Annotated in this window: 55 protein-coding genes, 3 tRNA genes and 1 pseudogene (2 of these 59 cut by a window edge); 24 read left to right on the top strand and 35 right to left on the bottom strand. The window is 60.8% G+C overall.

Translation table 11 applies throughout. The features are described 5' to 3' along the window. The 7 genes from AC56DI_RS18285 to mreB form a co-directional block, all read right to left on the bottom strand. Positions 1-589, bottom strand: the 5' portion of a protein-coding gene (locus tag AC56DI_RS18285) for a carbon-nitrogen hydrolase family protein (protein WP_496347404.1). The gene continues 239 nt to the left of window position 1, outside the view; only the first 589 of its 828 coding nucleotides appear in the window; it begins with the start codon at positions 587-589; its stop codon lies beyond the left edge, outside the window. 67 nt (positions 590-656) lie between these two features. Then, the gene (locus AC56DI_RS18280) at positions 657-4454 is read right to left on the bottom strand and encodes a YhdP family protein (RefSeq protein ID WP_496347403.1); all 3798 of its coding nucleotides are present in this window, start codon (positions 4452-4454) and stop codon (positions 657-659) included. 21 nt (positions 4455-4475) lie between these two features. After that, positions 4476-5933, bottom strand: a complete 1458-nt coding sequence (gene rng / locus AC56DI_RS18275) for a ribonuclease G (RefSeq protein ID WP_496347402.1) — start codon at positions 5931-5933, stop codon at positions 4476-4478. Next, entirely contained in the window at positions 5930-6532 is a 603-nt protein-coding gene (locus tag AC56DI_RS18270) for a Maf family protein (RefSeq protein WP_496347401.1), read from the bottom strand. Before AC56DI_RS18270 ends, rng begins: the two co-directional genes overlap by 4 nt. 36 nt (positions 6533-6568) lie before the next feature. Beyond that, positions 6569-7057 (bottom strand): rod shape-determining protein MreD, encoded by a 489-nt coding sequence (gene mreD, locus AC56DI_RS18265; RefSeq protein ID WP_496347400.1) that lies wholly within the window; start codon positions 7055-7057, stop codon positions 6569-6571. Beyond that, the gene (gene mreC, locus AC56DI_RS18260; RefSeq protein WP_496347550.1) at positions 7057-7983 is read right to left on the bottom strand and encodes a rod shape-determining protein MreC; all 927 of its coding nucleotides are present in this window, start codon (positions 7981-7983) and stop codon (positions 7057-7059) included. Before mreC ends, mreD begins: the two co-directional genes overlap by 1 nt. 107 nt (positions 7984-8090) lie before the next feature. Then, positions 8091-9131 carry a rod shape-determining protein MreB gene (mreB, locus tag AC56DI_RS18255; protein ID WP_324519443.1) on the bottom strand — a complete coding sequence of 347 codons (1041 nt, stop codon included), beginning with the start codon at positions 9129-9131 and terminating at the stop codon, positions 8091-8093. Between the two features lie 263 nt (positions 9132-9394). Here mreB and gatC point away from each other — a divergent pair, with 263 nt between their 5' ends. The 4 genes from gatC to AC56DI_RS18235 all read left to right on the top strand — a co-directional run bounded on the left by gatC (position 9395) and on the right by AC56DI_RS18235 (position 13226). Continuing rightward, complete coding sequence (gene gatC, locus AC56DI_RS18250) at positions 9395-9682, top strand: Asp-tRNA(Asn)/Glu-tRNA(Gln) amidotransferase subunit GatC (RefSeq protein WP_324519442.1); 288 nt, start codon at positions 9395-9397, stop codon at positions 9680-9682. Positions 9683-9687: 5 nt separating this feature from the next. Then, the gene (gene gatA, locus AC56DI_RS18245; RefSeq protein ID WP_496347549.1) at positions 9688-11139 is read left to right on the top strand and encodes an Asp-tRNA(Asn)/Glu-tRNA(Gln) amidotransferase subunit GatA; all 1452 of its coding nucleotides are present in this window, start codon (positions 9688-9690) and stop codon (positions 11137-11139) included. A 110-nt stretch (positions 11140-11249) separates the two neighbouring features. After that, positions 11250-12695 carry an Asp-tRNA(Asn)/Glu-tRNA(Gln) amidotransferase subunit GatB gene (gene gatB, locus AC56DI_RS18240; RefSeq protein ID WP_496347399.1) on the top strand — a complete coding sequence of 482 codons (1446 nt, stop codon included), beginning with the start codon at positions 11250-11252 and terminating at the stop codon, positions 12693-12695. A gap of 150 nt (positions 12696-12845) precedes the next feature. Further along, entirely contained in the window at positions 12846-13226 is a 381-nt protein-coding gene (locus AC56DI_RS18235) for a septal ring lytic transglycosylase RlpA family protein (RefSeq protein ID WP_496347398.1), read from the top strand. Positions 13227-13238: 12 nt separating this feature from the next. Here the strand turns inward: AC56DI_RS18235 and AC56DI_RS18230 are convergent, their stop codons facing one another. Then, positions 13239-13868 (bottom strand): hypothetical protein, encoded by a 630-nt coding sequence (locus tag AC56DI_RS18230; protein WP_496347397.1) that lies wholly within the window; start codon positions 13866-13868, stop codon positions 13239-13241. Between the two features lie 38 nt (positions 13869-13906). Here AC56DI_RS18230 and AC56DI_RS18225 point away from each other — a divergent pair, with 38 nt between their 5' ends. The 4 genes from AC56DI_RS18225 to AC56DI_RS18210 all read left to right on the top strand — a co-directional run bounded on the left by AC56DI_RS18225 (position 13907) and on the right by AC56DI_RS18210 (position 16531). Continuing rightward, positions 13907-14611: a TetR/AcrR family transcriptional regulator gene (locus AC56DI_RS18225; RefSeq protein ID WP_496347396.1), complete on the top strand. Its 705-nt coding sequence runs from the start codon at positions 13907-13909 to the stop codon at positions 14609-14611. A gap of 94 nt (positions 14612-14705) precedes the next feature. Next, positions 14706-14957 (top strand): DUF1654 domain-containing protein, encoded by a 252-nt coding sequence (locus AC56DI_RS18220; protein WP_496347395.1) that lies wholly within the window; start codon positions 14706-14708, stop codon positions 14955-14957. A 94-nt stretch (positions 14958-15051) separates the two neighbouring features. Next, the gene (locus AC56DI_RS18215) at positions 15052-16137 is read left to right on the top strand and encodes a calcium/sodium antiporter (RefSeq protein WP_496347394.1); all 1086 of its coding nucleotides are present in this window, start codon (positions 15052-15054) and stop codon (positions 16135-16137) included. Positions 16138-16153: 16 nt separating this feature from the next. After that, positions 16154-16531 carry a carboxymuconolactone decarboxylase family protein gene (locus tag AC56DI_RS18210; RefSeq protein WP_324519437.1) on the top strand — a complete coding sequence of 126 codons (378 nt, stop codon included), beginning with the start codon at positions 16154-16156 and terminating at the stop codon, positions 16529-16531. A gap of 28 nt (positions 16532-16559) precedes the next feature. Here AC56DI_RS18210 and AC56DI_RS18205 read toward each other — a convergent pair whose 3' ends face one another. The 3 genes from AC56DI_RS18205 to AC56DI_RS18195 all read right to left on the bottom strand — a co-directional run bounded on the left by AC56DI_RS18205 (position 16560) and on the right by AC56DI_RS18195 (position 19430). Further along, complete coding sequence (locus AC56DI_RS18205; RefSeq protein WP_496347393.1) at positions 16560-17501, bottom strand: AEC family transporter; 942 nt, start codon at positions 17499-17501, stop codon at positions 16560-16562. Positions 17502-17576: 75 nt separating this feature from the next. Then, complete coding sequence (locus AC56DI_RS18200; protein WP_324519435.1) at positions 17577-18137, bottom strand: response regulator transcription factor; 561 nt, start codon at positions 18135-18137, stop codon at positions 17577-17579. 15 nt (positions 18138-18152) lie between these two features. After that, complete coding sequence (locus AC56DI_RS18195) at positions 18153-19430, bottom strand: ATP-binding protein (RefSeq protein WP_496347392.1); 1278 nt, start codon at positions 19428-19430, stop codon at positions 18153-18155. 220 nt (positions 19431-19650) lie between these two features. Here AC56DI_RS18195 and AC56DI_RS18190 point away from each other — a divergent pair, with 220 nt between their 5' ends. Beyond that, positions 19651-20364: an SIMPL domain-containing protein gene (locus AC56DI_RS18190; protein WP_496347391.1), complete on the top strand. Its 714-nt coding sequence runs from the start codon at positions 19651-19653 to the stop codon at positions 20362-20364. A 173-nt stretch (positions 20365-20537) separates the two neighbouring features. Then, positions 20538-22241 (top strand): phosphoethanolamine transferase, encoded by a 1704-nt coding sequence (locus AC56DI_RS18185; RefSeq protein ID WP_496347390.1) that lies wholly within the window; start codon positions 20538-20540, stop codon positions 22239-22241. Here AC56DI_RS18185 and AC56DI_RS18180 read toward each other — a convergent pair. The 8 genes from AC56DI_RS18180 to AC56DI_RS18145 form a co-directional block, all read right to left on the bottom strand. Next, positions 22183-23127 carry a 5-oxoprolinase subunit C family protein gene (locus AC56DI_RS18180; protein WP_496347389.1) on the bottom strand — a complete coding sequence of 315 codons (945 nt, stop codon included), beginning with the start codon at positions 23125-23127 and terminating at the stop codon, positions 22183-22185. The genes AC56DI_RS18185 and AC56DI_RS18180 overlap by 59 nt on opposite strands. Continuing rightward, positions 23124-23801, bottom strand: coding sequence for a 5-oxoprolinase subunit PxpB (gene pxpB, locus AC56DI_RS18175; protein WP_496347388.1), 678 nt, complete (start codon positions 23799-23801; stop codon positions 23124-23126). The genes AC56DI_RS18180 and pxpB overlap by 4 nt, the downstream gene beginning before the upstream one ends. After that, positions 23798-24541, bottom strand: coding sequence for a 5-oxoprolinase subunit PxpA (locus AC56DI_RS18170; protein WP_496347387.1), 744 nt, complete (start codon positions 24539-24541; stop codon positions 23798-23800). Before AC56DI_RS18170 ends, pxpB begins: the two co-directional genes overlap by 4 nt. Positions 24542-24780: 239 nt before the next feature. After that, entirely contained in the window at positions 24781-27153 is a 2373-nt protein-coding gene (locus tag AC56DI_RS18165) for a PepSY domain-containing protein (protein ID WP_496347386.1), read from the bottom strand. Positions 27154-27255: 102 nt separating this feature from the next. After that, positions 27256-28362 (bottom strand): alpha-hydroxy acid oxidase, encoded by a 1107-nt coding sequence (locus AC56DI_RS18160; RefSeq protein WP_496347385.1) that lies wholly within the window; start codon positions 28360-28362, stop codon positions 27256-27258. 2 nt (positions 28363-28364) lie between these two features. After that, positions 28365-29042: a Fe2+-dependent dioxygenase gene (locus tag AC56DI_RS18155; RefSeq protein ID WP_496347384.1), complete on the bottom strand. Its 678-nt coding sequence runs from the start codon at positions 29040-29042 to the stop codon at positions 28365-28367. 70 nt (positions 29043-29112) lie between these two features. Continuing rightward, positions 29113-31410 carry a catecholate siderophore receptor Fiu gene (locus AC56DI_RS18150; protein WP_496347383.1) on the bottom strand — a complete coding sequence of 766 codons (2298 nt, stop codon included), beginning with the start codon at positions 31408-31410 and terminating at the stop codon, positions 29113-29115. A 287-nt stretch (positions 31411-31697) separates the two neighbouring features. Next, positions 31698-32861, bottom strand: coding sequence for a type III PLP-dependent enzyme (locus tag AC56DI_RS18145; protein ID WP_496347382.1), 1164 nt, complete (start codon positions 32859-32861; stop codon positions 31698-31700). Between the two features lie 427 nt (positions 32862-33288). Here AC56DI_RS18145 and AC56DI_RS18140 point away from each other — a divergent pair, with 427 nt between their 5' ends. Both AC56DI_RS18140 and AC56DI_RS18135 read left to right on the top strand, forming a co-directional pair. Continuing rightward, positions 33289-34872: a peptide chain release factor 3 gene (locus tag AC56DI_RS18140; RefSeq protein WP_496347381.1), complete on the top strand. Its 1584-nt coding sequence runs from the start codon at positions 33289-33291 to the stop codon at positions 34870-34872. Positions 34873-34933: 61 nt separating this feature from the next. Continuing rightward, positions 34934-35719: a TatD family hydrolase gene (locus tag AC56DI_RS18135; RefSeq protein WP_496347380.1), complete on the top strand. Its 786-nt coding sequence runs from the start codon at positions 34934-34936 to the stop codon at positions 35717-35719. Positions 35720-35887: 168 nt separating this feature from the next. Here AC56DI_RS18135 and AC56DI_RS18130 read toward each other — a convergent pair whose 3' ends face one another. Together AC56DI_RS18130 and AC56DI_RS18125 are read right to left on the bottom strand one after the other, a co-directional pair. Beyond that, entirely contained in the window at positions 35888-36604 is a 717-nt protein-coding gene (locus AC56DI_RS18130) for a methyl-accepting chemotaxis protein (RefSeq protein ID WP_496347548.1), read from the bottom strand. 153 nt (positions 36605-36757) lie between these two features. Beyond that, positions 36758-37048 (bottom strand): annotated as a pseudogene (locus tag AC56DI_RS18125) (HAMP domain-containing protein); the annotation flags it as partial. A gap of 1097 nt (positions 37049-38145) precedes the next feature. Between AC56DI_RS18125 and AC56DI_RS18120 the strand changes: the two are divergent. Continuing rightward, complete coding sequence (locus AC56DI_RS18120) at positions 38146-39036, top strand: ROK family protein (protein WP_496347379.1); 891 nt, start codon at positions 38146-38148, stop codon at positions 39034-39036. Between the two features lie 24 nt (positions 39037-39060). On the opposite strand, the gene ampE is transcribed toward AC56DI_RS18120, so the two are convergent. The 3 genes from ampE to AC56DI_RS18105 form a co-directional block, all read right to left on the bottom strand. Further along, positions 39061-39897: a regulatory signaling modulator protein AmpE gene (ampE, locus tag AC56DI_RS18115; protein WP_496347378.1), complete on the bottom strand. Its 837-nt coding sequence runs from the start codon at positions 39895-39897 to the stop codon at positions 39061-39063. A gap of 3 nt (positions 39898-39900) precedes the next feature. Next, complete coding sequence (ampD, locus tag AC56DI_RS18110) at positions 39901-40482, bottom strand: 1,6-anhydro-N-acetylmuramyl-L-alanine amidase AmpD (RefSeq protein WP_496347377.1); 582 nt, start codon at positions 40480-40482, stop codon at positions 39901-39903. Positions 40483-40589: 107 nt separating this feature from the next. Further along, a complete protein-coding gene (locus AC56DI_RS18105) occupies positions 40590-42926 on the bottom strand; it encodes a DUF1631 domain-containing protein (RefSeq protein ID WP_496347376.1) in 2337 nt (778 codons plus the stop codon). 318 nt (positions 42927-43244) lie between these two features. Here AC56DI_RS18105 and nadC point away from each other — a divergent pair, with 318 nt between their 5' ends. After that, positions 43245-44093, top strand: a complete 849-nt coding sequence (gene nadC, locus AC56DI_RS18100; protein ID WP_496347375.1) for a carboxylating nicotinate-nucleotide diphosphorylase — start codon at positions 43245-43247, stop codon at positions 44091-44093. 83 nt (positions 44094-44176) lie between these two features. On the opposite strand, the gene AC56DI_RS18095 is transcribed toward nadC, so the two are convergent. The 5 genes from AC56DI_RS18095 to AC56DI_RS18075 form a co-directional block, all read right to left on the bottom strand. Next, on the bottom strand, positions 44177-45085 hold the full coding sequence (locus AC56DI_RS18095) for an ABC transporter ATP-binding protein (protein ID WP_496347374.1): 909 nt from the start codon (positions 45083-45085) through the stop codon (positions 44177-44179). Beyond that, positions 45082-45915 carry a hypothetical protein gene (locus AC56DI_RS18090; protein WP_496347373.1) on the bottom strand — a complete coding sequence of 278 codons (834 nt, stop codon included), beginning with the start codon at positions 45913-45915 and terminating at the stop codon, positions 45082-45084. Before AC56DI_RS18090 ends, AC56DI_RS18095 begins: the two co-directional genes overlap by 4 nt. An 8-nt stretch (positions 45916-45923) precedes the next feature. Beyond that, positions 45924-46724, bottom strand: a complete 801-nt coding sequence (locus AC56DI_RS18085; RefSeq protein ID WP_496347372.1) for a hypothetical protein — start codon at positions 46722-46724, stop codon at positions 45924-45926. A 105-nt stretch (positions 46725-46829) separates the two neighbouring features. Next, a complete protein-coding gene (locus AC56DI_RS18080) occupies positions 46830-47288 on the bottom strand; it encodes a hypothetical protein (protein WP_496347371.1) in 459 nt (152 codons plus the stop codon). Between the two features lie 13 nt (positions 47289-47301). After that, positions 47302-47487 carry a prepilin-type N-terminal cleavage/methylation domain-containing protein gene (locus AC56DI_RS18075; RefSeq protein ID WP_496347370.1) on the bottom strand — a complete coding sequence of 62 codons (186 nt, stop codon included), beginning with the start codon at positions 47485-47487 and terminating at the stop codon, positions 47302-47304. Positions 47488-47713: 226 nt separating this feature from the next. On the opposite strand from AC56DI_RS18075, the gene pilB reads away from it, so the two are divergent. The 5 genes from pilB to yacG are packed head-to-tail and all read left to right on the top strand — an operon-like array spanning position 47714 to position 52321. After that, positions 47714-49417: a type IV-A pilus assembly ATPase PilB gene (pilB, locus tag AC56DI_RS18070; protein ID WP_496347369.1), complete on the top strand. Its 1704-nt coding sequence runs from the start codon at positions 47714-47716 to the stop codon at positions 49415-49417. Between the two features lie 3 nt (positions 49418-49420). After that, positions 49421-50641, top strand: a complete 1221-nt coding sequence (locus AC56DI_RS18065; protein ID WP_496347368.1) for a type II secretion system F family protein — start codon at positions 49421-49423, stop codon at positions 50639-50641. A gap of 2 nt (positions 50642-50643) precedes the next feature. Next, positions 50644-51516, top strand: a complete 873-nt coding sequence (locus AC56DI_RS18060; RefSeq protein WP_496347367.1) for a prepilin peptidase — start codon at positions 50644-50646, stop codon at positions 51514-51516. Next, on the top strand, positions 51513-52124 hold the full coding sequence (gene coaE / locus AC56DI_RS18055) for a dephospho-CoA kinase (protein WP_496347366.1): 612 nt from the start codon (positions 51513-51515) through the stop codon (positions 52122-52124). Before AC56DI_RS18060 ends, coaE begins: the two co-directional genes overlap by 4 nt. Then, complete coding sequence (gene yacG / locus AC56DI_RS18050) at positions 52121-52321, top strand: DNA gyrase inhibitor YacG (protein ID WP_496347365.1); 201 nt, start codon at positions 52121-52123, stop codon at positions 52319-52321. The genes coaE and yacG overlap by 4 nt, the downstream gene beginning before the upstream one ends. A gap of 12 nt (positions 52322-52333) precedes the next feature. Here the strand turns inward: yacG and AC56DI_RS18045 are convergent, their stop codons facing one another. The 3 genes from AC56DI_RS18045 to AC56DI_RS18035 form a co-directional block, all read right to left on the bottom strand. Next, a complete protein-coding gene (locus AC56DI_RS18045; RefSeq protein WP_324519536.1) occupies positions 52334-52549 on the bottom strand; it encodes a hypothetical protein in 216 nt (71 codons plus the stop codon). 107 nt (positions 52550-52656) lie between these two features. After that, positions 52657-53346: an energy-coupling factor ABC transporter permease gene (locus AC56DI_RS18040; RefSeq protein ID WP_496347364.1), complete on the bottom strand. Its 690-nt coding sequence runs from the start codon at positions 53344-53346 to the stop codon at positions 52657-52659. Continuing rightward, positions 53343-53810 (bottom strand): FAD/FMN-containing dehydrogenase, encoded by a 468-nt coding sequence (locus tag AC56DI_RS18035; RefSeq protein ID WP_496347363.1) that lies wholly within the window; start codon positions 53808-53810, stop codon positions 53343-53345. Before AC56DI_RS18035 ends, AC56DI_RS18040 begins: the two co-directional genes overlap by 4 nt. A 201-nt stretch (positions 53811-54011) precedes the next feature. On the opposite strand from AC56DI_RS18035, the gene AC56DI_RS18030 reads away from it, so the two are divergent. The 4 genes from AC56DI_RS18030 to AC56DI_RS18015 are packed head-to-tail and all read left to right on the top strand — an operon-like array spanning position 54012 to position 55803. After that, positions 54012-54449 (top strand): thermonuclease family protein, encoded by a 438-nt coding sequence (locus AC56DI_RS18030; protein ID WP_496347362.1) that lies wholly within the window; start codon positions 54012-54014, stop codon positions 54447-54449. A 17-nt stretch (positions 54450-54466) separates the two neighbouring features. After that, positions 54467-55096 (top strand): DUF1780 domain-containing protein, encoded by a 630-nt coding sequence (locus AC56DI_RS18025; protein WP_496347361.1) that lies wholly within the window; start codon positions 54467-54469, stop codon positions 55094-55096. After that, positions 55093-55587: an MOSC domain-containing protein gene (locus AC56DI_RS18020; RefSeq protein WP_496347360.1), complete on the top strand. Its 495-nt coding sequence runs from the start codon at positions 55093-55095 to the stop codon at positions 55585-55587. The genes AC56DI_RS18025 and AC56DI_RS18020 overlap by 4 nt, the downstream gene beginning before the upstream one ends. Positions 55588-55629: 42 nt before the next feature. Then, entirely contained in the window at positions 55630-55803 is a 174-nt protein-coding gene (locus AC56DI_RS18015; protein ID WP_496347359.1) for a DUF3094 family protein, read from the top strand. Positions 55804-55882: 79 nt separating this feature from the next. On the opposite strand, the gene AC56DI_RS18010 is transcribed toward AC56DI_RS18015, so the two are convergent. The 3 genes from AC56DI_RS18010 to AC56DI_RS18000 form a co-directional block, all read right to left on the bottom strand. Beyond that, positions 55883-55958, bottom strand: a tRNA-Lys gene (locus AC56DI_RS18010). A gap of 5 nt (positions 55959-55963) precedes the next feature. Beyond that, a tRNA-Pro gene (locus tag AC56DI_RS18005) sits at positions 55964-56040 on the bottom strand. Positions 56041-56049: 9 nt separating this feature from the next. Next, a tRNA-Asn gene (locus AC56DI_RS18000) sits at positions 56050-56125 on the bottom strand. A gap of 206 nt (positions 56126-56331) precedes the next feature. Here AC56DI_RS18000 and AC56DI_RS17995 point away from each other — a divergent pair. Further along, positions 56332-56423, top strand: partial view of a DUF1631 domain-containing protein gene (locus AC56DI_RS17995; RefSeq protein ID WP_496347358.1) — the start only. It continues 2317 nt past the right edge of the window; only the first 92 of its 2409 coding nucleotides appear in the window; it begins with the start codon at positions 56332-56334; its stop codon lies beyond the right edge, outside the window.

The raw sequence follows: 56423 nt of genomic DNA, 5'->3' as shown, positions 1-56423 counted from the left end.
GCACCAGTACCTGCCAGTGGGCCTCCCCCGTCACTGCGGTAAAGGCCGACGGCGCACTGATCAGCTCGGCCCCCGCCCCACGCAGGGCGCTGTATAACGCGGGAAAGCGCAGGTCATAGCACACCGTCAGGCCCAGTCGGCCAACCGGCGTGTCCGCCACCACCAAACGGGCGCCATGGGCATAGTCATCGGACTCGCGGTACTGGCCGCGATTGTCCGCCACATCCACGTCGAACAGGTGCAATTTGTCGTAGCGCGCCACGCGTTGGCCCTGCGCATCGATCAGCAGCGAACAGGCATGGGGTTTGGCCTCGGGCTGATCATCCGGCGGCAAAGGCAGCGTGCCGGCGACAATCCACACACCAAGATCACGAGCAGCCTGGTGCAACCAGGGCAAAATCGGGCCCTCACCCAAGGCTTCGGCCCGCCCCAGCTGCGGCAGGTCACGGCGGCCGATGGCGGCGAAGTTCTCCGGCAATACGGCCAGACGCGCACCCGCAGCAGCCGCTTGTTCCAGCAACAGTCGGGCGGTACGCAAGTTGGCCAGGACATCGTCCTGGCTGACCATCTGGATTACGGCAACGCTCATGGCACTCTCCGGCACGGGCAACAGGCGCATGCTACCCCATCGTTAAATGGCGATGGCCGGCAGAGGCTCAAAAGGGTTTGACGAACGTGACGGTGGGATCAGCAAGCGGCCCCACTGCCCGGTATTCAACGCTGGTTAACGAGGAGATCTTGCCACCCAGCAGTTTGTCCGCAACAAACCAGGCGCCACCCACGGCGGGCGCGCCAATCATCAGGGCGGCCAGCGGCAAGTTGCTGGCCACCGGCAACGTCACGCGGATGCGCGTATCAATGGTCTGCTGACGCATGTTCAGTTGGCCATCGACGACGATGGTCGACGGTCCTTTGAGGGTCAGCGGTACCGAGGTGGTGAACTGGCCGTCGGTGCCCTGCAAGACACCCTGAACTTTGTCATAAGCCAGGCCCTTGTCGGTCAGGTCGGTGAAGTCCAGGCGCAGACGGCGAGCAAGAGAATTCATGTTCAACAAACCAAAAATGCGCAGGGTCGCTGCCGAGCCACCCTTGACCTCAAGGAACTGGCCATTGTTGAGACGGATATCCACCTGACCGGTGAGGTGAGCCATATTGAAATTGAGCGGCGACCCCGGCCAGTTCCCCTTCACATCCACGCGAAAGCTTTTACTGGTAGCACTCGGGGCAAATTGCCAGGCAGTCAGTACGGCCGCCAGGTCCTTGCCCTTGAGACGCCCGCTATAACTGCTGCGGGTAGCGCCCACTGCGCCTTCCCACGTCAGCCCGCCGGTCACCAGCAAGCCTTTGAGGTCAATGCTCAGATCACTGAAGCTGACCCCGGCGGCGGTGGGCCGCGCTTTCAGTGACATGGCGCCAAGCGGGCTGTCACCTTGCAGCACTTGAGCAATGCTCAGATCCACCGCCGGAATCTGCCGCGGATCGACGCTTGCTAGGGCATCGGGTGCCGGCGGTGCGGCCGGATCGGCAGGCTTACTGGCCGGCAGTTGCAGGCGGGTCAGGTTGGCGACCAGGGGGGCACCCGCGGCATCGGGGAGGCGAATCTGGCCCGTCAGCAGATCGCTGTCCAGTTGCACCTGCCAGGCGGCTTGGCCGCGGGTCAGTTGCGCATCCAGACGCTCGAGTGTCAGCCCAAAGCCCTTGAATCGCCCCACCTTAAGAGCCACACGGCGGATAAAATCACTGCCCACCGGACTCTGTGCGGGCATGTAGCGCTTGGCGGTCGCCTGCCATACGTCATAGTCCAGCTCAGTCAAATGACCGCTGATGTTTAGTCCTGGGCTGCTGGGCAACGTCGCCTGCCCCTTGCCCAGCAGCAACTGGCCACGACCGGCAGACCAAGCCCCCGGCGGGGCCGCCAGCGCCAGACTGGCCAGGTCTTCATAGGCCAGCCAGTAACGCCGCTCCTGGCCCTGCAAGGTCATGCGCCAATCAATGTAACGGGCCTCTGTGGCCGTCTTGCCAAAAGGCGCAGGCAGGTCGAGCGCCAGGCCCTTGAGCGTTGACTCAATCCGCAGTTGGCTGTCTACACCGTCCAGGGTCAGGGCCAGGCGATAAGGCAGCTCACCACTGGCCGGCAGCGCCTGGCTCACCGCTAGCCAGTCGGTGATACTTTTCAGGGCCACCTGACCAGAAGCCTCAATGCGCGTCCGCGCCTTGCCGCGTTTGCCCTCGGCGACAATTTTTGCCCGCACGGGACGACCAAATACCTGCGCCCGCACATCCGGCGCACTCAGGCCTGTGGCGCTGTTAAAGCGAAAGGCGCCCTTGATGTTATTCAACTGCAGGGCAGGCTCACTGATCTGCAGGCGCGCCTGCTCGGTGGCAAAATCCACCTGCACCACCGGTGTCTGTCCGGCCGCCAGGGGAATATCCAACTTCAGGCGGCCACTCAGCGCGCCCTCGCCCTGCCAACCGGCGAAGGTCTGCTCGGCGCCCAAGGGCGCCTCACGAAGGATCTTCAGGCCATCGGCCACGCTGCTTTGCAATTCACCGTCCAGGGCCAGGCGCACGGCGCCGCCATTCTTGGCCGGGGGGATGTTGACGCTGACGTTGCGCACTTCGCTGTCCAGTATCTGGCCCTTGGCCAACTGCACACGCACGCCCTGATCATCAACAAACACTTGCGCATCGCCACCGCGCAGGGCCGGCCAACCAGGTTGATAGGCCAGTTCGGCATCCTGCACCTGAAAGAACAGACTGAGGGTGCTGGCAGTCGGCGCGGCGTTTTTCGCCAGGGAGCCCTGATACTGAAAATACCCCTGGTTGATCTTGCCGCTGACAATGGCCGTGCTCAGCCACTCCCGTAATGCCGGGCTAAGCGCACCAGGCAAGTACTTGGCGGTGTAACGCGCGTCACCATCGCGGATGCCGACCCGCAGGTCCATGTAATCCTCAACCTGTGGATCAAGTGCCAGGCGAATCATCAGATCACCGGCCAACTGACCTTCCTCGGCGTCCAGCTGGATCAGCGGGCTGCTGATGGTCACGTCTTGCGGGCTGATCCGCCACTGCAACAAGGCGTTGGCCCGCCGGTACTGCCAGGGTTTGCCAAACAGCGGCGCCAGTTCCAGGGCGAAGTTGTCCGCGGCCAGGCGCAGCTGGCCCTGACCCAGGTCACCGCTGATGCTGCCACTGACATTGCTGGCGCCCGGTGCACCATGGAACGGGCTGATACCGACCTGATCGAGGTTGGCACTAAATTGCAGACGCTGATCGGCCAGGGCCTGGGGCCGGTAGTCCAGTTGCAGATTGCGCACAGCACCCTGGGGCTGCAGGCCGTCCAGCAAAGTCACCAGGTTGTCCGGCAACGGCGCCAGCGCCTTGACCACCGGCACCAGCGGGGTCAGGTGCAAGCGATCGGCACGCAGTTTCCACTGCAGCTGATGCTCGGCATCTTCGGCCTGATACTCGAGTCCCAGGCGCGCATCGCCCCAGCGCGTTTCGCCCAAGGTGGCGGCCAGTGAATCAACCTGCAATTGAAAGCCCGTATCGGTGCGCTGGTAATGGGCATTTAGACTCAGGTCCTGCAAGCTCTCTGCCGGGCGCTTGGCGTAGCCACCGACCACCTGCGGCGCATGCAGCTGCAAGGCGGCCCGTTGCACGCTGCCCTTACTCCAGTCCAACCAGAACTGGCCGCCGGCCTGCAGCCGCTCAAGCCGCCACTGCTGCGTCAACTGCGCCGGCACCCAGCGCGCCCAGTCGCTTTGCGGCAAGTTCAGGTACAGCGCCAACTCGGCTTCACGCCAGACCTTGGGGTGCAAGCGGCTGCTCAGCCGCAGGGCCAACGGCTGGCCATCGGGCAACACCAGGCGACCATCCAGGCGCTGGCGACTGCCCTGGCTGCGCAGGCTGAAGTTGACATAGGTGAGTGCCACCGGCGCCTGGCCATGGGCTTGCACGATCACTTGGCTATTGAGCAGCGACAGCCAGCCGATGCGCTGCAGGCTGGCGAGGATAACCGCCGGCGCCAGCGGCTCGGCGTCGGCCCGAACCGGCAAACCTTGGGCGGCCCACTGACCGTCTTCGCCCTGCTGCAGGTGCACTTGCAGCCCTTCGATCTGCAAATCGGCAATCTTAAGTTGCATGCTCAGCAAACTGCCGAGCACATCCGGAATCACCCGCACCTGATCCAGACGCAAGCTGCTGTCGGCCTCGCCGAGGCTCACATCATGGGCCACTAACACTGGGGCAAACCCCTGCCAGCGACCTTCAAGGCGCGCGATGCGCAACGGCATGCCCAGCGCTGCCTGACCGCGCACCTCAAGCTCGGTTTGATACTCCGCCACCAGCGGCGTCAGTTCGCGACCGAGGCTGACATACAGGGCCAGCAGCACCAGCACCAGACCGCAGAGAGTCAGGCCCACGCGCAGCAGACGCGCCAGCCAGAGCCCCATCCGCGCGATCAAGCGACAGCCTTAGAGGAGAACGACATCGTACTGCTCCTGGGAATACATACCCTCGACCTGAAACTTGATGGTGCGGCCGATAAAGGCTTCGAGGTCGGCCACATTGCCCGACTCCTCATCAAGCAGGCGGTCGATGACTTTTTGATTGGCCAGCACCATGTAACCCTCAGCCTGATAGGCGCGGGCTTCACGCAGAATCTCACGGAAGATCTCGTAGCAGATGGTTTCCGGCGTTTTCAGCTTGCCGCGGCCCTGGCAACTGCTGCACGGCTCGCACAGCACCTGCTCGAGGCTTTCACGGGTGCGCTTGCGGGTCATCTGCACCAGGCCCAGCTCGGTGATGCCGATGATGTTGGTCTTGGCGTGATCGCGCTCCAGCTGCTTCTCCAGAGTGCGCAACACCTGACGCTGGTGTTCTTCATCTTCCATGTCGATGAAGTCGATGATGATGATCCCGCCCAGGTTGCGCAGGCGCAGCTGGCGAGCGATGGTGATGGCGGCTTCGAGGTTGGTCTTGAAGATGGTTTCTTCAAGATTACGATGACCGACAAAGGCTCCGGTGTTGACGTCGATGGTGCTCATGGCCTCGGCAGGATCGACAATCAGGTAACCACCGGACTTCAGCGGGACCTTACGCTCCAGGGCCTTCTGCACCTCGTCTTCGACGCCATACAGGTCGAAAATCGGCCGCTCACCAGGGTAGTGTTCCAGGCGGTCGGCGATTTCCGGCATCAGTTCTTCGACAAACTGCACGATCTTCTGAAAGGTTTCCCGCGAGTCGATGCGGATTTTCTCGATCTTCGGGCTGACCAGGTCACGTAGGGTGCGCAGGGCCAGGCTCAGGTCCTCGTAGATCACGGTGGGGGTCGATGCGGTCTGCATCTGCCCGCGGATCTGCTCCCAAAGGCGGCGCACGTAGCGAATATCCATGAGGATTTCATCGGCGCCCGCGCCCTCGGCAGCCGTGCGCAGGATAAAACCACCGACTTCGACGATGCCTTCCGAGGCCACACATTCGGCGACCACGCGCTTGAGGCGCTCGCGTTCGGCCTCTTCTTCGATCTTCAGGGAGATGCCGACATGACTGGTGCGCGGCATGTACACCAGATAGCGCGAGGGAATCGACAACTGGGTGGTCAGGCGCGCGCCCTTGGTGCCAATCGGGTCCTTGGTGACCTGTACAACCAGGCTCTGGCCTTCGTGGACCAGGGCACTGATGTTGTCGCTTGAGGCGCCTTCACGGCTGGAGATTTCGCCGGCATGAATAAAGGCCGCGCGCTCCAGGCCAATATCGACAAACGCCGCCTGCATACCCGGCAGCACCCGCACGACTTTGCCTTTGTAGATATTGCCGACGATGCCACGCTTTTGCGTGCGCTCGACATGCACTTCTTGCAGCACGCCGTTTTCCACCACCGCCACCCGCGACTCCATCGGCGTGATGTTGATCAGAATCTCTTCGCTCATTGGACGGTCTCGCTTGGGCGCTGCCAACAGGGGATGCCGAAATCGGCGAGCAATGCCGCAGTTTCGCACAACGGCAGGCCGACCACGGCGGAAAAACTGCCGCAAAGATCACGCACAAACACCGCGCCAAGGCCCTGGATGGCATAACTGCCGGCTTTGTCCTGCGGTTCGCCACTGGCCCAGTAGGCCTCAATCTCGGCCGCACTCAAGGGGCGAAAGCTGACCTGACTGCTGACCACGCGCACCTCGCAGCGCTGACTGTTGGCCAGAGCCACCGCCGTCAGCACTTCATGGGTTTGCCCGGACAAGGCCGCCAACATGGCAAGGGCGTCGGCGCGATCCTGCGGTTTGCCGAGAATCCGCCCGTCCAGTACCACGCTGGTGTCGGCGCCCAGCACCACTGCCGCGCCTGGCACCGCGAGCGAGGCCAGCCCGACCTGCGCCTTGGCACAGGCCAGACGCCGAACATAGGCAGCGGCCGGCTCATTGGGTAACAGCGTTTCATCGATGCTGGTGGGCAGAATGCTGAACGGTACGCCGATCTGTTCAAGCAACTCGCGCCGCCGCGGTGAACCCGAGGCCAGATAAAGCATGGTCATATCAACCTCTCCCTGTTCAGACGCGGTGCTCGCTGCTTAGTTGACACTCAAGCGTTGGCGGATGAGCCGCAGCGCGCCGTAGACCCACGGCCACAACAGCGCACTGACCAGTGCCGGCAGAATAAACAGCAGGGTCGGCGGGCGGTTACCGGTCAGGGCGTTGAGCCACAGCTGTACCAGCTGCGCCAGGCCAAACACCACCAGCAGCACCAGGCTTTGCTGCCACATAGGAAACATGCGCAGACGCTGGTGCAAGCTGAGCACCAAGAAGGTGATAAAGGTCAGGATCAGCGCGTTCTGCCCTAGCAAGGTGCCATACAGCACATCGGCCGCCAGCCCCAGCACCCAGGCCGTGGTCATGCCCACTCGGTGCGGCAACGCCAGGGTCCAGGCCGTCATAAACAGCGCCAACCACAGCGGCCGACCAGTCTCCATAAAGGCCGGCATCGGCGCCACACTCAGCAACAACGCCAGAGCAAAACTGACCCAGATGACCCACAGATTGCGTGAGCGAGGCCCGACCATCAGTGCACCTCCGCAGGTTTAGGCGGCCCGGCCGGCGTGGATGGCGCTGCCGCATCGGCCGCTTCCTGAGCCTTGGCCGCATCAGTGGCACGCTGCTCCGGTGAGCGCGCATCGGTGAACACCAGCAACACATAACGGCTGCGGTTCAAGGCGGCGGTGGGCATGGCTCGAACGATGGCAAACGGCTGGCCGGAGTCATGAATGACCTCAGTTACCGTGGCCACCGGATAGCCCGACGGGAAGCGCTGGCCAAGGCCGGAGCTGACCAGCAGATCGCCTTCTTTAACATCTGCGGTATCGGCCACATGGCGCAGCTCAAGGCGCTCAGGGTTGCCGGTGCCGCCAGCAATGGCGCGCAGGCCATTGCGATTGACCTGAATTGGAATGCTGTGGGTGGTGTCGGTGAGCAGCAATACCCGCGACGAATAGGGCATGACTTCCACCACCTGGCCCATCAAGCCGCGCGCATCGAGCACCGGCTGACCGAGAAAGACGCCGTCTTTTTCACCTTTGTCGATAAGAATGCGCTGGGTGAACGGATTGGGATCAACGCCAATCAGCTCGCCGACCAGCACCTTGTCATCCACCAACGCGGCGGAGTTGAGTAACTCACGCAGGCGCACATTCTGCTCGGTCAGGGTCGCCAGCTTCTGCAGGCGACGCTGCAGCAACAGAGCTTCGGCCTTGAGCTTTTCGTTCTCGGCGAGCAATTCGCTATGGCTGCTGAATTGCTCGGTCACCCCTTGCCACAGACGCACCGGCAAGTCGGCCAACCAGTAGACCGGCGTCAACACCAGACCGAGCTGGCTGCGCACCGGTTTCAGGGTGTCGAGACGCGCGTCAACCAGCATCAGCGCCACCGACAGCACGGTCAGCACCAACAGGCGAACACCCAGTGAAGGTCCCTTGGCAAATAGCGGTTTGATGGCGAGCTCCTCAAAGCCGCAGGTGTCAGGCGCGAAGCCCCGAATAGACGCAAAACGTCAGGTGAGGTAGCAAACCCGACCTGACGTTTTGTCTTACTGCGCGCAGCTTACTCGCTAGACAGCAGGTCCATGGTGTGGCGGTCCATCATCTCCAGCGCCTTACCGCCGCCACGAGCCACGCAGGTCAGCGGGTCTTCGGCAACGATCACCGGTAAGCCGGTTTCCTGGGCCAGCAGCTTGTCGAGGTCACGCAGCAAGGCGCCACCACCGGTCAGCACCAGGCCACGCTCGGCGATGTCGGATGCCAGCTCCGGCGGCGATTGCTCCAGGGCGCTTTTCACCGACTGAACGATGGTCGCCAGGGATTCCTGCAACGCTTCCAGCACTTCGTTGGAGTTCAGGGTGAAGGCACGTGGCACGCCTTCGGCCAGGTTACGGCCGCGTACGTCAACTTCACGCACTTCGCCGCCTGGGTAGGCCGTGCCGATTTCCTGTTTGATGCGCTCGGCGGTGGACTCACCGATCAGCGAACCGTAGTTGCGGCGCACGTAAGTGATGATGGCTTCGTCGAAACGGTCGCCGCCCACGCGGACGGATTCGGCGTAAACCACGCCGTTCAGCGAGATCAGGGCGATTTCGGTAGTACCGCCACCGATATCCACAACCATCGAGCCGCGAGCCTCTTCAACCGGCAGGCCGGCACCGATGGCAGCAGCCATCGGCTCTTCGATCAGGAACACTTCGCGGGCACCAGCACCGAGTGCGGATTCGCGAATGGCACGACGCTCAACCTGGGTGGATTTGCACGGCACGCAGATCAGCACGCGCGGTGACGGCTGCAGGAAGCTGTTTTCGTGAACCTTGTTGATGAAGTACTGCAGCATCTTCTCGCAGACGCTGAAGTCGGCGATCACGCCGTCTTTCATCGGGCGAATGGCGGCGATGTTGCCCGGCGTACGACCGAGCATGCGCTTGGCCTCGGTACCCACGGCCACCACACTCTTCTGGTTGTTGGCGCTGGTACGAATCGCCACTACGGACGGTTCGTTGAGCACAATGCCGCGCTCGCGCACGTAAATCAGGGTATTGGCAGTACCCAGGTCGATCGACAGATCGCTGGAAAACATGCCACGCAATTTCTTGAACATGGGATAGGGACCCTAAGCAACGCGCTGGTATAAATGCACGGGTAAAAAGTGCGGCAAACTCTAACAACGACAGGGATTTTGGGCAAGGCGCCAATATGTTAGATTGCCGCTTTTCCCCGGTCTTGTAGCCCATCATCGCGGCTTATGACCGCAAGAGCAGCATATCGTGCTCGCTCCGCGAATTTTTCTTTGCCCGGCCAGCCCGTCAAACCCCTGCTGACACCGCGTGTTGATTGGCCGCTCTTATTAATTGGAGACCTCCGATGGCGCTTGAACGCTCCGACGTGGAAAAAATCGCTCACCTGGCCCGTCTTGGCCTGAATGACGCCGATATTCCACAAACCACCGCCACACTGAACAACATTCTCGGCCTTATCGACGCCATGCAGGCGGTCGACACCAACGGCATCGAGCCCCTCGCCCACCCGCTGGAAGCCACCCAGCGCCTGCGCGCCGACGTGGTGACCGAAAGCAACCACCGCGAGGCCTACCAGGCCATCGCTCCGGCAGTGGAAAACGGCCTGTACCTGGTTCCCAAGGTGATCGAGTAATGGATATGCAGCAACTGACGCTCGCCGAGATCGCCCGCGCCCTGGCCGCCAAAGAGTTTTCCGCCAGCGAACTGAGCAGCCACCTACTGGCTCGCATCAAGGCGCTGGACCCGCAACTCAACAGCTTTATCAGCCTCACCGAAGAACTGGCCATGAGCCAGGCCAAAGCCGCCGACAGCCGTCGCGCTGCCGGTGAAAGCGGCGTCCTGCTTGGCGCCCCGCTGGCCCACAAGGACCTGTTCTGCACCCAAGGCATCCGCACCAGCTGTGGCTCGAAGATTCTCGACAACTTCAAGGCGCCCTATGACGCCACCGTGGTCGACAAGCTCGCTGCTGCCGGTACCGTAACCCTCGGCAAGCTGAACATGGACGAATTCGCCATGGGCTCGTCCAACGAGTCCAGCTACTACGGCGCGGTAAAAAACCCCTGGGACCTGTCCCGCGTACCGGGTGGTTCCAGCGGTGGCTCGGCCGCTGCCGTGGCTGCACGCCTGATCCCGGCCGCCACCGGCACCGACACCGGTGGTTCGATTCGCCAGCCCGCCGCGCTGACCAACCTCACCGGCCTCAAGCCGACCTACGGTCGCGTCTCGCGCTGGGGCATGATTGCCTATGCCTCCAGCCTCGACCAAGGTGGCCCGCTGGCCCGCACCGCCGAAGACTGCGCCTTGTTGCTGCAAGCCATGGCCGGCTTTGATGCCAAAGACTCGACCAGCGTTGATCAACCGATCGACGACTACCTGGCCGCCCTCAGCCAACCACTTAACGGTCTGCGCATTGGCCTGCCGAAGGAATACTTCGGTGCTGGCCTCGACCCACGCATCGCCGACAAGGTCATGGACGTGGTCGAAGCGCTGAAAAAGCTCGGCGCTACCGTCAAGGACATCTCGCTGCCAAACATGCAGCACGCCATCCCGGCCTACTACGTGATCGCCCCAGCCGAGGCCAGCTCCAACCTGTCGCGCTTCGACGGCGTGCGTTTCGGCTACCGCTGCGAGAACCCGGTCAACCTCGAAGACCTGTACAAGCGCTCCCGTGGCGAAGGCTTCGGTGCAGAAGTGAAACGCCGCATCATGGTCGGCACCTATGCGCTGTCCGCCGGCTACTACGATGCCTACTACCTGAAGGCACAGAAGATTCGCCGCCTGATCAAAAACGACTTCGTCGCTGCTTTTAATGACGTCGACGTGATCCTCGGCCCAACCACGCCGAACCTGGCCTGGAAGCTCGGCGAGAAGAACAACGACCCAGTCGCCCAGTACCTGGAAGACATCTACACCATCACCGCCAACCTCGCCGGCATCCCCGGCCTGTCGATGCCGGCTGGTTTTGTCGATGGCCTGCCAGTGGGCGTGCAACTGCTCGCGCCGTACTTCCAGGAAGGCCGCCTGCTCAACGTCGCCCATCAGTACCAACAGGTGACTGACTGGCATACCCAAGCCCCGGCTGGCTTTTAAGTCATGGCGTAGCCATGCGGCCTTTCCCCCTCGCCCTTTTACAGGGAGAGGGTGGCGCGCAGCGCCGGGAGAGGGTTCGCTCAGGCAGCACAGGATTGAGGAATACACAGATGCAATGGGAAACCGTAATCGGCCTGGAAATCCACGCCCAACTCAGCACCCAATCGAAGATCTTTTCGGCCAGCGCCATCACCTTTGGCGCCGAGCCCAACACCCAGGCCAGCCTGATCGACCTCGGCATGCCCGGCACCCTGCCGGTGCTCAACGCCGAAGCCGTGCGCATGGCCTGCAAGTTCGGCCTGGCGATTGACGCCGAAATCGCCGGCAAGAACATCTTTGCCCGTAAGAACTACTTCTACCCGGACCTGCCCAAGGGCTACCAGACCAGCCAGATGGACCACCCCATCGTCGGCAAGGGCTTCCTCGACATTACCCTGGAAGACGGTACCCAAAAGCGCATCGGCATCACCCGCGCGCATCTGGAAGAAGACGCCGGCAAGAGCCTGCACGAAGACTTCCACGGCATGAGCGGCATCGACCTCAACCGTGCCGGCACGCCGCTGCTGGAGATCGTCTCCGAGCCGGACATCCGTTCCGCCAAGGAAGCAGTGGCTTATGTGAAGGCCATGCACGCCCTGGTGCGCTACCTCGATATCTGCGACGGCAACATGGCCGAAGGCTCGCTGCGCTGCGACTGCAACGTCTCGGTGCGTCCGGTCGGTCAGGCCGAGTTCGGCACCCGGGCCGAGATCAAGAACGTCAACTCGTTCCGCTTTATCGAAAAAGCCATCAACCACGAAGTGCAGCGGCAGATCGAGCTGATCGAAGACGGCGGCAAGGTGGTGCAGGAAACCCGCCTGTACGACCCGAACAAGGACCAGACGCGCTCCATGCGCAGCAAGGAAGAAGCCAACGACTACCGTTACTTCCCCTGCCCGGACCTGTTGCCGGTAGTGATCGAGCAGAGCTTCCTCGACGAAGTTCGCGCCACCCTGCCAGAGCTGCCGGTGCAGAAGCGCGAGCGCTTCCAGGCTGAGTTTGGCCTGTCCGCCTACGACGCCGACGTGCTGGCCGCCAGCCGCGAACTGGCCAACTACTTCGAAGCCGTGAATGCCGTATGTGGCGACGCCAAGCTGGCCGCCAACTGGGTGATGGGCGACCTCTCCAGCCTGCTCAACAGTGGCAACCTGGAGATCGAACAATCGCCGGTGTCGGCCGAGCAACTGGGCGGCATGATCCTGCGCATCAAGGACAACACCATCAGCGGCAAGATTGCCAAGATGGTCTTTGAAGCCATGGCCAACGGCGAAGGCAGCGCTGACCAAGTGATCGAGGCCAAAGGCCTCAAGCAGGTCACCGACAGCGGCGCCATCGAGTCGATGCTCGACGACGTGCTGGCCGCCAACGCCGAGCAGGTCGAACAGTACCGCGCCAGCGACGAAGCCAAGCGCGGCAAGATGTTCGGCTTCTTCGTCGGCCAGGCCATGAAGGCCTCGAAAGGCAAGGCCAACCCCGGCCAGGTCAACGAGCTGCTGAAGAAGAAGTTGGAAGGGTGAGCCCCTTCTTTTCCAGAAACAGTCAACGCATGCGTTGACCCGGCGAACGACCGGCCATGAATGGCCGGGCCGGAAATCCTTACAAGCCAAGGATGGCTTGCCATAACAACGCCGGGCATGCCCGGCGTTGTTTTATCTGGAGCGAACACCATGTGGCGCACACTGATGATCGGCAGTTTGCTTGGCCTGCTGAGCGGCTGCTCCGGACTGCCGTTCGGCCAGAGCAGCGACCACCCGGACTACAGCGCCGAAGGCAAGGCGTCCTACTATGGCGCCAAACACCATGGCAAACGCACCGCCAGCGGCGAGCGTTTCGACCAGAACCAACTGACCGCAGCCCACCGCACCCTACCCTTCGGCTCACGAGTTCGCGTGACCAACCTCAACAACGACAAAAGCGTGCTGGTCCGCATCAACGACCGCGGCCCTTACGCCCGCAGCCGCCTCATCGACCTCTCCCAAAAAGCCGCCGAGCAACTCGACATGCTGCGCGCAGGCGTCGTTCCGGTGCGGGTTGAACGTGTCGACTGAGGACGAACGAGGTTAACGATAAAACTGCGAACCCATTTCGCGACTTGCCGCCTCGGTCGCCGACGCATCAAACAAGCGCGTGGTGTAGGCCGCATTCAGCCCCGCGGTTTCGGTTGGGAAGTAATCGGTGACGAAACGGCGGGCGTTTTCCAGCGTATCAAAGGCATAGAAACCACCGACCGATTGGTTATCCACACCACTCAACCAGGTTTTGTGCAGCAACCCGGGCTGCGCCCGAAGAATAGGGTTCATGGTGCGCCAAGGCGCCTGATCAAACGGGACCGAAACCTGCACTTCGGTGTAGACGAATGCACCCGGCGTGCGGCTGGCGATACCACCGAAGTGCACCGAATTCAGCTGTCGGCTAGCCTCCTCGACCACGTCCATGGCAAACACCCGAGTCGTTTGCGCTACGCCAAATTTGCGGGCTTCTGCCGGGAAGTAGCCGGTGACGAATTTTTTCGCGTTATCGATTGAGTCGAACTCATAGAAACCTCCCAGTGACAGGTTCGCCACCCCAGACAACCAGGTTTTATTGTTCAACCCCGGCTGCCTGAGTAACTCAGGGTTGAGCTCGCGCCACGGCGCCTGCTCGAATGGCAAAGCGATTTGCAACTCGGTATAGACAAAAGCCTTCGACATAGCGGTATCCCTATAGATTGGCTAATCCAGTCACAGCCATGACCAGAACGACCATCAAGATAACGATCGTTATTTTAAAATACATAACGATCGTTATCCGAACAAGTATAATTTCCACTCAGCACCCAACGAAGGAGCGATTCGTGTCGCGATCCGAACAGAAGCTACACACTCGCCAGCGCATCCTCGAAGCGGCAGGCCGCGGCTTTCGCCAGGGCGGTTTTGGTGGCATAGGTGTCGATGGTTTGGCAAAAGCGGCCGGGGTCACCTCCGGCGCCTTCTATACGCACTTCGACTCTAAGACCGCCGCGTTCCGCGAGTCCGTTGCACGGGGTATGTCGGACCTCAAGGAGGGCATACGCCATTTTCAAACCAGCTACGGGCCGACCTGGTGGACTGAGTTCGTGAAGTTTTACTTGGGTGCCAAGCGCAAGTGTGAGCTGCCCGAAAGTTGCGCCTTACAAAGCCTTGCACCTGAAGTGACGCGCTCCGATGCGACAGCCCGGGCGGAGTTCGAAACTGAATTGCTTGCGGTCGCAACCCTGATCGCAAGCGGGCCCGCAGCCACGGACGCACCCGTCACTATCGGTGCAGCAATGGCCGCACTGAGCACACTCGCCGGCGCGGTCACCCTCGCCCGAGCGGTTTGCGATACGGCAGTGGCCGAGCAAATAGTCAGCGCAACAGAGCACGCGCTGTTGCCCACTCAGGCCATAGCGCACCCGGTGACTAAGGGTAAATGACTGACACACCGCCACCCTTCGTGGCTTGACCTGACATCGGCGCGCCTGACAATATACTGTATGCATAAACAGTTATATTTCAGGAGTCCTGCGTATGGCCGCCACTAAATCTGCCGCTGTAAAACTACCCAGCCCCTACGAACTGCTGGCTCAACGGGTGCAGAAAATCATCAACTCGCCCAACGCCCAGAAGGCCAAAGCCGCGCTGATTAGCAAGCACCCCGATGACTCGGATGACGACTGGGCACAGCTCTTGGGCGAAATCGCCGAGAACGACAACGTCACCCTGGCCCACCGCGACGATGGCGCCGTGCAGTTGTTCTGGCAGTCGCCCTGCGAGGACTGACGCAGGCGCAACATCAGGCAACAATGCGCACCCGCAGGCGCTGGCGAGCCGTTACAGATTGGGTAAGCTAGACGGACTTTTTTGGAGCGCAATCATGTCCTTAATGACCATCATCTACCTGATCGCCGGCCTGGTGCTGCTGGTGGCCGGCGCAGAAGTGCTGGTGCGCGGCGCCGGCAAGCTGGCCGCCCAGTTTGGCATTCCGCCGCTGATTATCGGCCTCACCGTGGTGGCCTTCGGCACCAGCGCGCCAGAGACTGCCGTCAGCGTGCAGGCCGCGTTGGATGGCAAGGGCGACCTGGCCATCGGCAACGTGGTCGGCAGCAACATTGCCAACGTGCTGTTCATCCTTGGTCTGACGGCGCTGATTGCTCCACTGGTGGTCTCGCGCCAAATCATCCGCCTGGACGTACCTATCATGATCGGCGCCAGCTTGCTGACCTGGGCACTGGCCTGGGACGGTAGCCTCAGTCGCCTGGATGGCGCTCTGCTGTTTGCCGGCATCCTGGCCTACACCGCCTTTCTGATCATCAGCAGCCGCCGGGACAAGACCGCTGCGGCAGATGATGAGTTCGCCACCGAGTTCGGCCTCAACGAGGCGCCCAAACCTTACGCCGGGCTTATCAACCTGGGGCTGATCCTGGTCGGCCTGGTGCTACTGGTCAGCGGCTCCAACTTTCTGGTCGAAGGCGCCGTCAGCCTGGCCCGCGCCCTCGGTCTGTCGGAGTTGGTGATCGGTCTGACCGTGGTGGCTGTAGGCACCTCCCTTCCAGAACTGGCCACGTCGCTGATGGCCGCCATCAAGGGCGAGCGCGACATCGCCGTGGGCAACATCGTCGGCAGCAACATCTTCAACCTGCTCTGCGTCCTCGGCCTGGCCTCGCTGGTATCGCCAAGCGCCATCCCGGTGGCGGCCAATGCCCTGGCCTTCGACTTCCCGGTGATGATCGCCGTGGCCATCGCCTGCCTGCCGATCTTCTTCAATGGCTACTGCATCAACCGCTGGGAAGGCGCCGTGTTTGTCGGCTACTACGCGCTGTACACCGCCTACCTGGTCTTGCACAGCACAGCTGCACCCTGGCTGGGCGCCCTGCAACAGGCCATGTACAGTTTCGTCTTGCCGCTGACGGCCATTACCTTGCTGGTGATTGGTGCCCGTGCCTGGCAGCGCCAGCGCTGAATCTAGGAGTTATTCGATGAGCAATGAAAAACCCAGCGGCCTGCAAGTACGCCGCGAAGTCATGGGCGACGCTTTCGTCGACCGCGCCTTGGGCAACGCCACTGCGTTTAGCCAGCCGCTGCAGGATTTCGTCAACGAGCATGCCTGGGGCGGTGTGTGGAACCGCGAGGGACTGGATCGCCGGACCCGCAGCCTGATCACCCTATCGGCCCTGACCGCACTCAAGTGCAACCAGGAGATCAAAGGCCATGTGCGCGGGGCGCTGAACAACGGCTGCACGGTCGAGGAAATCCGCGAAACCCTGCTGCACTGCGCTGTCTATGCCGGCGTGCCGGCAGCCATCGACGCCTTCCGCGCAGCCCAGGAAGTGCTCGACGAGGTGCAGAAGGCCTAAGCTTCGCCGTCGCACACCTCAGCTCAACCTACACCCAGCCCAGCCACTGCAAGGCCAACAGGCCGAGGTTGATGCTCAGCACCGAGCCCAGGGTGGTGAGCACGATAATCACCGCTGCCAGTTGATGGTTGCCGTCGATGGCCTTGACCATCACATAGCTGGCGGCGGCCGTCGGGCTGGCAAAGTACACGAACAGAATCGCCAGATCGGCCTGACGAAAACCCCAGCACCAGGCGCCCAGCGTGGCCAGCACCGGCAACCAAACCAGCTTCATCAGGCTGGAACTGACCGCCACCCCACTGCTCTCGCGCAGCGCCGCCAGGCTCAAGGTACCGCCGATGCAGATCAGCGCCAGCGGCAGGCTCATCTGGGCAAAGTAGCCGGCCGAGGTGAGCAACCACTGCGGCAGGCTGATCTGCCACCAGGCAAAAGGAATGGCCGCCAGCACGCCGACGATCAGCGGATTGCCGAGAATGCCTTTGAGCAAACCCAGAGGCGTGGTCTTGGCTTGCGGGTTGTAAATCGACAGGACAATCACCGCCAGGGTGTTGTAGCTGAGAATCACCAGCCCACCCAGCACCGCGCCCACCGACAAGCCGTAGTCGCCATACATGCTGCTGGCCAGCGCCAGGCCGACGATGCCGTTGTTACCGCGAAACGCGCCCTGCGTATACACGCCGCGATCGGCCTGAGGGCAGCGCCAGATCGCCCAGCCCCAGGCGAGCAAAAAACAGCCCACGGTCGCCAGCAGGAAATACAGCAACAAAGCCGGTTGCAGGGCCTGACTGAGGTCGGCCTGGACGATGCCGAGAAACAACAAGGTCGGCAGCGTGCCGCGAAAGACCAAGGTCGAGGCGGTATTGATAAAGCCCGCGTCGATCAGCCCCAGGCGCTTGAGCACCACACCAAGGAACAGCATGGCAAAAACCGGCGCGGTGACGCCGATGGTTTGCTGGACAACGGCAAGCATGCAAGCCCCTAGCGCACGGAGAAGTAAACCCAGAAAGACGGATAACCCCGGCAGCCTGCCGGGGCCAAACGACGTTTAACGCCGCACGGGGCGCTTCTGCAGTTTGCGCTGCAAGGTCCGCCGGTGCATGCCCAGGGCGCGGGCGGTGGCGGAGATATTGCCTTCGTGCTCACCCAGCACGCGCTGGATATGCTCCCACTGCAGACGGTCCACCGACATCGGGTTTTCCGGCACCAGGGTATCGAGATCGGCGTGTTCGGACAGCAGCGCCGTCAGCACGTCGTCGGCGTCCGCCGGCTTGCACAGGTAATTGCAGGCACCGCGTTTGATCGCCTCCACGGCGGTGGCGATGCTGGAATAACCGGTGAGGATCAGCACGCGCATTTCCGCGTCCAACTCGTGCAGCTTGGGCAGCAGCACCAGGCCGGAGTCGCCTTCCATCTTCAGGTCGAGCACCGCGTACTCGGGCAAATCTTCGCGAGCCAGGGCCAGGCCAGCCTCGGCCGAGCTGGCGGTACTCACACGGAAACCACGGCGCGCCATGGCCCGCGCCATCACGCGGGTAAAGGTCTCGTCATCATCCACCAGCAGCAGGTGGGGCAGCTCTTCGCTGTCGATCGGGGCTTCGTCGCTCATGGAATTCCTCGTGTTTCAGATCGGCCCAAAGCCGGCGCCAAACGCGCGCGGCAAACGCAATTCAGTCAGCGTGCCGCCTTCTTCATGGTTATACAGTTTTACCGTGCCGCCAGCGCGGGTGACGCTGGCCTGGCTAAGAAACAGGCCCAGACCGAAACCTTTGCCCTTGGTAGTGAAAAACGGTCGACCAAGCTGCTCGGCAATCGCCAATGGCACGCCGGCGCCGTGGTCACGAATGCTCAGACGCGTCCACTGGGCATCCCAGTTAAGCGTGATATCCAGGTTGTCCGGGCAAGCATCGGCCGCATTATTGAGCAGATTGAGCAGCGCCTGGGTCAGGTCGGTGGGCGGCATCAAGCGCGGCGACGTACCCAACCCGAGCACCTGAAAGCGGTAACTGGCCTCGGGACGCATGAGGTGCCAACGACGCAACACCGACTCCAGCCACTCGCGCGCAGTCTGCTCATGCACGGCCTGACGGCGGTCGGCCTCGGCGGCACGCACCAGCTGCTGCAGGCTCTGTTTGCACAGCTGCACCTGTTCCTGCAGCACCGCCAGGTCTTCTTGCAACAAGGGGTTCTGGTGCTCCTGGCGCAGTTCTTTGATCAGCACACTCATGGTCGCCAACGGCGTACCCAATTCATGGGCGGCGCCAGCGGCCTGAGTGGCCACGGCGAGGAGTTGCTGATCGCGCATGCCCTCCTCGCGGCGCTCGGCCTGCAGCTGGTCCTGACGGCGCAGCGCGCCGGCCATCTTGACCACGAAGAAGGTAATAAAGGCCGCCGACAGGGCGAAGTTCAGCCACATACCGAACAGGTGCAGGCTAATCAGCGTGGCCTCATGCTCGATGCCGTGCAGCTCCAGCGGGTGGTACCAGATCAGCAGGCCGGTGTAACCCGTCAATGCCAGCCCACTGAGGGCCATTGAATACAGCCACGGCAAGGTCGCTGCAGCGATGGTCAGCGGCACCAGATAGTAAGAAACGAAGGGGTTGGTGGAGCCGCCAGCGTAGAACAGCAGCACGCTGTGAATGACCAGGTCACACGCCAGCTGCAGCGCATACTCCTGCTCGGTCACCGGCCATGGGCCTTTCAACCGCAGGCAGGTGCAGGCGCAGAGCAGCGCTGAGACGCACAGGGTAATGCTCAGCGGCAGCCAGGGCAGCGGCAGTAGGTCCGACAGGTAGGCGAACCCCACCGAGCCGGCTTGCGCGGCCAGCACCAGAATGCGGATCAGCGTCAGGCGCCAGAGGTTTTGTCGGCTGGCGGACAACAGCTGCGTGGGTGCGTGCATGACTTCTCCAAAAGTGCTCCGCGCCAGAGCGCAGCGAGTATACCCAAGCCGCCGCTATCCGGGCCTCCCCCGTGACAAGCTGCGGCAACTCGCCGCAGCCGCCAGAGCGGCTAAATTGATCCAACCGTCAACTACGGAACCCACTGCTGCACCTGGCAGTCAGAGCAGCGTAAGCTCCCCTTTTGCGCCTGTCGGCGCCCACCGTGCATAAGGAATCCGCATGCCCAGCCAAGCCCAAACTGCCAGCGCCCTCGGCCTGACGCTCGCCGCCCTCATCAGCCAGCCGCTGCTCGCCGAGGAAGCCCGCTACAACCAAGTGGCCCTGCGCGCCGAAGTCAGCCAGGAAGTGGCCCACGACCAGATGCAGGTCAGCCTGTACAGCGAAGCCCAGGACAAAGACCCGGCCAAGCTGGCGGCCCAGATCACCCAGACCATCAACCAGGCCCTGACCCAGGCCCGCGCCAGCAAGGGTGTGACCGTCAGCCTGGGCAACCGTAACAGCTACCCGATCTACGACGGCGACAACCGCAAGATCAGCGCCTGGCGCGAACGTGCCGAGCTGCGCCTGGAAAGCGCCGACTTTGCCACCCTTTCGCAACTCACCGGGCAACTGCTGCAGCAACTGAAGATGGGCAACATGAGTTTCAGCATTGCCAGCGCCACCCAGAAGAAGACCGAGGACGCCCTCCTGCAGGACGCCATCAACGCCTTCAAGGCCCGCGCCCAACTGGCCACCAACGCCCTCGGCGGCAAGGACTACAAACTGGTCAGCCTGAGCCTCAACGGTGGCGGCTTCCAGGCACCAATGCCGATGCGCATGGGCGCGATGAAAAGCATGGCAGAGGCCGATGCCGCACCGACGCCGGAAATCGAAGCCGGCAGCAGCCAGGTCAGCGTCAACGCCGACGGCGTGATCGAAGTCCTGATGCCTTGACCCCCGCGCCGGCCGCCAGGCCGGCGCATCGTCACCCGCGGGGCAACTGCAAACCGGCCCCGCAACGCTTTGTCCGCTAATTTTTCACGACTCATTCAGTTCTGCCTGGGTAACTTCGCGCCCCATCAAGCAGCTGCTATTCAGCTGCCCGCGCAGAGCCGAGCTGAACCCCGATGCTGAAGATCAAAGCCATTCGCCCCGAACTGCTGACCCTGCTGGCCAGCGGATTTTTCCTGCTCGCCTTCAACCAGGCGCTGTGGCAACACCTATTGCAAATCACCCATGCCGACGCCCAGGGCTGGCTGCTGCGCGGCGCCTTTGTGCTGCTGATTCTGGCGGTATTCAATCTGGCGCTGACCCTGCTGGCGTTTCGCCGGGCACTCAAGCCGACGCTGACCGTGCTGCTGCTCTGCGGTGCCGGTGCGGCCTATTTCATGAACCAGTACGGCACCCTGATCAACAAGGAGATGCTGCGCAACATCGCCGAAACCAACCCCAGCGAAGCCTTCGACCTGCTGTCGCTGAAGTTCGCCGCCTACCTGCTGTTGCTCGGCGTGCTGCCCAGCTGGCTGGTCTGGCAAACCCCAGTCAACTACCGCGTCTGGCACCGCGAACTGCTAAGCAAAGTGGCCGTCATGACTGGCTGCGTTGCCATGCTCGGCGGCGTGGCACTGGCCAACTACCAGGGCTTGTCCTCGCTGTTTCGCAATCACCATGAACTGCGCCTGATGGTCACCCCGAGCAACATCGTCGGCGCCACCTCGGGCTACCTGCGCGAACAACTGGCCAGCGCCAAGCAACCTTTCAAGGTGATCGCCAGCGATGCGCTGAAATCCCCCAGTTGGCAGGCCCACCCGCGCAAATCCCTGACCGTGCTGGTCATCGGCGAAAGTGCCCGCGCCGAGAACTTCGGCCTGCTCGGTTACGCCCGCAACACCACCCCCGAGCTGAGCCAGGAAGATGACCTGATCAGCTTCGATAATGTGTATTCCTGCGGCACCGAAACCGCAGTATCGGTGCCCTGCATGTTTTCCAACATGGGCCGCGACGGCTACAAGAGCGCCATCGCCAAGAACCAGGACAGCCTGCTGGATGTGCTGCAGCGGGCCGGCCTGAATGTGCTGTGGCGCGACAACCAGGCCGGCTGCAAGGGCGCCTGTGACCGCGTGACCCTGGAGGACTTGAGCCAGGGCCACGACCCGGCACTGTGCAACAGCGAGGAGTGCTTCGATGAAATTCTGCTGAGCAACCTGCAGACCTATATCGACAACCTGCAACAGGACAGCGTGCTGGTCCTGCACCAGATGGGCAGCCACGGCCCCGAGTACTTCAAGCGTTATCCCAAGGCCTTCGAGAAGTTCACTCCGGTGTGCGCCAGCAACGCGCTGAACGAATGCAGTCGGGAAGAAATCGTCAACGCCTACGACAACACCATTCTCTACACCGACCACGTACTGGCGACCCTGATCGACCTGCTGCGCAAGAATCAGGACCAGCTCGACAGCGGCATGCTCTATCTGTCCGACCATGGCGAATCACTGGGCGAGTACAACCTGTTCCTGCACGGTGCGCCCTACCTGATGGCGCCGGAGCAACAGCGCCACGTGAGCATGTTTGCCTGGTTCTCCAAGGGCTACCAACGCGACTTCAATGTCAGCAGTCAGTGCCTACGGGACGAACATGAGCGGCCGCTGAGCCACGACAACCTGTTCCACTCCATGCTCGGCTTGTTGCAGGTCGACACCCAGGCCTATGACGCCCGCCTCGACCTGTTCGCCAATTGCCGCAGCCAGTCAACCGCAGATCAGGCGCTCGCGCTCACTCACGGAAAAAACGATAAAACTCGCGTAATTCATCCTGCGCGTCACTCAGGCTGACCGCAGTAAAGCGCAGTTCGTGGTGCGCCGGGCACTGGGCCAAGCGGCCGAGATCGAGCGGATGCAGCCAGCCCAGTAGCGGGTAGCCGCCCATGGTCTGGCGGTCGGCCAGCAGGATGATCGGCTGACCATCGGCCGGCACCTGAATCGCCCCGGTACTCACCCCTTGCGACCATTGCCGCGCCGGGGCCAGCGCCGGCACCGTCAGTGCCGCGCCACACAGGCGGGCGCCCATGCGATCCGCTTGCGGGCTGAGTTGCCAGGGTTGGGCGAAGAAACCTTGCAGCTGATCCTCGCTAAAGCTCAGGGCGTCGCCGCCGGTGATCACTCGCAGCAGTGGCCGAGCGTGGTAGTCAGGCACATAGGGCCAGGGCACACTGGCCACGCCGGGCAATTGCGCGCCCGCGCAGCGCAACCAATCGCCCGCTTGCAGGGCCCGGCCATCGCCATGCAAACCGCCCAAACCATCACGCTGCTGGGTGGCGATGCTGCCCAGTTGGGTCGGCCCGTTAAAGCCACCAGCCACCGCCAGGTAGGCGCGCTGACCGCTGCGGGCATAGCCCAGGTGCAATAGCTGGCCGGCACGCACGGCGAAACGTGACCACTTGGCCTGGGGCACACCATCAACCTCAATGACCACGTCGGCGCCACACACTGCCACCCAACTATCGACCCGACTGCGCAGCTGCAAACCGCCCAGGGCGACCTCCAGCAGCGGCGCGCCCCAGGCATTACCGAGCAGGTGATTGGCCCAGGCTGCCGCGTGCAGGTCCAGCGGCCCAGCGGGCGATACGCCAAGGTGCTGCCAGCCCAGGCGCCCGGCGTCTTGCAGCAAGCTCATGGGCCCCGGCTGCAGCACCTCGAAGCCGTTCTCGGAGCCGTTCATAGGTCGCCGCCCTCGGCGCGGTAGGTGTGCTGGTCGATGGCGACAAAACGCACCCGATCACCCAGCGCCAAACGGCATGGCTGGGCAGCCTGCCAGTCAAACAACGACCACGGACAACGCCCGAGCAGATGCCAACCGCCGGGCGAAGCCTGGGGATAGATCGCCGTTTGCCGCTCGGCAATCGCCAGGCTACCAGCCGGCACGTGGGTGCGTGGGGTGCTGCGCCGGGGCAATGCCAGGCGTCCATCCAGTTCACTCAGGTAGGCAAAACCCGGTGCAAAGCCGATGGTGCCGACCCGGTACTCGACGCCACTGTGCAAGGCGATCACCTCACTCACACTCAGCTCGCATGCCGTCGCGACGGCGGCCAGGTCCTCGCCGGCATACCAGATCGGCAACTCCAGCAAGGGCGTCGGCGCGAACTGCGGCGCCTCGGCCAGCCAGGCCTCCAGCAAGGGCGTGAGCTGCTGCACCAACTGCGGATGACTGATGCGCAACAGGTCGTAATGCACCAGCAGGCTGGTCCAGGCCGGTACCAGATCGACCAGCACCGGCCCCAGCTGCTGAGCGATACGCTCAGCCAGACGGGCGATGCGTTGCGGCAGTTCGGCATCCGGCTGTTCGGCCAGCACCAACAGCAGCGCCTCGGCGCCGGCCGGCTCGATACGGATCACTGCGCATCCAGCAGGGCGCGCAGGCGCCGCAACACCGCCAGCGACTCGGGATTGTCACCGTGCACGCAAAGGCTGTCGGCACGCAGCTGCACAGGCCGACCGTCAATATCGGCAAATGCCTGGCCGGCGGCAATCGCCAGGGCCTGACTGAGGATCTGCTCACTGCGCTGATACACCGCGCCCGCCAAACGGCGCGGCACCAGCTGGCCATCGGCCTGGTAGGCACGGTCGGCAAAGGCTTCGAACAACAGCGGCACCCCGGCCGCCGCCGCCAGACGCTGTTCGCGGCGATTGTCGGCCAACGCCAGGACCATCAGCGGTAAGCCGGAACGATAGCGGGCACAGGCCGCCAGCACGGCCTCGAACAACTCGTCGCTGCGCAGCAGGTCGTTGTACAAGGCGCCATGGGGTTTGACGTAGGCCAGTTGGGTGCCGGCCGCGCGACAAAAAGCATCCAGCGCACCGAGCTGATAAAGCACCAGCGCCTGCACCTCCTCGGCCGAGCAGGCCATATGGCGGCGGCCGAAGCCTTGCAGATCGGGATAGGCCGGATGGGCGCCGATGCTCACCCCATGGCGCACCGCCAGGGCCACGCTGCGCTGGATGGTCAGCGGGTCGCCTGCATGAAAACCACAGGCCAGATTGGCCTGATCCACCAGCGGCATGGCATGGGCATCGTCGCCCATCTGCCAGGCGCCAAAGCTTTCGCCCATGTCGCAATTCAAGAGGATTCTGTTCATCCGCCAAGCTTAGTGGGGCAATGCCAAGCCGGGAAGCGCCTGGCCGGATAAATGCCGGCGCAGGCGCTTAAAGGCTTCGCGGCTAAAGCCGCTCCCACAGAGTGCACTGCCGTAGGATGGGTGGAGCGCAGCGATACCCATCAACCCGAACGCCCCAACGGCATGCCCCTTAACTGCATGGGTATCGCAGGCTCAACCCATCCTACCAATGACCGCGCCTACGCTAGCCGTGTGCCGACTCAGTAAACATCGCGCCGGTAGCGACCTTCTTCTATCAGCGCCTCAACCTGAGCGTCGCCCAGCACCTCGCGCAACACCGCATCCACACCGCTGGCCATGCCATCGAGGCTGCCGCAGACGTATATTGCTGCGCCCTCGGCGACCCAGCTGCGCAGGTGTTCGGCGGCCATGCGCAGGCGATCCTGCACATACACCTTGGCGGCCTGATCGCGGGAAAACGCCAGGTCCAGACGCGCCAGTTCACCACTGGCCAACCAGCCGTCCAGCTCCTCGCGGCAGTAGAAGTCGTGGGCGGCATTACGCTCACCGAACAACAGCCAGTTGCGCGACCGCCCGGCGCCGATGCGCTGCTTGAGCAGGCTGCGCAGGCCGGCCAGGCCGGTGCCATTGCCGATCAGGATCAGCGGGCAATCCGCTGCTGGTCCATGAAAGCCACTGTTACGCCGCAGCCGGGCCAGCAGCGGTTGCTGCAGCGCGGCGCCGGCCGTCAGCCAGCCGGAACCCAGGCCCAGGCTGCCGTCTGGGTGACGCTCCTGGCGTACCAGCAACTCCAGCACGCCATCAGCGGGCAGCGAGGCGATCGAATACTCACGCACGGCCGCCTCCGCGTGGTTGCCCGGCTGCACCTCGAGCAGGTCGCCGGCCTGCCAGTCGGCGGCGGTCGGCGGCTGCAAGCGCAGAAGAAAGGTCGGCGCGCCGCTGCTGCCGGGGTTCAGGCATTGGCGGTCGAGCAAGCGCCACTCGCCAAACGGCTGCTCAGCCATGGCTTGCAGCGGCGCACCCGTTAAACCGCTGAGTTGCTGTTGCCAGTGCGCCAGTGCGACCGCGTCGCCGTTGTCCACTTCCACCGGGCTGAACAGACTGTTGGCGCCCTGCTGTTGCAACCAGCCATGCAGGCGCCGGGCAAAACCACAGAACTGTTGATACTGGCGATCACCGAGGGCCAGTACGGCGTAGCTCAGGTCCGCCAGGGCCAGCTCGCGGCCCAGCAAACTGCGCTCGAAACCACGGGCGCTGTCCGGCGCCTCGCCGTCACCGAAGGTGCTGACCACAAACAGCGCGCGGCTGGCCTGGCGCAGCGCTTGGGCATCCACCCGCGCCAACGGCTGCACCTGCACCGCGATGCCGGCGGCCTGCAACTGCCCGGCTGTGCGCCAGGCCAGTTGTTCCGCCAAGCCGCTTTGGCTGGCAAAACCCACCAGCCAATGCTGACCCGCAGCCGATGTGCCCAGGGCACCGCGAGCCTGCTTGATCGCGCGCTTCTTACGGCGACGATCGAGGTACAGCAGCCAGCCGGTGATAGCGAACAGCGGCATGCTCAGACTGGCCAGGGCCATCAGGATGCGCCCGACCAAGCCGAAGTATTCGCCCACGTGCAGGGCATAGACGCTGGCGAGCAACTGGGCGCCGAAGGGTTTGTCGGCATAGCGCTCATGGCGCTGCACCTGGCCGCTCAGCGGGTCGAGCGTTAGCTGATTGAGGGCGCGTGGATGCTCGGCATCCTTGAGCAGGTAGAACACCGTGGCCGGCTGGCGAGCCACCGGTGGCAAGCGCAGGTTCCAGGCTACTAACTGCGGCCCGGCGGCTGATTGCAGACTGCTCCAGAGGGCGTGGTAGTCGACGCTCGGTGGCGGCCCCTGGGGCGCATCACCCGGACGACCACGGCGCTCGCCCGGCTTGCCGCCCTGCTGGCCGGCCGGGGCGTCACTGAGCAATTGAGTCATGCCGTCGCGGTACCAGCCATAGGACCAATACAAACCAGTGAGGCTGGCGCACAGGTAGAACGCCAGGCACCAGGTGCCGGCCACTGCATGCAGATCCCAGTTGAACGCGCGGCCTTTTTTCGCCCAGTCGAGGGTCAGCCAGGCACGCCAGTTCAGCGCCTGTCGCGGCCAGCGCAGGTACAGGCCGGAAAGGCAGAAGAACACCAGCGCCAGGGTGCTGGCGGCGGTGATCTGCTTGCCCGTCTCGCCCATGGCCAGGAAGCGGTGCAGCTGCAGCATCAGGTCGAAGAAGGCCTTGCCGCTGGGCTCGGCCAGCAGCTCACCGCTGTAGGGATTGAAGAAGCGCATCGGCCCGCGACGCTCACCGGGCTTGGGGGTGAAGAATACCCGCGCGGCGCTGTCGGCCTGGGTATCAATCCACAGACCGCTGACCGTCTTGCCGGCCGCGGCCTCGATTTTGCTAACCAACTCGGCCGGCGCCAGGATGCCCGACTCGCGTACCTCGACCCGTAGCACTTCGGGGTTGAGGGCGCCCATGATCTCGCCCTCGAAGGCGTACAGCGCGCCGGTTACACCCATCAGGGCCAGCACCAGGCCGGCGCTGATGCCGAAGAACCAGTGCAATTGAAACAGGACTTTCTTGAACACGAAAAACACCTTGGTCAGTGGGCCATGCCCGGAGCGGAGCACAGTCTAGATGCGAAGCATTTGCATCCAATGCAGGTTTACCCAGCCTTTACCTTCGCCCGCTCAGCGCGCGTGCGCCGGCAGCAACAGTTCGGCGGTGATGTCTGCCAGCTCGCGACAACCACACAGCGCCATGGCCACTTCCAGCTCCTCGCGCAGCAGCTTGAGCAGGTGCGCTACGCCCAGGGCGCCGGCCGTGGTCAGGGCGTGGATATAGGGCCGGCCGATCAGCACTGCATCCGCACCCAGGGCGATGGCCTTGAGCACATCAGTGCCACGGCGAATGCCGCCGTCCACCAACAGCAGGGCGTCTGGACCTAGGGCCTGGCGAATGGCCGGGAGCATCTTCACGGCCGGCAACTGGCTGTCCAGCACCCGGCCGCCGTGATTGGAGACGATCACCCCGGCGGCGCCGGCCTGCATGGCCAACTGCGCGTCCTGGGGATGCAGGATGCCCTTGAGCAGAACCGGCAGCCGGCTGTGCTGACACAGCCAGGCCACATCGGCCCAGTGCGGCGCCAGCGCCAGCAGGCCATCGAACACTGCACTGCCACCGGCTGGCAGCTCCGGCAATACGGGCGGCGCCTCGATATTCACTGCGGCAATCCCGGCGGGCAGTTGAAAGCCCGTCCGTTGCTCGCGGTTGCGAATACCGGCCACCGGCGCGTCCACCGTCAACACCAGGGCCTTGTAGCCGGCCGCGGCGGCACGCTCGGCCAACGCCAGGGTGCGCGGGCCATCGCCTTGCCAATACAGCTGAAACCACAGCGGCCCATTACCCGCCTCGGCCACCTCCTCCAGCGCCGTCGAGGCATAGGAGCTGAGCACCGCCGCGCCGCCCATCACCCCGGCGGCCAGGGCCGTGGCCCGCTCGCCTTCAGGATGAAACAACTGCTGATAGGCCACCGGCGCCAGCAGAATCGGGTGTTGCAGGGTGTAACCGAGCAGCTGGCAACGGGTGTGGCCGCCGCGCAGGTCGCGCAGCAGACGCGGCAGCAGCGCCCAGTCCTGCCAGACGTTCAGGTTGGCCTGGCAGGTCAGCTCATCCGCCGCGCCACCTTGCAGGTAGGCCAGGGCATTGGCATCCAAGCGCTGCAGGGCATGCCGCTGGTAATCGCAAGCCGCCACCAGGTCAGGGGCAATCACATCGAGGGCCGGTAACCGGGTCATCGTCACTCGCCCCACTGGCGCAGCAAGTTGTGATAAGTGCTGGTCAGGCCGAGCACTTCTTCGCTGTCGCCCAACTGGCCGCGCAGTTTGAGAATGTTCATGTCCAGGTCGAACAGCAGCTTGCGCTGCCAGGCGTCGCGCACCCAGCTTTGGGTCCAGAGGAACGCGGCGATCCGTGCGCCGGCCGTGACCGGCTCGACCCGGTGCAGGCTAGTGGCCGGATAGACGATGGCGTCGCCGGCGGCCAACTTGACCTCGTGCTCGCCGTAGGTGTCTTCGACGATCAACTCGCCGCCCTCATATTCCTCCGGCTCGCTGAGAAACACCGTGGTCGAGACATCGGTGCGCACCTGCAGGCCACTGAAGCGGTCGCGTTGCAGGGCATTGTCGACATGATTGCCGTACAAGCCGCCGCCCTGGTAGCAGTTGAACATCGGCGGCAGCATCTGCCGCGGCAACACCGCGGAGACAAACAACGGGTGCCGCGCCAGGGCATCGGCGACCCGTTGCGACAAACTGGCAAACGCCGGCGATGCAGCGGGGAATTGCAGGTTGTGTTTGAGACTGGCGGCCTGGGCGCCAGAGGTCTGCGCGCCATCGACCCAGTTATGGGCCGCCAGTTCGGCGCGTAAGGTCGCAACGTCGGCTTTGCTCAGCACCTGCGGAATATGCAGCAACATCAAGGCGTCCTCGTCGGCACAACGCAGAAGCCCGCGCAGAACGCAGGCTTCAGGGTTGCAGGTAGGCGGTTTAGAAATCGAACTCGGTGGTCAGCATGGCCGAGCGCGGCGTACCCAATACGGCACGGGCACCACTGTTGTTGAGGGTTGCGATGTACTCCTCGTCAAACAGGTTGTAGACGTTCAGGCGCAGGTTGACGTTCTCGTTGATCCGGTAGGCCGCCATGGCATCGGCAACCCAGTAGGACGGGATTTCCGGCATGTTGGTGGTGCTGCGATCAGCCCCCTCGGCGATCAGACGGTCCTGGTCACCGACATAGCGCGCCCCGCCACCGAGGGTGAAGTCACCCAAGGTGTAAGAGGTCCACAGGGTGGCAGTGAGATCAGGCGACCAGCGCACACCGCTGTTCTCGGTAATCACGCCCGCATTGCTACGGCTAACCTGATCAAGCTGCTCGGTGTCCATGCTGGCAATACCGGCCGAGACCTGCCAGAAGTTGGTGATCTGCCCAACCATGCCCAACTCGACACCCGTGACGCGGATCTTGCCGTCCTGCTGATAGCTGTCGCTCAGGGCATCGTAGGACACCTGATTGGTGTTCTCGGTGCGGTACACAGCGGCGGTCAGGTTGAGACGGTTATCCAACAGATCCCACTTGGTGCCCAGCTCGACGTGTTCGGTTTCCTGAGGGTCCAGGTTCGGCTGGCTGTCGCTGGACTCGGACGTCGACAAAGCGAAGTTGGCGCTGCCCGGCGGAGTCAGGGAGTTGGCGTAAGACAGGTAGATGCTGCCGTTTTCCAGCGGTTTGAACACCACACCGGTGTTCCAGCTGGTCAGGTCATCCGAGTTGTCCAGGTCGTAGGGCGTCAGCAGGTAATCGTTGGTCGCCGTGGTGCTGGTGATGGATACCAGCGAAGCACCCTTGCTGTCGGTCTGGTAGTGCTCGAAACGTACGCCGGCGTTAACCGACCATTGCTCGTCCAGATGCAGGGTATCGAAGGCATAGAACGCCGCGGTATCAGTGGTGCCATCGCTGTATACGCCAGATTTGTAAGGCTTACCCATCCCATCATGGGCATTGGGGTCGTACAGGTTGGCATTGGGCACGGCAACGGCCACATAGGTCACACCATCGATGACCTGGTTCGCCGTGGCGCCCGACTCGGTGCGCTGGCTTTCGCGCATAAATTCCACACCGGTAGACAGGTTGTTGCGCAGGCCAAAGGTGAAGAACTCGGTGGTCAGGTTGGTCTGGTTCGCGGCGATCTCGTTTTCCTGGTCGGTCAGCTGACGCGAGCGGGTCACGGTCCAGTTGGCCGGGTTGCTCGAGTTGTTGGCCGACAGGGTGTTGATACCAGTGAGGATACGATCGGTGGTGGTTTTGCCGATGCGCGAAGTGTTGCGCAGCGTGGTCACGTCATTGAGGTCGTGCTCGAATTTGACGGTGAACATGTCGGCTTCGACATCTTCGTAGTCGCTTTTGCTGCCGTAGAAGTTGTCGTTGTCCACCTCGGCGCCGGCATTCAGACGGGCATCGGCGTTGTAGAAACCGTCCATACCGATGGTCGAAATGCCGCCATCAGGGATGTTGTTCTGCCGCACATGCTGGGAGTACAGGTACAGACGGGTATCGGTCTCCAGGCCAAAGGCCAGCGCCGGGGCCACGCCGTAGCTGCTGTTTTCCACGGTGTCACGGCCGTCGACGCCACCGTCGCGGCGCATCAGGTTCAGGCGCAGGGCCGAGTTGTCACTCATGCTCTGGTTGATGTCGGCGGTCAGGTTGCTCTTGTCCGCAGTGCCATAGCCGAGGGTGCCACTGATGGCGTCTTCCAGGGTCGGCAGCTTGGACACCAGGTTGATATAGCCCGACGAGGCGCCGCGGCCGATATCGGAGCCGGCCGCGCCCTTGACCACTTCCACTTGTTCAAGGTTGAACACGTCGCGGCTGACCGCGCCGAGGTCGCGAACACCGTCGACAAAGGTCGAGTTCTGGGTGGAGAAGCCGCGCATCATGAATGTATCGCCAGCCGAAGTGTTGCCGTTCTCACCCAACTGCATGGTGATACCGGGCGTGTTGCGCAGCGCTTCCATCAGGCTGTTGGCGCCCTGCTCGCGCAGGACTTCCTTCTTGATCACCTGCACGGTTTTGGGTGTATCCAGCAGGTCCTCAGTCATCTTGGCGTTGGCACTGCGCTTGGCCTTGTACGGCACTTCGCGCTCGGCGGTGGAGGTCACGCTGGTGCCGGGCAGGTTCAGCTGCGCCTGGCTGGCGTCGTCCTGGGCGGCCATGGCCATGGACGGAATGGCGGCAGCGATCAAGGTCGCGAGGTGGCAGGTCTTGTGGTGTTTGCGGCTGCGAATGGACATGTATTTTCCCCAGTTAGAGCAAATGAGCACCTCTGCCGCACCTCAGGTTTCTGTTGCCGAGTGTGCAATGGCAGAGCGCTTAAAGTTCAATTCGGCGAGGATGATAATTATTACCATTTGCTTACGCAATAAGAATCATCCTCTTTTGAGAAATAATGCTATTCGCAACCAGCCGCCATCGTCACTCAATCCCGAGCCATGCGCCGCCAGGTGGTTTTTCGTCAGGCACAGAAAAGCAAAAACCCCAGCAAGCTGGGGTTTTTGGCGCAACCAGAGAGAAACAGTGGTTACAGGTAGAACGACTTCAGCGGCGGGAAGCCATTGAATTCCACCGCGCTGTAGCTGGTGGTGTAGGCCCCGGTGGACAGCCAGTACAGGCGGTCACCGATGGCCAGGTTGAGCGGCAGGCCGTACTTGTAGTTCTCGTACATGATGTCGGCGCTGTCGCAGGTCGGTCCGGCGATCACCACCTCTTCCATCTCGCCCTTCTTCTCGGTGTAGATGGGGAACTTGATCGACTCGTCCATGGTTTCGATCAAACCGCTGAACTTGCCCACGTCCACATACACCCAGCGCTCCACGGCGGTACGCGATTTACGCGCGACCAGCACCACTTCGCTGACCAGAATGCCGGCGTTGGCGATCAAGGAGCGGCCCGGCTCGAGGATGATTTCCGGCAGGTCGTCACCGAAGTCTTCCTTAAGGAAGCGGATGATTTCCTCGGCGTAGGTTTCCAGGCTGTTGGTGCGGGTGATGTAGTTGGCCGGGAAGCCGCCACCCATGTTGATCAGCTTGAGTTCGATGCCGTCTTCTTCCTTCAGACGCTCGAAGATCACTTTGACCTTGGCAATCGCCGCGTCCCACACCGAGATGTCGCGCTGCTGCGAGCCCACGTGGAACGACAAGCCGTAAGGCACCAGGCCGAGGTCACGGGCGAGAATCAGCAGGTCCATGGCCATGTCGGTCTGGCAGCCGAACTTGCGCGACAGCGGCCAGTCGGCGGTGGTCGAGCCTTCGGTGAGGATACGCACATAGACTTTCGAGCCCGGCGCGGCCTTGGCGATGTTGCGCAGGTCGGCTTCCGAATCGGTGGCGAACAGGCGCACGCCCTTGTCGAAGAAATAACGAATGTCGCGGGCTTTCTTGATGGTGTTGCCGTAGCTGATGCGCTCCGGGCCGACACCGCGTTCCATGACCTTGTCCAGTTCATAGATAGAAGCGATGTCGAAGCTGGAGCCTTTTTCCTTGAGCAGGTCGATAATCTCGACGGCCGGGTTGGCCTTGACTGCGTAGTAGACCTTGGCGAATTCGAAGCCGGCGCGCAGGTCGTCATAGGCCTGGCTGATGATCGAGGTGTCGATCACCACAAACGGGGTTTCTTGCTTGTCGGCGAACGCCTTCATTTTCTGAAAGGTTTCGCGCGAGTAGTAGTCTTCGACCTTGATCGACATGCTGGGGGCTCCATATGGGCAAAGCAAGCTAAGGGTGCTTGTAAAGGGGTGGCGCGCCGTGAGGCCGCCGCGAACGCCTGTATCTGTATCCCCACTTTGGTTCGCCTACTTCCCAAGGCTTGTCGCCGAGAATCGAAAATCGATCTCTCGTCGTCAGTACTTGAGCCGCATGGATCGTTGCCAGCATGAGCGTTCGGGCGCGAACTTTAGGACCATGAGCGCTGTAGATCAATCAATAATTGCCGCCATTTCGCAGTGCCTTGTCGCCTTGTCGATTGACTGTTCTTGATTCAAAACAACGCGTCATAAAATGCTGCACAAGGCCTGCGGCCACGGCCTGCCAACCGGGCGCCGCTCGGGGCGCTTTTACCGCTATAATCGCCGCCTTTTTTGACAATCCGACTATCAGTCGATGGGTTTCCCGAGCATGAGCATCCAGGCCACCGAAGTCGCCAAACGCCGTACCTTCGCCATCATTTCCCACCCGGACGCCGGTAAGACCACCATTACCGAGAAGCTCCTACTGATGGGCAAGGCGATTGCCATTGCCGGCACGGTGAAGTCGCGTAAGTCCGACCGCCATGCCACCTCCGACTGGATGGAGATGGAAAAGCAACGCGGCATCTCCATCACCACCTCGGTGATGCAGTTCCCCTACCGCGAGCAGATGATCAACCTGCTCGACACCCCCGGCCACGAAGACTTCTCGGAAGACACCTACCGCACCCTGACCGCGGTGGACTCGGCGCTGATGGTGCTGGACGGCGGTAAAGGCGTTGAGCCGCGCACCATCGCCCTGATGGAAGTCTGCCGCCTGCGCGACACGCCGATTGTCAGCTTCATCAACAAACTCGACCGCGACATCCGCGACCCGATCGAGTTACTCGACGAGATCGAAGCGGTGCTGAAGATCAAGGCCGCGCCAATCACCTGGCCAATTGGCTGCTACCGCGACTTCAAGGGCGTGTACAACCTTAAGGACGACTACATCATCGTCTACACCCCTGGCCACGGCCACGAGCGCACCGAGACCAAAATCATTCAGCACCTCGACTCCGACGAAGCCCGCACCCACCTGGGTGACGAGTACGCGCGCTTTATCGAGCAGCTGGAGCTGGTCCAGGGCGCCTGCCATGAGTTCGATCAGGACGAATTCATGAATGGGCAACTGACACCGGTGTTCTTCGGCACCGCGCTGGGCAACTTCGGTGTCGACCACGTCCTCGACGCCATCGTCGACTGGGCGCCAAAGCCACTGGCGCGGGTCGCCAACGAGCGCACGGTGGAGCCGAACGAGGAGAAATTCAGCGGCTTCGTGTTCAAGATCCAGGCGAACATGGACCCAAAACACCGCGACCGCATCGCATTTATGCGCATTTGCTCGGGCAAGTACGAGCAAGGCATGAAGATGCGCCACGTGCGCTTGGGCAAGGACATCCGCATCGGTGATGCGCTGACCTTCTTCTCCAGCGAACGCGAGATGCTCGAAGAGGCTTACGCCGGCGACATCATCGGCCTGCACAACCACGGCACCATCCAGATCGGCGACACCTTCACCGAAGGCGAAGCGCTGGGCTTCACCGGTATCCCGCACTTCGCCCCGGAACTGTTCCGCCGCGTACGCCTGAAAGACCCGCTGAAATCCAAGCAACTGCGTCAAGGCCTGCAGCAGTTGGCCGAAGAAGGCGCGACCCAGGTGTTCTTCCCCGAGCGCAGCAACGACATCATTCTCGGCGCCGTCGGCGTGCTGCAGTTCGATGTGGTCGCCAGCCGCCTGAAGGAGGAATACAAGGTCGAGTGCGCCTACGAGCCGATCACCGTGTGGTCGGCGCGCTGGATCGACTGCGGCGACAAGAAGAAGCTGGAGGAATTCCGCAACAAGGCCGTGGAAAACCTCGCCATCGACGGCGGCGGTCACCTCACCTACCTGGCCCCGACCCGCGTCAACCTCAGCCTGATGCAGGAACGCTGGCCAGACGTCGAGTTCCGCGCCACCCGCGAGCATCACTAAGCAGAGCCCGGCTGCGGTCATTCGACTTGCAGCCGGATTGTCGGCGCCGGAGACTTAGCCCATGCGCCTGATCGATACCCACACTCATCTGGATTTTCCTGACTTCGATGCGGACCGCGGCGAAGTGCTGGCGCGCAGCCGGGCGCAAGGTGTCGAGCGCCTGGTTGTGCTCGGGGTATACCAGGCCAACTGGCAGCGCCTGTGGGACTTGGTGCAAAGCGACGACGGCTTGTACGCCGCGTTCGGCTTGCACCCAGTTTATCTAGAGCAGCATCAGCCAGAGCACCTGGAGCAGTTGCGCGACTGGCTGCAACGCCTGGCCGGCCATCCCAAATTGTGCGCTGTCGGCGAGTTCGGCCTCGACTACTTTCTGACGGAGCTGGACCCGACGCGCCAGCAACAGCTGTTCGAGGCGCAACTGACACTGGCTGCCGAGTTCGAGTTGCCAGCCCTACTGCATGTGCGCCGCGCCCATGGGCAAACCATCGCCACCCTCAAACGCTACCGCCTGAAACGCGGCGGCATCATCCACGCCTTTGCCGGCAGCATTGAGGAGGCCAGGGAATACCTAAAGTTGGGCTTCAAACTCGGCATTGGCGGTGCCGCCACCTGGCCACAGGCCTTGCGCCTGCGCAAGGTCTTCGCCGCCCTGCCGCTGGACGCCATCGTGCTGGAAACCGACAGCCCCGACATGGCCCCAGCCATGCACCCTTACCAGCGCAACAGCCCGACATTTCTCCCCGACATCTGCACCGCCCTGGCGGCACTCAAGGGCATCGCCCCCGAAGAACTGGCCAGCGCCAGCAGCACCAATAGCTGCAACCTGTTTGGCTGGCCGCACGCATAAAAGGCCATTGCGCTAAACATGCGAGAGGCTTTTGTAGGAGCGGATTTATCCGCGAAATACGCAGCTAACACCGCGTCTAGGGCGTGACCGCGTTGCGACAGTCAACAGGTACACAGCCATAAAAAAACCGCCTTACGGCGGTTTTGAACTGCAAACTTCAGCCCACCATCAGGCCTGACCGCGCACGCGGAAAGAGCTGATCAGTTGCTTAAGCCGCGACACATGGTCGGACAGCTCGCGACTGGCCTGTTCGGTCTGGCTTGAGCCCAGGGCTGTACGCTCCCCCGCCTCATTGATCGCCACGATGTTCTGATCGATATCGTGGGCCACTGCCGTTTGTTGCTCGGCGGCGGCAGCAATCTGCTGATTCTGGTCAACGATCATGCCGACCGCACCCAGAATATTTTCCAGCGCCTGTTGCACTTTGGTTGACTGGCTGACCGTGTCGTCGGCCATCTTGTGGCTGCCGCTCATGGCTTTTACCGTGGCCGCCACACCGCCTTGCAACTTGGAAATCATCTGTTCGATTTCCTCGGTCGACTGCTGGGTGCGCTTGGCCAGGGTCCGTACCTCATCGGCCACCACGGCAAAACCGCGGCCCTGCTCGCCGGCACGTGCCGCTTCAATCGCCGCGTTAAGCGCCAGCAAGTTGGTCTGCTCGGCAATGCCCTTGATCACTTCCAGCACACGACTGATCGACGCACTGTCGGCGGCCAACTGATTGATCACCGCCACCGACTGGTCGATGCCGCTGGCCAGGCGCTGAATGCTGCCAACTTGGGAGTCCACCAACTCACGACCACTTACGGTCTCGTCGTTGACGCTCTGGGCGCTGCCCACGGCCGCAGCGGCACTACGGGCCACCTCTTGGGCCGTGGCCGACATTTCATTCATGGCCGTAGCCACCTGTTCAATCTGCGAGCGCTGTCCAGCAACGGCCTGGTTGCTCTCACCAGAGACCACCTCAACGCGATCAGCCTGACGCTCGACCTCAATCACCGTATGGCCAACACGCTCGATCAGGTCGTGAATCTTGACCACGGTGTCATTAAACACGTCACCCAACTCACCCAGCTCGTCGCGGCTCTGCACTTTGTAGCTGACGGTCATGTCGCCGGCAGCCACTTTGTCCATGACCTGACCGAGGCTTTTCAGGGTAGTGCGGGTCGACACATAGAAGCCGCCATACAGATAGACAATCGACAGGAACACCACCACCAGCGCAACGAACAGGAGGATGGTTTGCGAGCCTTTCTGCTGCAGGCGCTCAGACAATTCGGCCTGCAAAAACACCAGAGTCGCATCGTTAACCTGATAGGTTTTCTCCATTTCGCCGCTGATTTCGGCGAAGAACTCCGACCAGGAGCCCTTCAGCGACTCGGCAAGAATGACCTTGTCTTCGAAGACCTTGGCCAGCTCCTTGAGGGTTTCCTGGCTCGCGGCGGTACGATTACCCAAGGCGCGCTGGGCGCCAGGGCTGGCGGCCAAAGTTTCCTTGATCTTCAAACCGTATTCGGCGTGCAGCTTCTCCATCAGCAGCAAGGCGTCTTCCAACTTGACGCTGGCGCCAGAGTCGAGAAAACCAACGCCCAAGGAGTAGGCACCCACCGAGCGTCCAGTGGCGAGCACTGCAGTCACTTGTGGTGTGACATTCAGTACCAACTCAACCATTTGCCGCACATCACGACTGTCGTCCTGGCTCAAGCCGGACTCCGAGGCCACGCTCTTGATGAACAGCTGCACCTTGGCGAGCAACTCTTCGCCTTGGGTACGTTTGCTGCTTGGCGCAACCTGAGACTTGATGGCCCGCATGGCATTCAGCAGTTCATCACGTTGCGCATTGAACTGCTCAATCTGCTGGGCGTCATGACTGACCGCCTGCAAAGCGCCAAGCTGTTCAATGAGCGACTGCTCAAGCTTGGCAATCCGCGCATCGGCCTCAGCCGAACTGCTCTCGCCGAGCATACGACTGATCAGGGCCAGGTCATTGACCTCTTCCAGATCGCGACGAATTTTAAGGGTACTGCCCAGCAGCTCGAGGCTTTCCAGCTCCGTACTGGTGCGCACGTACTGGTCATAGGAGTCGCTCACCAAGTAGTAGTTGGTGACCGCCATGGGCAGAAAAAATAAGACACTTATCAAACTGAATTTCATGCCGAAGTTCAGTCGATTCATCAGCGCGATGGCCGGATACAACACGGTCTTCACTAGACGCCTCCTGTTACCATTATTTTTATAGGCTGCTGCCCGTTTTTACGGACAAGAATACCGCTTAGTAACTCGCATCTCCCTCACCAGCCGACCGGCAACACCGGTATCCTGCGACCAAGACTGTGCCCGAAAGGCACCCACACCCTGAACGCTCAGCAAGCAGCACAGCCTGTATACCTGATATCGGCCCATTGCTCTGTAACTTAAGGTTAAGCATGGATTCATCACTTCGCCTGGGCATTGACCTGGGTGGCAGCAAAATCGAGATATTGGTCCTGCAAGGGAGCCAGGAAATCCTCCGGCGACGCTGCCAAACACCTCAGGGCGACTATCCCGCCACCCTTGCGGTTATTTGCAGCCTAGTCGAAGAATGCGAGCGCGAGCTAGGCATGCAGGGCAGTGTGGGCATCGGCATCCCCGGCACGCGCTCTCCCGATCACGGACGCATCAAGAACGCCAACTCCACCTGCCTGATCGGTCAGGACCTTGCCGGCGACCTTGAACAGCGTTTGCAGCGCCCCATTCGCCTAGCCAATGACGCCGACTGTTTTGCCCTGTCCGAAGCCAGCGATGGAGCAGGCGCCGGGGCCACTAGTGTATTCGGGGTAATTCTCGGCACTGGCGTGGGCGGCGGCATCGTTATCAACGGTCGCTTGCTGGCGGGTCCTAATGCGATTGCCGGCGAATGGGGTCATAACCCCCTACCCTGGCACCAGCCAGCAGATGGCCCGCCGAGGCGTTGCTACTGCGGCCTGGATGACTGTATCGAAACCTTTCTGAGTGGCCCTGGCTGGGCCGCTCGAAGCGGTCTTGGGATGGACGCTGCGAGCATCGCCCTGGCCGCCAGCCAGGGGCTACCAACTGCGCAGCGAGCACTGGAGGTTTACGCCGAGCGATTGGCGCGCAGCCTGGCCAGCGTGATCAACGTGCTAGACCCGGAAGTAATCGTCTTGGGCGGCGGGCTGTCGAATATCGACGCCCTCTACAATCTCGTGCCTGGGCAGCTAAGCTGTCATGTGTTCTCTGATCAGGTCAACACGCGCCTCGTGCCTGCTCGTCATGGCGACTCCAGCGGAGTACGCGGCGCCGCCTGGTTATGGCCCTAAACGGCTAGCCCGCCATAATTTGCGTTACAGCAGCAGGGTCCACACTGCAAAACCCGCATACCAAAGCAAGGCACTGCGCACCAGCATTTGCCACAACGAATCGAGGCTGTGCAGACCGGCCTCCCCCGGAGCGGACGCCGGTGTATTGGCCGCCGCGCGCCCCGCATGATCGACCAACTGGGCGGCTGGAATCTGCCAATTCAGCAGCTCGTGCAACAGTGCTCGGCTCACCGACAAAAAATCGCCGACCAAGGCAAAGCTACTGGCCAATACCCGCGCGGGCAGCCAGTCAAACCCATGCCGCAACTGCTGCGCATGCTCACGCAGGGCGACTTGCTGCGCCTGCTCAGTGGTCAATGCCAGCAGCCGATAGGCCAGTACGGCAACCGGGCCGAGCAGCGCATACCAAAAAATCACCGCAAAGAAGCTCTGATAAGCCTGCCAAAGCAGGTAACCCTGCACGCGGGTCAACAGCTCAGCAGGCTCATCGGCCTGCACACCCAAATCGCGCGCAGCCACCAAGTAGGCCGCCTCCATGTCATCGCGGCGCCAGGCATCGCGAAATGGCCCAAGCGCCGCCAGCACATCACCGCGCCCCAAGCCGTAGATCAGCACCAGCAAATGCACCGGCAAGGCCAGCCAGCCATAGGCAACTGACTTGAGCAGCACCAGCAACACGCCGAGCAACAACACAGGCACCAACACCAGCAGCGCCAGGCTTAACCAGGGCGACGCCTGCAAGTTCGGCGCAGCCTCTATCTTGGCCAACTGCCGGAGCCAGCCACCATCCTGCTGGATACGCTGCCTGCCGGCAGAAAACTTTTCGACCCACACGGCCAGCAACAGCACCAAAAAACTCATCACTTACTCCTTGATAGGGCGGGTCACAGCCACTGAAGCGCCCAGCAACGCCGCGCGTAAACGCGGCCAGTCAAAGGCCGAACCGGGATCGGTCTTACGACCCGGGGCAATGTCACTGTGGCCGCAGATGCGCTCGACACTAAGCGCCGGATAGGCCGCCAACAGCTGCCGCACCAACGCCAGCAGGGCGTCGTATTGCGCATCGCTGTAAGGCAGATCATCGGTGCCCTCGAGCTCAATGCCGAGGGAGAAATCATTACAGTTCTCGCGCCCGGCAAAGCTCGACACACCGGCGTGCCAAGCCCGCTGCAGGCAGGAAACAAACTGGCTGATCTGGCCATCACGTTCGATAAAGAAGTGCGCCGACACGCGCATGTCCGCAATACCGGCAAAATACGCGTGCTCGGAGGCGTCCAATCCCGAGGTAAAGAACGCCTGCACCTTGCCCGTCCCAAACTGCCCAGGAGGCAGGCTGATATTGTGCAGCACCAAGAGGGATATTTCCCCGTGCGGACGTTCGTTGCAGTGGGTCGAAGGACAATGACGCACCCCGGCGCACCAGCCAGTGACAGGATCCAGCAGCATTAAAAACCCTCTGAGCACTTACTTTAACAGCCTGCCGGCGATTGTAGCGCACCCTATAAACGACAACGCCCGGCCAAAGCCGGGCGTCGCAAGCCGCGCAATAACACTCAGGTGGCTTTCAGGCGCCGCAGATTACCGATCACCGACTCCAAAGCGCGATCAAACAGCAGGGCATCATCGAGAAGGCGAATAGCGTTGCGGCGAAACTCCACCGCCAGCCCCATGCGGGTTTTCTCCAGCACTTTCATGCCGGTCCGATTAACGAAGATGAACTTGCCGGTAGGTTTGATCACCGCCGCCAATTTGCAGCGCAGCTTGTGCTCCTCATCTTCCTGAAACTCGACCCAGCTACCCACCCGCAAGCCATCAACCTGGAGCAAGGCCTCATCATCGTCAGCCAGATGCGCGTCCACTTCCTGCTCGCGCCGCTCGCCGGGCGCCAACAGGATAATTTCTTCGACCACCTCAACCATCGCCGGCTCGTCAACCGGTTCCAACTCGGCGCTGGCTGGCAGCTCTAGCAGCGGCAACACACTGGCCACGTCGGCCGCTGGCAACACCTGCACAGCTTCCTCCGCGAGCGTCGGCACACTGGCTTCAGCATTTTCAACAACGGCCGGCATGGCCCTTTTGAAGCGCTGAAAGGCCTGCACATGCAAGACTTCCAGGCGGGTGAAGAACTCGCTGGTAACGAAAGGATCAATCCCCGCGCTGTCCAGCCCTTCACGCAAGCTTCTCAACAGCCCCGGCACCAGCTCCAACAAGCGCAGACGAGCCTGGGGATCGTCATGGGGCTCAACGCTCCACACCAGCTCATCCATGGTCACCAGCACCGTTTGCCACTGCTCGGACTCCACCCCGTGCTTGAGGCACGTGAGCATCAGCACCTTGCTCCAGGCCTCCTGCAGCAAACGCACCACCGCCTCTGGAAGCGTCTTACCCAGCAAACGCTGATTGAGAGCCTGCTCGACCTGCTGGCGCGCCAGCTCGGATTTTGCCCGTCCTTCCTCGGCATCGCGGGTGCGCTGCTCAAGCAAATCGCTGCGCCGACGCTCATCGCCGGTAAAGGCGACAAACTCAGCCAACAACTCGGCAAAAATGGCCGGATCATCAGCAAAATCATTCAACAGGCGCTGCACAACCTGGTCGATACGCTGATACAAGGTGTCGCGCTGCGCATCGTCCTGATCGACCCAGCCCAGCGCCGCCGAGGCTATTTCATTGAGCAAACGCCGAGCCGGATGACTACCGCGACTGAAGAAAGTCTTGTCCAGCACCGCGACTTTCAGCATCGGAATTTGCAAGCGTGCAATCAGGGCTTTCAGCGAATCAGGCAGGGTGCGGTCATCGAGAATAAACTCGAACAGCATCGACACCAGGTTGATAACGTCCTCATCCACCTCGCCTACCACACGCGCCTTACCACTCTTGGCGCTGGCGCGGCCGAGCAGCGACTCCAGCTGATTGCGCAGGTCAAACTCGTCAGCGGCAGCCGCCGATTGCCCCGGCAAGCGCTGCTGAATATGCGACAGCAAGCGCATCAGATCATTGCTGGAGATCGGCACCGCACCCGCAGGTAATTCGCGCGCAGGCATACCACTACCACGCACCTCGGCCAACAACGACTGCAGCACGCCAAAGACTTCCTGCATGCCCTCATCGCCGACACCGCCAGAACCATCAGCAGCCGCAACACCATCCGTACGGGCACTGCGGCCGGCAGCAGAACGCTCGGGGTTTCGCCGCGGCGGAGTGGACTTAAGCTCTGGCAGCACGCCTGCAGCAATAAGAAGCTGATTAACCTCGGCATACAGCTGATCGAGATCGCCCAACACTGACTTCTCGAACAGCTTAAAGATGATCAGCTTGACCTTGATCTCTACGCCGAGATCACGACAGGCCTCCAAAAACGCCTCGCACAGCGCACGCGGACCTAGGGGGTTGTTCTTCTCATCAATCTTCTTGCTGACCAACGCATTCAGGCGGGTAGTCAGGTGCCCGAGCGCCATACCATCACGGTTCATCACCTTGGAGACCATGGCATCGACGGCGACCGACTCTTCCAGCTGATCGTTTTGCACCAGCGACAAGGCGTCAAACGACACCGCATCCAGCAGCGGGGCCTTGCCGATTTCATACTGATTAAGGGTGGCGAAGGATTCGAAAATCTTCTGCAGAAAACCGCGCTCAATGGTTTTGCGCTTCAAGCGCAAATCGCGCATGGCTTCAAAAAAGGCATTTTGCTCGACGTTACTGGTGGCCCGATCAGCCATTTCAAACAGCGAATCATCGGCACTGTCGAACAGCCCCTGCAGGGCTTGCTTGAGCTGCTGGGCAGCCTTGTCACGCACTTGAGTAAGCGCCACGGGCAGTCTTCCTACCGGCGAAATGGGCGGGTGCTGAGGGGCGACCTTATTCAGGTGCACCACGTTCGCATCGGTCATTGCGAGTCTCCCGCAGAGGGTGCCACAAAGGCAAACCCAACTGCACAGCGATCAACAGGGCGTCGTCCATAACGTCAAGGGCCTGGCGTCAAATCAAATGAGTAATCTCATTATAGGGACGAGCACGCCACCACCAAGCTACCAGACCTGCAGACATGACCTGCGTCACAGATGCACGCCAGCAACCTGCGAACGGTTGCTGGCGCACGACCAACGCGCCCTCTGGGTGTAGCAGAAAGCCGGCCGAGCAGCACAACCGACGCTGCAACGGCGGCCCGCAGCCCCTATAATCGCGCCATTCTGAATGCGGAGCCCGTCATGCCCAACCTGATTCTTGCCGACCTGCGCAGCGAAATCACCGCCAACGTCCAAACCGCCCTGCGCGAAGACCTGGGCAGCGGCGACATCACCGCCCAACTGATCGCTGCCGAGCGCAGCGCCAGCGCACGCATCATCACGCGTGAGGCTGCGACCATTTGCGGCACCGCCTGGGTCGACGAGGTGTTCCGCCAACTGGACCCAAACGTCAGCGTCAACTGGCTGGTGCAAGACGGTCAACGGGTCACTGCCGACCAGACCCTTTTCACCCTGCAAGGTCCAGCCCGTGCGCTGCTCAGCGGCGAGCGCAGCGCCCTGAACTTCCTGCAGACCCTGTCCGCCGTCGCCACCCATAGCCAGCACTACGCCGATCTGGTTGCCGGCACCCAGGTGAAGCTGCTCGACACCCGCAAGACCCTGCCCGGCCTGCGCCTGGCGCAGAAATATGCAGTGACCTGCGGCGGCTGCCACAACCACCGCATCGGTCTGTACGACGCCTTTCTGATCAAGGAAAACCACATCGCCGCCTGCGGCGGCATCGCCCAGGCAATCCAGGCCGCGCAGCAGATCGCCCCCGGCAAACCGGTGGAAGTGGAAGTGGAAAGCCTCGAAGAACTGCAACAAGCCCTGGACGCCGGCGCCGACATCATCATGCTCGATGAACTCAGCCTTGAAGACATGCGCACCGCCGTAACCCTCACCGCCGGCCGCGCCAAACTCGAGGCCTCCGGCGGCATCAACACCAGCACCCTGCGCAGCGTGGCCGAAACGGGGGTGGATTACATATCGCTGGGTACGCTGACCAAGGATATAAAGGCGGTGGATTTGTCGATGCGGTTGAGTCTTTAGGTGCACCAATTTCCAGCCAATAAAAAGCCCCGCGTCCGGGGCTTTTTATTGGCTGAGCTACTTTTCACGACAATCAAACTGAACTAGCTAACCGGCTTTTTCGCATCCTCAAGGATGCGAAAAAAAACTGTTTCAAGCGAAACGGCCGGTTTGACGCTCAGCAAATGCCCGCCAACTTGGTTGAGTTGCGCAATAAACGCCGGCAATTCAGCTTGCAGAATTTCAGCCTCGAATTCCCCCTGCCTCAATTGCTTAGCATCCGCGATGATCAACTGATCGGCATTAAAGCGCACCAGCATGTGATCAGCCCGCTCAGCCGCCAACTCACGCGGCGAACGAACCGTTAACAGCTCGCCCTTATTGATAAAGCCAAAGCGATCAGCAATACGCTCAACGTCATGCAACACATGGGAGGTGAAGAATATCGCGCCGCCTTGCTGCTTAAACTCAGAGAGGATATTCACTACATCTTTACGCCCGACCGGGTCGAGGCCCGAGAGCGGCTCATCCAACACCAGCAGCTTGGGTTGCACCACCATGGCATGCGCCAAAGCAACCCGCTGAACAGTGCCCTTGGACAACTCGCGAATACGCCTTTTGGCCGACGCACCAATGGAAAAACGCTCAAGCCAATGCATGGACCAGGCATCGGCATCCTTACGCTTGATGCCATACATCGAGAGCCCCATGCGCAGGATTTCCAGCGGGGTGAACTGCTCATAGAGTGCAGGCGACTCAGGCACAAAGGCTAAATGCTGACGCGCATCTGCACGATGAGCGTCAACGCCATAAATGCTTACTGTGCCCTGATAGTCGTTAATGATGTCGAGCATCACCTTGATGGTGGTCGACTTGCCCGCACCGTTAGGCCCAACAAAGCCAAACACCTCACCCTCAGTCAGGCTAAAGCTGACATCACGCAATGCCTGCACGACCTTACCTTTGACGCGAAACGTTTGGCTAACGCCGTGAAACTCCAGTGCAGCACTCACGGCTGATCCTCCATACCGGCGATCTTCATTTTCTTTAAGATGATTTTCCCCGCGCGCAATTCGTAGCCGAGCCTAAGCGGATCGTCTGGCAAGGCCGGCATAAAACCTGCCTCGACCAACTGCTCAAGCCTGAGCAATGCACCGCTTTTCGCCTCGAAGAGGCGCTGGGCGTCGCGGAGTGCGACCAGGCCTTGCAAACGCACGACCCGTTTGTCGAGCATTGCTCGAAGCTTCGGATCGCTAGAAGCGTCCCGCTGCTGAGCTAGGTAATTCAGAGCCAACTGTTCGTCAGCGAAGGTTTCCGCTTGGAGCATCACCGCCAGCTTACGAAAGCCCGCCGCGTTACCAGTTGCGCGCTGAGCCGCCAGTTCCAGCGCTCGACGAGCCTCAGGAATATCCTTATTGAAGAACGCCTGATTAAAGCCATAGAAAAACGCCGGCAATTCATCCCAGAAACGACACTGCATAGCCTGACGCAGCACCCCAGTACCCTCACGATCTGCTCCACCCCACGTAAGCAGGCCGTTGGCCAGGTAATAGTTATCTTCATGGCATGGATTTAGGGCGGCCACTTCTTGCTGGGCTCGCATGAGGTAACTGGTATCAACCCGCCCCCATTCAAACCCAGTAGCAGCCAGCCGCATGACCTCTAGGTTGGCGGCGAGAAAACGATCTCCTCCAAACAGCACCAGCAATACCGGTGCTGCGATCACAACGCGGCCTTCGATTACTGGCGTCTCAAGCACAGGGGTATGAGCACGCCACTGCGCAGCAGCGGAGAACAGCACAAAGCCAACCAGTGTAAGTATCAAAGACCAATACCGATGCATGGGCATAGTCAAGCGAAGCGCTTGCGTTGCAGCGCCCAAACCGCCAGCGCCAAAAGGGAGGCAGCATAACCCAAACTGCTTAAAACGAGCCAAAGCCAGTCAGAGGGGAGAAACTCCATCTTGCCGTAAAGTGCCAGCATGCGCAGATCCAAAGCACCGAGATCTGGCAGCAAGTAGCCCAACAAACCAAGGCTGGCGCGATAGCCTTCAGCATTGCCTACCAGCGAGGCATCAAAGCTTAGCAAATCAACGATGGCGCCATAGGAGCGCGCTACCAACATAAAGCCGAAGGTGCCTATAAGGACGAAGCTAGGGGTCGAGGCAACCACTGCAAGCAAGGTCGCGAGTGCCGCCAGCACCAGAAAATCGAGAGCGATAAAGGCAAAGACAATAAATAAAGGCAGCCCTGTCGCCACTGGCGTGGACTGAGGATAAATACCCGCAATAAAATTCACGAGCAGAACCTGAAAAAAAGCTAAAACCAGCAAAAACACACCCAGAATCGCCAGCAGCGCAGCAAAACGGCCAAGTAACAAGGCGCCGCGTGCTCGCGGGTATGCCAGCGAAGTCAGGTAATAACGCTTATCAAATTCACGAGACAAAAACTCCTGCACCAGCAATACAACCAGTAGAGGCACTAGCAAACGAATAGTCGACACACCCACATCCAGCGCCACAGTCGCAGACTGACGCCCACCGAAATATGCAGATAACAATGTGGCTAGCGCCACCACCAACAAAATGCCGCCAGCCATCAATGCAAAATTAGCCTTGAACGCTATAAGCAATGAATTAAAAAACTCTCTCAAAATCAGTACATCCGCGAAACTGGAGAAGAAAAATCAATACAAAAAAACCAAAACTCTAAGAAACAAAAATGGGGAAGTAAACTTCCCCACCTAGCAGAGCAAATCTTAATTCGAACGGGTCGCAACACCAGCAGCCGTGCAAAGCTGGCCATCAAGCGCAGTTGGACCAACAGCACCGCCAGATGTACGACCTTGATAAATCGACGCACCCTGGGCAGTTGCAGTATTAAACGCAATTGCTGGATTTTGACATGCCACCTGACCAGCCGGAACAGGAACCGTATTAGTGCAAACCGATTCAATAGTACGGGTTGCTGTTCTGCCATTTTCGTGACAACTGGCAACTACAATCTCACCAGGAGTGCCTGGAACAGGCAAGCGGCAGAAATAGTTAGCGAGCACACCATTGGACAAATTCAACGTAACGTCATCAGCCAACAAACCACAGTCAGTTAAAACAATGCGGTTACCTGACGCTATGGCCTCAGGAGCATTGTCGGTTGCAAAGGCGCTTGACGTAAATACCGAGGCAACAACACCCAAGCTCAAAATAATTTTTTTCATTTTATTCACCACCTTAACGCATTGCCGAAGAGAACGTAGTCACAATGTTCTTGTTATCTGCAAGAGCCAGTGAATCATTCGCCTTCGCGCGATAATCGTTGAACTGCGGAATAGCGATAGCCGCGAGAATACCGATAATCGCGATAACGATCATCAACTCAATCAGGGTAAAACCTTTTTGTTTCTTGAGAGACTTCATGGACAAGCTCCTATTGTGGTTAAGGTCGACGACCTAAGGCCAAGCAAAGCACAGACCGTGCCACCAGAGAAAATCAGCCACCAGGCAGCAGACAAGTCCACACACGCCTCAGCCAATGCCTAATTTTGAGCATCAAGTGACGATTTATGTCACCCCAGGATATGTACATTTGGCAGACGCTCGCTACTGGGCTATAAGGCTGAGATGTTTTAAGCGAGCTGCCCTCATGAATGACGTAGTGAACCTGTCTGGCCTGGCCAAACAAATGGTCCTTGCAGAACTACTGGATGAAAAAGCTGCGCAGCTGGCCCAGCAGCAGGCCCAGCGCAACAAACTGTCGCTGGTCACTTATCTGGTGCAAAATAAGCTGGTAAAAAGCCGTGCATTAGCCGAGCTTGCCGCCGATCAATTTGGAGTGCCCTTTGTCGACTTGGGCAGCATCGACAAAGAAGGCCAACCAAAGGAACTAGTAAGCGAAAAGCTGATCCGCCAGCACCGCGCACTCCCCCTTTGGCGCCGCGGCAATAAGCTCTTTGTCGCCGTATCGGACCCCACAAATCATCAAGCTGTCACCGACATTCAATTCTCCACAGGCCTGACCACCGAGTCAGTACTCGTCGAGGATGACAAGCTTGGCGAGGCCATCGAGAAATTTTTCGAAACTTCCAATAGCGGCATGGAAGACCTAGCGGATGTTGACCTTGATGGACTGGACATCCAATCTGTCGATGAAAACGCCGAAGACAAAACCGAAGGCAATGCCGCCGATGACGCACCGGTGGTGCGTTTTATCAACAAGATGCTGCTGGATGCCATCAAAGCGGGCTCATCCGACCTGCACTTTGAACCTTACGAAAAAACCTATCGCGTACGCTTTCGCACTGACGGCATCCTCCAGGAGATCGCAAGGCCACCAATTCAACTAGCGCCGCGCATCTCCGCACGTTTAAAGGTTATGGCCAGCCTGGACATCTCCGAGCGGCGTAAACCGCAAGACGGTCGCATAAAAATGCGCATCTCGAAAACCAAATCCATCGACTTTCGCGTCAGCACCTGCCCGACGCTGTGGGGTGAGAAGATTGTGATGCGGATTCTTGACTCCGCCAGCGCGCAGATGGGCATCGATGCCTTGGGCTATGAGGAGTCGCAAAAAGAGCTGTATATGACAGCCCTCAAGCAACCCCAAGGCATGATTCTTGTGACCGGCCCCACCGGCTCGGGCAAGACCGTTTCGCTGTATACGGGCCTGAACATCCTTAACACCGTGGACGTAAACATCTCCACCGCCGAAGACCCGGTCGAGATCAACCTGGAAGGAATTAACCAGGTCAACGTCAACCCCAAGCAGGGCATGGATTTTACCGCCGCTTTGAAGTCCTTCCTGCGTCAGGACCCGGACATCATCATGGTGGGCGAGATCCGCGATCTAGATACCGCCTCCATCGCCGTCAAGGCAGCACAGACCGGGCACATGGTGATGTCGACCCTGCACACTAATAGCGCGGCCGAAACCCTGACCCGCTTGCGCAATATGGGCGTGCCATCATTCAACATTGCCACCTCAGTCAACCTGATCATTGCCCAACGCCTGGCGCGCAAGCTTTGCAGCCACTGCAAAAAGGAAGTGCAGGTTCCTCGAGAGGCATTGCTGGAAGAAGGCTTCCCGGAAGACAAGATCGGCACCTTCAAGATTTATGGCCCAGTAGGCTGCGAAAACTGCAACCATGGCTACAAGGGCCGTGTCGGGATTTATGAAGTGGTTAAAAACACGTCGGCCTTGCAACGGATTATCATGGAGGAAGGCAACTCCATTGATATCTCTGTGCAAATGCGCAAAGACGGCTTCAACGACCTGCGCACTTCGGCCCTGCTGAAGGCCATGCAAGGCGTGACCAGCCTCGAAGAAGTAAACCGCGTGACTAAGGATTAAGCCATGGCCGTTAAAGAACTAAAAACCAGCACCTTCCTCTGGGAGGGTACTGACAAGAAAGGCGGCATAATCAAGGGTGAGACAAGCGGGCAAACACCCGCACTGGTTAAGGCACACCTGCGTAAGCAGGGCATAAACCCCACCAAAGTACGCAAAAAACCCGTTTCACTGTTCAATGCGGGTAAGAAAATCAAGCCCATGGACATCGCCCTGTTTGCCAGGCAAATGGCCACCATGATGAAAGCTGGCGTGCCGCTACTGCAATCGTTCGACATCATCGGCGAGGGTATCGACAACCCAAACATGCGCAAACTGGTGGACGACATCAAACAACATGTCGCCGCAGGCAATAGCTTTGCTGCAGCCCTGCGCACACGGCCGCTGTATTTTGACGATCTGTTCTGCAACTTGGTTGATGCCGGCGAACAGTCTGGCGCACTGGAAAACCTGCTTGATCGAGTCGCCACCTACAAAGAAAAAACTGAGGCACTTAAAGCCAAAATCAAAAAGGCTATGAACTACCCCATGGCTGTAGTGGGCGTTGCGATTATTGTGACGGCTATTTTGCTGATCAAAGTAGTACCTCAATTCGAGTCTGTATTCGCAGGCTTTGGCGCGGAACTGCCTGCTTTCACGCAAGTAGTGGTAAATCTTTCACGTGGCCTGCAAGAATGGTGGTATTTATTCATTGCCGGCATATTTGCAGCGGTCTTCTCGTTCAGCGAAGTGCATAAACGCTCAGAGAAGTTTCGTGACAGCCTCGACCGCGCATTGTTGAAAGCCCCCATAGTCGGCGACATCATCTACAAATCATCGGTCGCGCGCTATGCCCGCACCCTTGCGACCACTTTCTCTGCCGGCGTGCCACTGGTTGAAGCGCTTGACTCCGTGGCTGGCGCGACAGGCAACGTTGTATTCAAGAATGCGGTTAACAAAATCAAGCAAGACGTAACCTCCGGCATGCAACTGAATTTCTCCATGCGGTCCACGGGTGTATTCCCCTCCATGGCCATCCAGATGACCGCCATCGGTGAAGAGTCAGGCGCACTCGACACCATGCTCGAAAAAGTTGCGGGATATTACGAAGCCGAAGTGGATAACGCCGTTGACGGTCTTACCGCACTGATGGAGCCGTTGATCATGTCGGTATTGGGCGTATTGATTGGTGGTTTGATCGTTGCCATGTACCTGCCCATCTTCCAGCTCGGCGCGGTAGTTGGCTGACCATGACGCTTATGTCCTTTCTGGCCAGTCACGTGCTGGCCTTGATTCTTTCTGCGTTGCTACTGGGCCTACTCATCGGCAGCTTCCTCAACGTCGTCGTCTACCGCCTGCCCAAAATGCTGATGCACGACTGGCAAGCTCAAGCCCGAGAAATCCTCAGCCTGCCAGCAGAAACCGACACACCAACCTTCAACCTGATTCTGCCCAACTCCAGCTGCCCGCACTGCGGCCATGAAATCAAGCCGTGGGAAAACATCCCCATCTTCAGCTGGCTGTTTCTGCGCGGCAAATGCTCGGCCTGCAAAGCCCATATCAGCACACGCTACCCCCTGGTAGAGCTGACCTGCGGCCTCCTGTCGGCCTATGTGGCCTGGCATTTTGGCTTTACCTGGCAGACAGGCAGCATGTTGCTGCTGACCTGGGGCCTGCTGGCCATGAGCCTGATTGATGCCGATCACCAACTGCTGCCGGACGCTTTGGTTTTGCCGTTGCTGTGGATCGGGCTGATCGTTAACCAGTTCGGGCTATTTGCCAGCCCCGCAGACGCACTCTGGGGCGCTATTGCCGGCTATCTGAGCCTGTGGTCGGTGTATTGGCTATTCAAGCTGGTCACTGGCAAGGAAGGCATGGGCTATGGCGACTTCAAGCTGCTGGCCATGCTCGGCGCCTGGGGTGGCTGGCAGATTCTGCCGCTGACCATTCTGCTCTCGTCCCTGGTGGGCGCAGTGCTCGGGGTGATCATGCTGCGCCTGCGCAACGCCGAAACCAGCACACCGATTCCCTTTGGTCCTTACCTGGCCATTGCCGGCTGGATTGCCCTGTTGTGGGGTGAGCAGATCACCGCCAGTTACCTGCAGATCGCCGGCTTCAAATGAGCAAACCCTGGACCCTAGGCCTGACGGGCGGAATTGGTAGCGGCAAGAGTGCGGTAGCACAGTGCTTTACCGACCTCGGCGTCAGCCTGATCGACGCCGACCACGCCGCCCGCTGGGTGGTTGAGCCCGGACGCCCAGCGTTGGCGCAGATTGCCGAACGCTTTGGCGAAGGCGTTTTGCAGGCCGATGGGCAACTGGATCGCGCAGCCTTGCGCGGCCTGATTTTTCAGGACCCGGCACAACGTCGCTGGCTGGAAGCCCTGCTGCATCCATTGATTAGCCAGGAGATCAGCCGCTACTTGGCCAGCGCCCAATCGCCTTATGCCATTCTGGTGTCGCCGCTGCTGATAGAATCCGGCCAGCATCACATCACCCAACGGATACTGGTGATCGATGCGCCGGAGCACCTGCAAGTGCAGCGCACCATGCAACGCGACCAGGCCTCTGCCGAACAGGTTCAGGCGATCCTGCAGGCCCAGGCCAAACGCGACGAACGCCTTCGCCACGCCCACGACGTGCTGGTCAATGACCGCGATCTGCACTGGCTGCAAGGCGAAGTCGAACGCCTCCATCACTTTTATCTGACCCTGCGTAAAGGCCAGCCATGAAACCCGTTACTACCGTTAAATGCCCCACCTGCGAAGCGCCCGTGGAATGGGGCCCGCAAAGCCCGAGCCGGCCATTTTGCAGCGAGCGCTGCAAACTGATTGATCTCGGCGCCTGGGCCGCCGAAGAGCACAGCATTCCCGGCGACCCACTGGAAGACGAGCTATTTTCTGGCGACCTGCCACCTCGACACCACTGATCCCGCCCCGCCTCATGGGCGCATAAAGCCGTAATCGCGCCCGTCGTCGAGATTCTCTGCCAGAAACTGCAGCTCCTGAGCCAAATCCGCTGCGCTGCGCTCCTGCTTACTGCACTCCACCACCGCACTCAAAAGCGCCCGCAGATACAACGCAGGCTCATGGCCGGCGGCTTGCGCCGCCAACAAGCTGCGTTGCAGATCGTGTTTTGCCAACGCGTGAACACTCATCACTCAGCCCTCCAGAATTTTGAGATGCCAGCATGGCGCCACGTGCCGCGGTGCCGTTGATGCAGGTCAATGGCGAGCCGCTCATCCAGCGACCGAATCCAGCACCATCAGCGCGAGTGTTCGTCATCCTTCCACGGCGCCTGCAGGTAACGCGTGCGATTGAAGGTTTCCAGCCAATCCGGACAAAACACCACCAACGCAGTGACCAACGTGCCATTGATAAAAGCCTCAGGAAAGGTCACTAACCACAGGTAGCCGATAAAGTCATCGAGCCACGGCGGCATGGCAAAACGTCCATCCAGCGCCAACAACCCCAACCCCGCCAGCAGGCAGCACAACGCCGCCAAGGCTGCCGGAAAAAATCCACAACAGAAGATGTACACGAACAAGTTGCACGGCTGCGCGCGTTCGACCAGCAGCGCGCAACCCTCAGTGATTAGCACGGGCAGCAGCACCAGCAGGACTCCATTCACCCCCAGCGCCAGCAGATCCTGACGCCCGATGGCAATCAGCCCGATCTGCGCCAAAAGACCGCCCAGCAGCGCCAAGGGCCAATCCAGCAAGAGCGTCACCACCGTCATACCGATAAAATGAAACGACACCCCAGAGTCGAAGTCACGCCGCACCAGCCAGAGTAAAAACACCCCCAGCACCGTGCCGAACAGTAGGTGTTGACGGCGACTGTCACTCAACACCTCAAGCCAGGGCGCGCGCCAGGCGGCCCACAGCAGCGCCCCTGCGTACACACCAGCCCCCAGCCAAAGGGTTGAGGGTGCAAGTAACTCGGCGGCGATCACGGCGCCAATGCTTCCAACGCATCGCGCAGGGCGCTCGCCTGGGTAAAGGTTTGCTGAGCCTGCACGCGCCCCTGCTGCAACTGCAGCCAAAGCACTGCGTCATTCTCGACCGGGTAGCGCGGCGCGATGCGCGCATCACGATCCAGCATCACGCGGTAGTTGTAATCACGCATCGCGGGGACGGCAAACGCCGCAGCAATCACGGAAGGCATGCGACTGATATCCGCCAGAAATACCGCTTTACGCGACTCCAGATACCCTTTGGGCTGCTGATCCAGCGCAGCAGCCAGCAACTTGGCACCCGCCATACTGCGCGCCACCAACAAAACCCGCGCATCATCATTCAAGCTGTAAGGCTGATCGAACTGATCCAGCAAGGTCCAGGACGCCAAACGCTCGCCCACTTCGACAGCCTGCGCACAGGTCGCCGACAACGCCAACAACACAACAGCCAAGAACCTCATTACCACTCTCCTTGCACAGAAAAACCGAATATCGCCATGAGCCAAACACAATAGCCAACCGAATGCACCAGCTTCACTCGCAGAAACACTGCAGCCCCAGTCTATACAGCACCCACCGACACCACCTGCGGCCCGATGCCGCTGCCCAAGGCCCCTGCAATCCGCTAGAGTCGCCACCCGTTTATCCTTGGCCCTCTGCCCTTGCCCCCTTACTTCCTGCGCCTCACCCTTCTGGCTTGCCTGTTTCACCCCACCACCCTCTGGGCTCTCGAACCTGCAATCTTCGGCAATGTCCGCATTGATGAAGTCAGCAGCATTTATGATGGCGATACCTTACGCGTGACTATTCGCGCCTGGCCCGCGGTCGCCGGGCAACGCGTGCCGGTGCGGGTGCATGGCATTGATACGCCAGAGATGCGCGACAAGCGTCCCCGCGTGCGTGAACTGGCCCGTCGCGCCAAACAGTTCAGTGTCAGTCGGCTGCGTAGCGGTAAGCGCATCGAATTGCGCCAGATCCGCCGCGACAAATACTTCCGCCTGCTTGCCGAAGTCTGGATTGACGGCCACAGCCTGGGCGACGAGCTAATCAAGGCCGGCCTGGCAAAGGCCTACACCGGGGGTACCAAAAGCCCCTGGTAGCAGATTAAGCTGCAACCATGGATGACTCCGACTACCTGCGCCTGCTGACCCAGCAAGCCGAACAGGCCAACACCTTTCTCTCCAACGCGCGCAAATGGGAACGTGAGCGCTGGGTTTGCCAGCGCCTGCTGCAAGGGCTAAACGTACCCAACCGCCTGGAAGAATTCAGCAGCGCCGCACAGGAACCGCCCGATGTGCAGTTTCGTGATGCCAACTTCGAAGTGTTTTTCGTCCTAGATGAAGGTCGCCGCCTGAATGACGAATGGCGCGCCGAAGCCGAGCGCCGGCGCAGCGCCTTCACCTTGAGCCAGTTAGTGCGACGCGAAGCGAAACCGCGGCGTATTTCCGCCGGCGATCTGCTCAAACACCTAGCTCCAACCCTGCACAAGAAGGCCCGCAACTACGGCGAACGCGGCATCGATCTCGGCGAACTCGACCTGCTCGCCTTTGCCAGCCTGAAGCGCTCAAGCCTGGACCTCAACAGCCACTTTCCGCCCCCGACCGAATACCTGCGCCAGGGCTGGCGCTCACTCTCGCTGGTGGGGCCGAACTTTGTCCGCATTCTATTTGCCCATGCCGACGCACCGGACTTCCTGCGCAACAACCTGGGCCGCAGCGTGCTATTCGACGTAGGCATCGGCCTGTGAAAGTGCCAGACGAATTACTCGCTGAGGTGCCACAACGCGGCCAGGTACGCTGGATCGGTGTACGCCCCAATGCTGACGAGGACATCCTCAGCCTGGAAGCCGTAGAGGCTCGTCGCGAAGCAGGACTGACAGGGGATCGCGCCCGCCCAGGCATAGGCAACGCGCGCCAAGTCACCTTGCTGCAGTGGGAGCATCTCGCGGTCATCAGCGCCTTGCTGGCACGCCCAGCAGAAAACCCCGTCAGCCCCACTGAACTGCGGCGCAATCTGGTGATCAGCGGTATCAACCTATTCAGCCTAAAAGGTCGCCGCTTCCGCATCGGCCAGGCCATTTTGCAAACCACCGGCTGGTGCCACCCATGCGCCAAGCTGGAAGCACGCTTGGGGCCTGGCAGCTTTCAAGCCATCCGCGGCCACGGCGGCATCACCGCCCGCGTGCTGCACGGCGGCATTATTCGACTGAATGACGGAGTCGAAGTCGAGCCACTCTGAATCGCTGGTCTAAACTCCGAGCAAGCCAGAGCGAGAGCCGCCATGTCCAGCCGCCTAAACCCCGAAGATCAACAACGCGTATCCGATTACCTGAGCGCACCGCAGCATCAAATTGAGCGCCAACCCTTTCGGCCATGGCGCTTGCTTACTGTGGTGCTGGTGATCGTTATTGGTCTGGGGCTACTAAGTCGACTGCTCAGCACCTTGGTGCACTGAGCCACAGCCGCTTAACAAGGCGCTAGCGCCAAACGCAGGACAAAAAAAAGCCCTGGTTTTTCAACCAGGGCTTCTTTAATGGTGGGTCGTGTGGGATTCGAACCTACGACCAATTGGTTAAAAGCCAACTGCTCTACCAACTGAGCTAACGACCCAAAAATGGTCGGGGTAAGGGGATTCGAACTCCTGACATCCTGCTCCCAAAGCAGGCGCGCTACCGGACTGCGCTATACCCCGGTGAAAGTTTGGCTCCACGACCTGGACTCGAACCAGGGACCCAGTGATTAACAGTCACTTGCTCTACCAACTGAGCTATCGCGGAACTAATTACTTCCATCTCAGCTCCGTTTGGCGTCTCCGCTTTCCCGTATCTGAGGCGCGCCATTTTACGGATTTAGAAACACCTGTCAACACCTATTTTTGTAATTAAGACAATGCTTTGCAGGTTGCTGGCCTACTGCTATATCTTCTCTTTAATTGTGATCACAGCAGGGTGCGTAGGGCGAGAGTCTCTAGCAAGGAACGTCAATGAGTAATCAGCCGCCATCAACACCCACATCCGCTCAACCTTCCACACTGGCAAGCCGCGGCATCCAGCCTCGTTTTGGCGAGTTGATGCA

It is taken from the genome of Pseudomonas sp. BGA-UO-ETr-WB11 (genome assembly GCF_059567785.1).
This window is presented reverse-complemented; position numbering and strand designations above follow the sequence as displayed.

What these genes read in the sequence shown, in the direction of transcription:
- AC56DI_RS18280 (WP_496347403.1), bottom strand. Translation starts at nt 4,454, where the DNA reads ATGGGGCTCTGGCTGGCGCGTCTGCTGCGCGTGGGCCTGACTCTCTGC.
- rng (WP_496347402.1), bottom strand. Translation starts at nt 5,933, where the DNA reads ATGAGCGAAGAGATTCTGATCAACATCACGCCGATGGAGTCGCGGGTG.
- AC56DI_RS18270 (WP_496347401.1), bottom strand. Translation starts at nt 6,532, where the DNA reads ATGACCATGCTTTATCTGGCCTCGGGTTCACCGCGGCGGCGCGAGTTG.
- mreD (WP_496347400.1), bottom strand. Translation starts at nt 7,057, where the DNA reads ATGGTCGGGCCTCGCTCACGCAATCTGTGGGTCATCTGGGTCAGTTTT.
- mreB (WP_324519443.1), bottom strand. Translation starts at nt 9,131, where the DNA reads ATGTTCAAGAAATTGCGTGGCATGTTTTCCAGCGATCTGTCGATCGAC.
- gatC (WP_324519442.1), top strand. Translation starts at nt 9,395, where the DNA reads ATGGCGCTTGAACGCTCCGACGTGGAAAAAATCGCTCACCTGGCCCGT.
- gatA (WP_496347549.1), top strand. Translation starts at nt 9,688, where the DNA reads ATGCAGCAACTGACGCTCGCCGAGATCGCCCGCGCCCTGGCCGCCAAA.
- gatB (WP_496347399.1), top strand. Translation starts at nt 11,250, where the DNA reads ATGCAATGGGAAACCGTAATCGGCCTGGAAATCCACGCCCAACTCAGC.
- AC56DI_RS18235 (WP_496347398.1), top strand. Translation starts at nt 12,846, where the DNA reads ATGTGGCGCACACTGATGATCGGCAGTTTGCTTGGCCTGCTGAGCGGC.
- AC56DI_RS18230 (WP_496347397.1), bottom strand. Translation starts at nt 13,868, where the DNA reads ATGTCGAAGGCTTTTGTCTATACCGAGTTGCAAATCGCTTTGCCATTC.
- AC56DI_RS18225 (WP_496347396.1), top strand. Translation starts at nt 13,907, where the DNA reads ATGACCAGAACGACCATCAAGATAACGATCGTTATTTTAAAATACATA.
- AC56DI_RS18220 (WP_496347395.1), top strand. Translation starts at nt 14,706, where the DNA reads ATGGCCGCCACTAAATCTGCCGCTGTAAAACTACCCAGCCCCTACGAA.
- AC56DI_RS18215 (WP_496347394.1), top strand. Translation starts at nt 15,052, where the DNA reads ATGTCCTTAATGACCATCATCTACCTGATCGCCGGCCTGGTGCTGCTG.
- AC56DI_RS18210 (WP_324519437.1), top strand. Translation starts at nt 16,154, where the DNA reads ATGAGCAATGAAAAACCCAGCGGCCTGCAAGTACGCCGCGAAGTCATG.
- AC56DI_RS18205 (WP_496347393.1), bottom strand. Translation starts at nt 17,501, where the DNA reads ATGCTTGCCGTTGTCCAGCAAACCATCGGCGTCACCGCGCCGGTTTTT.
- AC56DI_RS18200 (WP_324519435.1), bottom strand. Translation starts at nt 18,137, where the DNA reads ATGAGCGACGAAGCCCCGATCGACAGCGAAGAGCTGCCCCACCTGCTG.
- AC56DI_RS18195 (WP_496347392.1), bottom strand. Translation starts at nt 19,430, where the DNA reads ATGCACGCACCCACGCAGCTGTTGTCCGCCAGCCGACAAAACCTCTGG.
- AC56DI_RS18190 (WP_496347391.1), top strand. Translation starts at nt 19,651, where the DNA reads ATGCCCAGCCAAGCCCAAACTGCCAGCGCCCTCGGCCTGACGCTCGCC.
- AC56DI_RS18185 (WP_496347390.1), top strand. Translation starts at nt 20,538, where the DNA reads ATGCTGAAGATCAAAGCCATTCGCCCCGAACTGCTGACCCTGCTGGCC.
- AC56DI_RS18180 (WP_496347389.1), bottom strand. Translation starts at nt 23,127, where the DNA reads ATGAACGGCTCCGAGAACGGCTTCGAGGTGCTGCAGCCGGGGCCCATG.
- AC56DI_RS18170 (WP_496347387.1), bottom strand. Translation starts at nt 24,541, where the DNA reads ATGAACAGAATCCTCTTGAATTGCGACATGGGCGAAAGCTTTGGCGCC.
- AC56DI_RS18160 (WP_496347385.1), bottom strand. Translation starts at nt 28,362, where the DNA reads ATGACCCGGTTACCGGCCCTCGATGTGATTGCCCCTGACCTGGTGGCG.
- AC56DI_RS18155 (WP_496347384.1), bottom strand. Translation starts at nt 29,042, where the DNA reads ATGTTGCTGCATATTCCGCAGGTGCTGAGCAAAGCCGACGTTGCGACC.
- AC56DI_RS18150 (WP_496347383.1), bottom strand. Translation starts at nt 31,410, where the DNA reads ATGTCCATTCGCAGCCGCAAACACCACAAGACCTGCCACCTCGCGACC.
- AC56DI_RS18145 (WP_496347382.1), bottom strand. Translation starts at nt 32,861, where the DNA reads ATGTCGATCAAGGTCGAAGACTACTACTCGCGCGAAACCTTTCAGAAA.
- AC56DI_RS18140 (WP_496347381.1), top strand. Translation starts at nt 33,289, where the DNA reads ATGAGCATCCAGGCCACCGAAGTCGCCAAACGCCGTACCTTCGCCATC.
- AC56DI_RS18135 (WP_496347380.1), top strand. Translation starts at nt 34,934, where the DNA reads ATGCGCCTGATCGATACCCACACTCATCTGGATTTTCCTGACTTCGAT.
- AC56DI_RS18130 (WP_496347548.1), bottom strand. Translation starts at nt 36,604, where the DNA reads ATGTCGGCCACGGCCCAAGAGGTGGCCCGTAGTGCCGCTGCGGCCGTG.
- AC56DI_RS18120 (WP_496347379.1), top strand. Translation starts at nt 38,146, where the DNA reads ATGGATTCATCACTTCGCCTGGGCATTGACCTGGGTGGCAGCAAAATC.
- ampE (WP_496347378.1), bottom strand. Translation starts at nt 39,897, where the DNA reads ATGAGTTTTTTGGTGCTGTTGCTGGCCGTGTGGGTCGAAAAGTTTTCT.
- ampD (WP_496347377.1), bottom strand. Translation starts at nt 40,482, where the DNA reads ATGCTGCTGGATCCTGTCACTGGCTGGTGCGCCGGGGTGCGTCATTGT.
- AC56DI_RS18105 (WP_496347376.1), bottom strand. Translation starts at nt 42,926, where the DNA reads ATGACCGATGCGAACGTGGTGCACCTGAATAAGGTCGCCCCTCAGCAC.
- nadC (WP_496347375.1), top strand. Translation starts at nt 43,245, where the DNA reads ATGCCCAACCTGATTCTTGCCGACCTGCGCAGCGAAATCACCGCCAAC.
- AC56DI_RS18090 (WP_496347373.1), bottom strand. Translation starts at nt 45,915, where the DNA reads ATGCATCGGTATTGGTCTTTGATACTTACACTGGTTGGCTTTGTGCTG.
- AC56DI_RS18080 (WP_496347371.1), bottom strand. Translation starts at nt 47,288, where the DNA reads ATGAAAAAAATTATTTTGAGCTTGGGTGTTGTTGCCTCGGTATTTACG.
- AC56DI_RS18075 (WP_496347370.1), bottom strand. Translation starts at nt 47,487, where the DNA reads ATGAAGTCTCTCAAGAAACAAAAAGGTTTTACCCTGATTGAGTTGATG.
- pilB (WP_496347369.1), top strand. Translation starts at nt 47,714, where the DNA reads ATGAATGACGTAGTGAACCTGTCTGGCCTGGCCAAACAAATGGTCCTT.
- AC56DI_RS18065 (WP_496347368.1), top strand. Translation starts at nt 49,421, where the DNA reads ATGGCCGTTAAAGAACTAAAAACCAGCACCTTCCTCTGGGAGGGTACT.
- AC56DI_RS18060 (WP_496347367.1), top strand. Translation starts at nt 50,644, where the DNA reads ATGACGCTTATGTCCTTTCTGGCCAGTCACGTGCTGGCCTTGATTCTT.
- coaE (WP_496347366.1), top strand. Translation starts at nt 51,513, where the DNA reads ATGAGCAAACCCTGGACCCTAGGCCTGACGGGCGGAATTGGTAGCGGC.
- yacG (WP_496347365.1), top strand. Translation starts at nt 52,121, where the DNA reads ATGAAACCCGTTACTACCGTTAAATGCCCCACCTGCGAAGCGCCCGTG.
- AC56DI_RS18045 (WP_324519536.1), bottom strand. Translation starts at nt 52,549, where the DNA reads ATGAGTGTTCACGCGTTGGCAAAACACGATCTGCAACGCAGCTTGTTG.
- AC56DI_RS18035 (WP_496347363.1), bottom strand. Translation starts at nt 53,810, where the DNA reads ATGAGGTTCTTGGCTGTTGTGTTGTTGGCGTTGTCGGCGACCTGTGCG.
- AC56DI_RS18025 (WP_496347361.1), top strand. Translation starts at nt 54,467, where the DNA reads ATGGATGACTCCGACTACCTGCGCCTGCTGACCCAGCAAGCCGAACAG.
- AC56DI_RS18015 (WP_496347359.1), top strand. Translation starts at nt 55,630, where the DNA reads ATGTCCAGCCGCCTAAACCCCGAAGATCAACAACGCGTATCCGATTAC.